The following is a 53490-nucleotide window of genomic DNA, read 5'->3' on the forward strand; positions in this document are numbered from 1 at the left end:
GTGATGCCGTACAAGACCTTCCGGCTGAATACTGTGGTTTGTCCGCCGTACAACGCCGACTTCGACGGCGACGAGATGAACATGCACGCGCTGCAGTCAGAGGAGGCGCGCGCGGAAGCGCGCGTGCTGATGCGCGTTCAGGAACAGATCCTTTCGCCCCGGTTCGGCGAGAACATCATCGGGGCGATCCAGGACCACATCTCGGGGCTGTATCTGCTGACCCACGACAACCCCCAGTTCAACGAGACCCAGGCGCTCGACCTGCTTCGCGGAACGAGCGTCGACGGGCTGCCCGAACCCGACGGTACGGACGAGGACGGGGAGTTCTGGACCGGGCGGACGATCTTCTCCCAACTGCTTCCCGACGGGCTGGATCTGGAGTTTACCTCCTCGGCGGGCGATACAGTCCTCATCGAGGACGGAACGCTGCTCGAGGGTACCATCGACGAGGACGGGGTCGGTGCCTTCGGCGGCGAGGTCGTCGACCGGCTGGTCAAGGAGTACAGCGGGACGCGCGCACGCGTCTTCGTCAACGAGGTCGCGAGCCTCGCGATGCGTGCAATCATGCACTTTGGCTTCTCGCTGGGGATCGACGACGAGTCGATCCCGGACGCCGCGGGCGAACAGATCGACGAGGCGATCCAGAACGCCTACGACCGGGTACAGGAACTCATCGAGACCTACGAGAACGGCGACCTCGAGAGCCTGCCCGGACGGACGGTCGACGAGACCCTCGAGATGAAGATCATGCAAACCCTCGGAAAGGCCAGAGACAGCGCGGGCGACATCGCGGAGGACCACTTCGCGGACGACAACCCCGCGGTGATCATGGCCGAATCGGGCGCGCGCGGTTCGCTTCTGAACCTCACGCAGATGGCCGGCTGTGTCGGCCAGCAGGCAGTGCGTGGCGAGCGGATCAACCGCGGTTACGAGGGTCGAACGCTGAGCCACTACCAAGCGGGCGACCTCTCGGCGGAGGCCCACGGGTTCGTCGAGAATTCCTATCGGGCGGGGCTCACCCCGCGTGAGTTCTTCTTCCACGCGATGGGCGGACGCGAGGGGTTGGTCGACACCGCGGTTCGGACCTCGAAGTCCGGCTACCTCCAGCGCCGGCTGATCAACGCGCTCTCGGAACTGGAGACACAGTACGACGGCACGGTACGCGATACGAACGACAAGATCGTCCAGTTCGAGTTCGGCGAGGACGGCACCTCGCCGGTGAAGGTGTCCTCCAGCGAGGACGGCGACGTCGACGTCGAAGCGATCGCGGATCGCGTCCTCACTGAGGAGTTCAGCTCCGACGAGGAGAAACAGGAGTTCCTCGGCCGTCGGGAGCCGCCAACGAACCTCTCGGAGTACGCCGACGCGCGTCGCATGGACAGCCCGATGGAGGAGGGGGTGAGCTCGGATGACTAGCTACGACGTCAGCGACGACGTCGAGGCGATCGTCGAGGACACGGACCTGCCCCGGCGGCTCAAGGAGCGGGTCTACGGAACGATCGAGGCCCGCGACGCGAGCATCGAGCAGGCCGACGAGATCGTTCGCGCGGTCGAGAGCCAGTACCTCGACACCCGGGTCGACCCGCTCGACCCCGTCGGGACCGTCTCGGCCCAGTCGATCGGCGAGCCCGGGACGCAGATGACGATGAACACGTTCCACTACGCGGGCGTCGCGGAGATCGACGTCACACAGGGGCTTCCCCGGCTGATCGAGCTGGTCGACGCCCGAAAGACTCCCGATACGCCGATGATGACGGTGTATCTCGATGGCGAGTACGCGACCGACCGCGAGAAGGCCCACGAGGTCGTCTGGAACATCGAGGCGACGCGCATCCTCGCGCTGGGCGACGTCTCGACGAACGTCGCGGACATGAACGTCCAGATCGACCTGAACGCCGACACCCTCGAGGAGCGAATGATCACCCCCGAAGAGGTCGCGGAGATCATCGAGGACTCGCTCGGCGTCTCGACGATCCAGCAGGGCACCGGCATCCAGTTCGGCCCCGAACAGCCGAGCTATCGGGACTTGCTCCAACTGGTCGAGGAACTGCGCGAGATCGTCTTCAAGGGGATCGAGGAGGTCTCCCGGGTCGTCGTCCGAAAGGAGGACACCGACGAAGGCGAGGAGGACGAGTTCGTCCTCTACACCGAGGGCTCGGAGTTCGGCGATGCGCTCTCGATCGAAGGTGTCGACGCCTCGCGGACCACCTGTAACAACATCCACGAGATCTACCGCAGCCTCGGCGTCGAGGCCGCCCGCGAGGTCATCATCAACGAGACGATGGATACCCTACGAGAGCAGGGTCTCGACGACGTAAACATCCGCCACCTGATGCTGGTCGCGGACATCATGACCACCCGAGGAACCATCGAGTCGATCGGTCGCCACGGGATCTCGGGCAACAAGGACAGCGTGCTGGCGCGTGCGGCCTACGAGGTCACCGTCAACCACCTGCTCGACGCGGCGATCCACGGCGAGGTCGACGACCTCAACGGCGTCATCGAGAACGTCATCGTCGGCAAGCCGATCAAGCTCGGGACCGGCGACGTCGACCTACGGATGGGGTCGATCTCTCCGGCAGCCGGCTCGGATTAGATGACCAGGACCCTCTCGGACGATGCGCGACGGCATCTCGCGGCCTTCGAAGACGTCACCGACGCGAACGCGGTCGACTGTGTGATCGGCGAGGACCGGCTGGTGTTCGTCGTCAGCGTCGGAGAGATGGGACAGGCGATCGGACCCGGCGGGAAGACCGTCTCCCGGCTCGAAGACCGGTTCGGTAAGGCGGTCGACCTCGTCGAGGACGCCGACACGCCCGAGGGGTTCGTCGCGAACGCACTGGCCCCCGCGGCAGTGTATCACGTCACGATCAGCGAGAACGAAACCCTGGTCGCGTACGCCGAGGTCGCAGAAGAGGACCGGGGCGTCGCGATCGGGACCGAGGGGAGAAACATCGAAACTGCACGCCTGCTCGCGAACCGCCACTTCGACATCGACGACATTCAGCTGACGTAACCCCGATGCGCGACCGCCCCACCGATCCATTCTGCTATCGACGCGCCCTCAGCGTCCCGCTCGCGGGCTGACGGGCGAAAAGGCGAGCCTTAAGTGGCTTCATCGGATAGAAACCGGTACTATGGGAAACGGCAAGTACGCGGCGCGTAAACTCAAGCGCGACCGCCAGAACCACCGGTGGTCCGACTCGGAGTACGCCCGCCGGGAGCGCGGTCTGAAGAAGAAGTCCGATCCCCTCGAGGGCGCACCCCAGGGTCGAGGCATCGTCCTCGAGAAGGTCGGTATCGAGGCGAAACAGCCCAACTCGGCGATCCGGAAGTGTGTGCGAGTTCAGCTGATCAAGAACGGCAAGCAGGTCACCGCGTTCTGTCCCGGTGACGGCGCGATCAGCTTCATCGACGAGCACGACGAGGTGACCATCGCGGGGATCGGCGGCGCGAAGGGTCGCGCGATGGGAGACCTCTCGGGCGTGAACTACAAGGTCGATAAAGTAAACGGCGTGAGCCTGATCGAACTCGTCCGCGGAAACGCGGAGAAACCGGTGCGATAATGTCCGAAAGCGAAGCCCCCGAGCCGGAGCAACCAGCCGGCGCCGAGGACGTCGACACCGACGCACTGCTGTTCGGTCGCTGGGAGACCACGGAGATCGAGTACGCAGACCCAAGCACCAAGCGCTACATCACGGTCACGCCCATCGCGCACACGATGGGGCGCCATGCCGGAAAACAGTTCCAGAAAAGCGAGATCAGCATCGTCGAGCGGCTGATCAACCGCCTGATGCAGACCGAGGAGAACACCGGCAAGAAACAGCAGGCCCTCGGCATCGTCCGTGACGCCTTCGAGACGGTCCATGAGCGCACCGAGGAGAACCCGGTGCAGGTACTCGTCCACGCCGTCGAGAACGCCGGTCCCCGAGAGGAGACCGTCCGCCTGAAATACGGCGGCATCTCGGTCCCCAAGGCCGTCGACGTCGGCCCCCAACGGCGCGTCGACCAATCGCTGAAGTTCCTCGCCGAGGGCGCGTACAACGCCTCCTTCAAGACTTCGACGGACGCCAGCGAGGCGCTCGCCCAGCAGTTGATCGGTGCGGCGGACTACGACGTCCAGACGTACGCGATCAACCAGAAAGAGGAGAAAGAACGCGTCGCCGCCGCCGCCCGCTAACGCCTCCTTTCGCTTCGCCTCTCGATTTTCTCTTCGGTTTGCCACCGGAGGCTCGTCGCGAGTCAGTCGGCCGCCGGTGTCGCCGTACCCGTCGCGTAGCTGCGGGTGACCGATACGAGCGCCTTGCGGTACTCGCTCTCGCCGGGGTCGCTCGTCAGGTCGCGAAACCGGCGTTTGAACGCCTCGAAGTCGACTCCCGGAGCGTCGCGTGCCGCCGCATAGGCCAAGTCGTAGAGGCGGTGGTCACCGTCGACGAGGTCGTGGCGCTCGACCAGCGCGAGCGCGAACCCGGCGTTGACGGCCGTGATCTCCGGGTCGGCGCTCGGTGAGATCCGCTCGGAACCCGGCCGATCGGGGGCTGGCCGGTCGGCAAGCGCCGTCGCCAGCCCGGATTCGAGAAAGGAGACGAGCTTGTCCGTTGGGCCGAGCGTCAGGGTGATGTCGTCGGCGTAGATGTCCTTCATGTGGTTCGCGATCTGATAGCAATGTACGAGCTTTCGGCGTTCGACCGTTTGCCCCGAGAGGGCGAGAAACAGCGCCTCCTCGGTCGATTGGGTATGGGATGGATGCTCCCCTTCGTTGCGGAGCATGTGGGCGAACTCGTGGAGGGCGAGTTCGCGGGCCATCGCGCTCGTGGCGGCCTGCCGGGAGATGTTGAGCACGTGGTACTCACCGGGATGGGCGGTCCAGGTGCGCTCATCGGGGTCCTCGCGGATCCGAACGCGCACGGGAAGCGAGAGGTCGTACTCGGTCTCGAAGCGGTCGCGGGCACTCAGAAACGGGGAAGGAGGGGCGGAACCTGTCACTCGAAGGTCCATGTGTATTAGACTCATGGGTTCAACGGGCATGACTGTTCCGCCGGCCACCGCGCGGGTGCGGATCGCCCCCGCGCTTTTTGCCGCGGGGCGTCATAGCGATACCCATGGTAGAGAGGATCCTCGTCCCGATCGACGATTCGGACCGTTCGACGGAAGCGCTCGAGTTCGCCGTCGAGCGGAACCCCGAGGCGACGTTCGTCGCACTGCACGTCCACGAACCCGTCTACGGTGAGGGGTTCGCGTGGCGCGAACGCGATGAGAAGGGAGACGACGACGTCGAGCGGCTGTTCGAACGCGTCGAGGGCCTCGCCGAGAAGCACGGCATCGCGCTCGAAACCGTGACCAGTGAGGGAAAGCCCTCCGACGAAATCGTCGAGTACGCCGAGGAGAACCCAGTCGACGCGATCGTCATGGGATCGCACGGCCGAGAGGGAGCTTCGCGCGTGTTGCTGGGCAGCGTCGCCGAAACGGTCACACGGCGCTCGCCCGTCCCGGTGACGGTGGTCCGCTGAGGGGCGAAACAGCCGGAGAGCGCGGGGTTCGTAGGGCAACGACAACGCTTATGCGCGCGCCACGACACCCTTTCGAGAGAGAATGGGAGCGATAGAGGACGTGTACGCGGATCTCGATACCGACGTGGAGTTCGAGGAGTTCGAGGAGGCGGTGGAGGCGAAAGTCGAACAGATGGGCGGCCTGGCCGACGAGGAGACCGCCGCGATGCTGATCGCCCACGAGCTACGCGACGAGGAGGTCACCGGGATCAGTGACATCGAACCGGGAATGGACGAGGTGAAGTTCCTCGCGAAAGTCACCGGCGTCGGCGAACTACGGACCTTCGATCGCGACGAGGAGGACGAAGAGGGCATGGTGATCAACGTCGAGGCCGCCGACGCGACCGGGTCGGCGCGACTCGCCTTCTGGGACGAGCAGGCCAGAGCAATCGAGACCGAGGGCATGGAGCCCGGGTCCGTCCTCCGGGTGAAGGGCCGCCCCAAGGAGGGCTACAACGGCCTCGAGGTCAGCGTCACCCAGGCCGAGGAGGACCCCGACGCCGAGGTCGACGTCCGGATCCAGGACACCTACCGGATCGAAGACCTCTCGATGGGGCTCTCCGACGTCGACGTTCAGGGAAAAGTGCTCGCGACCGACTCCGTTCGAACGTTCGACCGGGACGACGGCTCCGAGGGACGGGTCGCGAACCTGACGCTGGGCGACGAAACGGGGAGAATCAGGATCACCCTCTGGGACGAGCGCACCGGGGCGGTCGAGGAGTTCTCGCCCAACCAGTCCGTCGAGATCACCGACGGCTACGTCCGCGAGCGAAACGGCCAGTTGGAACTCCACGTCGGCAATCGGGGCGCCATCGAGGAAATAGACGAGACGATCGAGTACGTCCCCGAGACGACGCCCATCGACGAGCTGGAGATGGAGGACGTCGCGGACATCGGCGGCGTGGTGCGTTCCGCGGATCCGAAGCGCACCTTCGACCGCGACGACGGCTCCGAGGGACAGGTGCGAAACGTGCGGATCCAGGACGAGACCGGTGACATCCGGGTCGCGATGTGGGGCGAGAAGGCCGACATCGAGTTGGGTCCGGGCGACACCGTCCAGTTCGCCGACGTGGAGATACAGGACGGCTGGCAGGACGACATCGAGGCTTCTGCGGGCTGGCGCTCGACGGTGACGGTCACCGACTCCGGTGCCGGAGCCGGAACCGGCGGATCGACGGGCGGCGACGATTCGGACTCGGCCGACCTCTCCTCGTTCGGGGACGGAGCGCGGTCCGACGACGAGAGCGCAGCGGGATCGACGGAGGCGACGGGGACGAACGAGTCGGACGATGACGGGAGCGCCGAGATCGTCGAGTTCACCGGTACGGTAGTCCAGCCGGGCAACCCGGCGAAGCTCGACAACGGCGAGGAAACAGTTACCGTGCTCACGAGCGAGGAGCTCTCTCTCGGCGAGGAAGTCACGGTTCGGGGGTCGATTCGGGAGGGGCGGATCGACGCCGAGAACGTGGTTTAGAACGATTTTTGGGGACCGGGAACGAGTATCGGGTATGTCACAGCAGCGCACGAGGCCGGCAAGCGCGACGCTCGCACACTGGTCGAGCCCCGACGGCGACCCGCCGACGATCGTCGAGGGCGACGGCTGTTATGTGACCGACAGCGAGGGCACCGAGCACCTCGATTTCATCGCGCAGCTCTACTGTGTGAACGCCGGCCACGGCGAGGAGCGGATCAATGCGGCCATCGAGGAGCAGCTCTCGAAGGTGGCGTACGTCTCCTCGGCGAAGCACAACGACACGCGCGACCGGCTGGCCGACGAGCTCGCCGAGATCGCACCCGGGGACCTCTCGAACACGTTCTTCTCGATCTCGGGCAGCGAGGCCAACGAAGCCGCGGTCCAGATCGCCCGCGAGTACACCGGCGCGCCGAAGGTACTCACCCGGTATCAGTCCTATCACGGCGGGACCTACGGCGCGGGGAGCCTGACGGGCGACCCCTCGACGCGAGCCGCACTCGAACCCTACGGCGGGACGGCAACCGGGAAGTTCCTCCCGCCGCTGCCCGAGGCGTTCGACGTCGACGGCGAGGAACTCGCCGAAAAGGCCGCGAACCACCTGGAGTACGTGATCCGAAACGAGGGCCACGAGACCGTCGGCGCGGTGTTGATGGAGCCGGTCGGAGGCACCAGCGGCGCCTACCCCGCCCCCGAGGGCTATTTCGAGCGGGTACGGGAGATCTGCGACGAGTACGACGTGCTGTTGATCGCCGACGAGGTGATCACCGGCTTCGGGCGCTGTGGCGAGTGGTTCGGGATCGAAACCGAAGGCGTCGAGCCGGACATGCTGACGTTCGCGAAGGGCATCACGAGCGCCTACGCCCCGCTTGCGGGCGTGCTGGTCGGCCCGGAGATCGCCGACAGCGTCCGCGAGGGCGGGTACGACCTGGGCCAGACGTTCGGGGGCCATCCCCTCTCGTGTGCGGCGGGACTGGGCGCACTCGAGGTCTATCGGGACGGCCTCCTCGAGAACGCCCGGAAGAACGCGGCGTACTTCGAGGAGAAGCTCCGGGAGCTGGAGACCCATGACGCCGTCTCGGGCGTACGCGGGCGAGGCTTCCTCTGGGGTGTCACGTTCGGGGATGGCGGCGAGCCGTTCGTCGACCCGTGGGCCGACCCCGAGGCCGAGAATCCCGTCGAGGCGGTCCTCGAGGCGGCCGCCGACAGGAACGTCCTACTGGGCGGGGGGCGCCCGGCGACCCAGGTCATCTGCGCGCCGCCGCTGTGTGCGGGCCGCGAGGAGATCGACGAGGGAGTGGCGGCGCTCGAAGCGGCGATCGAGAGCGTCTTCGGGCGAAACGACGAAAACGCTTAAGCGTCCTTGTGGATGGAATTGTGTATGAGCGTCGAGTTACCGTTCGCGCCGGTGGATTCGATCATTCGGCGCAACGCCGGCGGGTTGCGCGTCAGTGCCGAGGCGGCGGAGGAGCTCGCAGAACGGATCCAGCGCCGCGGGGCCGCCCTCGCCGAGCGGGCGACCGAACGGGCCGACGCCGAGGGGAGAAAGACGTTGATGCCGATGGATTTCGGCGTCGAGGAGGTCGTCGAGCCCGAAACGCTCGAACTACCGATCGCCCCGATCGACCGGATCGCTCGCCTCGATATCAACGACCGGTATCGGGTCTCGATGGATGCGCGCATCGCGCTCGCACAGCTGCTCGAAACCGACGCCGACGAGATCGCGGAGGCCGCGACGACGCTCGCACACCACGCCGGGCGCAGAACCGTAAAGGCCGAGGACATCCGGACGTACCTCCAGTTGGTCGAATGAACAGCGGGGAAGCAGGTCAATGAAATTCGGATACAGCGACACCTGTCTCGAACACGACACCGGAGGACGCCACCCCGAGACGCCCGATCGCCTCCGGGCGATCAAGCGCGGGCTCACCCGAAAACACGGCGTCGAGTACGTCGAGGCGGCGCCGGCCAGCGCCAGCGCCATCGAGGCGGTCCACGACCCCGAGTACGTCGCCGAGGTCGAGGAGTTCTGTGCCTCGGGCGGGGGCAACTGGGACCCCGACACCGTCGCCGTCGAGGAGACGTGGGACGCCGCACTCCAGAGTGCCGGGCTCGCCCAGTGGGCTGCCGAAACCGCCCTCGCGGGCGATCAGGAGCGAGACACGCCGTTCTCGATCGGCCGACCGCCGGGCCACCACGCGCTGTCGGACGACGCCATGGGCTTTTGTTTCTTCAACAACGCCGCCGTCGCCGCCCAGGCCGCCCGAGAGGAGGTCGACCGGGTCGCGATCGTCGACTGGGACGTCCACCACGGCAATGGCACCCAGGAGATCTTCGAGGAGCGCTCGGACGTCCTGTACGCCTCGCTTCACGAGGACGGCCTCTATCCGGGCACGGGTGATGCCGACGAGATCGGCACCGGCGAGGGCGAGGGAGCGACCTGCAACGTCCCGCTCCCGGCGGGAACCGACGACGGGGGGTATCTGTACGCCGTCGAGGAGGTGCTGGCTCCGACCATCGAGCGGTTCGATCCCGGACTACTCATCGTGAGCGCCGGTTTCGACGCCCACCGCCACGATCCCATCTCGCGGATGCGTGTCTCGACGGACGGCTACGGGCACCTAACGATCGCGCTCCGGGAGATCGCTGACGCCGTCGACGCCCCGATCGCGTTCGTTCTCGAAGGGGGATACGGGCTCGATACCCTCTCTGAGGGGGTGGCTATGGTCCACGAGGTCTTCGACGGACACACTCCCGTCGAGAACGACTCGGCGCCCGACGAGGACGTCGAGGAGCTCGTCGCCGAACTCCGGGAGCGTCACGGGCTGGGATCGTAGTAGCGCGCGAGTTCGGCCCCGAATTCCGGGAGGAGATCGGAGAAATCGTCGCCGGCGAGCAGGTCGTACTCCGATTCGAGCGCGCGCTCGACGGCCGGACCAAGCGAGACCGAGAACAGCTCGTTTTCCAAACACTCGATTGCAGCGGTGTATTCGCGCTCGCGCTCGACGACGTAGCGTCCCCCGTCGACGAAGGGGCCGTAGGCGTCGCTTTCGTCGTACTTCTCGTAGAATGCGGCGGCGTGATCGCGGACGTGGACTGGCGGGCCGGCGTGGCGCTCGACGGCCGGGAGCGAACCGACCGCCGGTTCGATCAGCACGAGCGCCCGGTCGTCGGCGAACGCCGCGGAGCGAAGAACCGAGAACTCGTGGCGTTCGAGCGCGTCGACGAGGTTCGAGCGGCTCTTCTCGAGTTGGGGGTAGAGCTGGTCGTCGACGATATCGGGAGCCGCGAATCGGAGCGCTATCGGTGTCGTCCCGCGGCGGGCGAGATGGGGTTCCAGATCCGTCCGAGAAAGCGGGTCGGGCTCGCTCGGCTCGAAGCGCTCGGCGTCGGGGTCCGCAAGCAGCGTGCGGGCGTGGTGCTGGAACCGTGCGAGGTTGGTACTGGAAAGGACCGCCGCGACGTTTCGCTCGGGGTCGGTGGGGTCGATGACGACCAGCGGGTCGTCGAAGCTTCGGGTACCGTGATCCACCGGGTCGAGTTCGACCGTAGGATGCCAGTCGACGACCGCCTCGATCAGGGGGCGAACCCCGCCGAACTCGATGACGAGAAGCTCACAGAGGTATCCCGAAAACCCCTCCGTACGGAGGTCGCTGCCGTAGATCCCGCGGGCGGACAGAAACGACTTGAGGACGCGCACGTCCGCGGCGAGATCGGGCGTGATCTCGCGTTCGACGTACTCGGTGTGAAAGGGCGTGCGGTCGACCGCCGAGCGAGCCTCCGCGGCTGATTCGACCCGGAAACAAGGGACCAGATCCACATCGTATCCCTCGAATGTGCCTGTCGTGTAGGGATGTTCGGCGTATTCGGCCCGGCCCTCCGGGAGGACCGCATGGCCCACATCCAACCCGAGCGATTCGAGTTCCTCGCGGGGGAGGTCGGGCGGAAAGCGCACGAACAGGTCGATGTCCTGATCGCCAGGGAGCCACGTCCCTCTGGCAGTAGATCCGACCCGGACGAGATCCGTCTCGACGGGGCAGTCGGCGGTCGCGGCCTCGGTGCGCGCGACGAGGCGGTCGGCCGCCCGCGAGAGGCGTTCGCGTTCCTCGCGTGAAGGAGTCGTCCGCTCGCGAACCGCAGCGAGGACGGAAGCGAGAATGTCGGTCATTGCCGCCGGTTCCGCCGGAACGGGTGAAAGGGTGTCGATGGGACGGTGGCAAAGCGAAAGCCCTATTTGACGAGTGCGGTTAGGTGGGAGTGAAGCCGCCGTAGCTCAGTTGGTAGAGCACCTGGTTGTTACCCAGGTTGTCCCAGGTTCGAGTCCTGGCGGCGGCGTCAAAACGAAGTTTTAACGAGCACACGAGAACCGCTTCGCGGTTCCCGCAATGGCGTGAATTTCCACAGGAAATGCCTCCAAGGTAGAGCCGTCGTTTTCGCCAATGGCGTACCTCCGTCGTGGCCGGAACTATCCGGCAGAATTTTGGTCGGCGCTTCAGTACCCCGAGACGAGGGCCCGTATCTCAGTCAGGTTAGAGAGGTCGGCTCATAACCGACTCGTCCTTGGTTCAAATCCGAGCGGGCCCATGAGCGCCGACGAGCGGACGCGAGGAGAAGCGAATGAATCGCGATCGGAGTTGAATGACGGAACGAACGAGCGTGGCGAGCGACGTTCAGGTGGTTCACATCCGAGCGAGCCCATCTTTTCGCTGCGAGCAATCACACGAGCAGCGAGAACTGAATGAGCGAGGGTTTGAAACGGAGAGTGGAGCGACCAAACGGGAGCGAAACGACCGAGGTTCAAAACCGTCCGGGCCGACTCCGACGACTCACGGAGGGACTGCCATCACCTCGAAAACATTATATAACTTAACGGATGCATTAGGAGACAAGCACGAAAGCACTGCGAAGGAGACGGCCGTAGGTGGCCAACCCCACCTGTGGAGGAGTATCACGCCGATACTGCTCGTCGCCACACCACCTTTCGCGTAAAAACATGAGATTGAAAACACTTACACACGAGATGCACAGTCTCCGCGGTGACGACGACCGCGGCGTATCGCCCGTTATCGGTGTTGTCCTAATGGTCGCCATCACCGTGATCCTCGCGGCCGTAATCGGGGCGTTCGTCCTCGGACTGGGAGATGGACTCGGAACGAATCCCCAAGCTGGCGTAACTGTCGAGGGTGATGGGAGCGAGTCCGCCACGGTAACCCTCACGAGTCTGGATAACGCTGATGGAATCGTAATTCGAGATAGTGATGGCGGCGAGGCGGAGGACGGTGCGCTTTCGACTATTGGTGAAAGTACGACTATCACTGGTCAAAACGAATACTCAGTCGTTGCCACGGATGGGGATGGCAATGAAGCGACTGTTCGTACTTTCGAACTGACTGATGGAGCATGAACAGTAGAAGCGCGGAAGTAAGCCCTTTATAGTCCATTCTACGTACCGATTGGACCCGTTTCGTTCACGTACATCCCTGTTTTCGAGCCCCTCACTGACTGTTTGGAGGAGTTCACTCGTGGGTGAACAGGAAGAGCCGCCCGTCCTCGCCGGTGACCGTACAGAGGTTCATCACCTTCCCGAGCGAGAGGCTGGTTTCCGACTGTTTGCAGACCACGAGATAGTCGAAGGACTCCTCGCAGACCGGACACGAGATCGAGGTCGTGTTCTGGTAGCTGGCTGTCATCTCGTTTTCCTCGCGCGGCGTGAGGTAGCTTTTCATCTCGTCGATGTTCTCGATGTTGGCCATGCGGGGAGAGGTGGGCGCGAGGAAATAAAACTAGCTCCGAATCGAACGCAAAGCGGACGGCCTCTCGTCGACTCGAACCGGTTCGAGTACTCGCCGAAGTGCGAGTAGTAGGGATCTAACCGACACCGGTCGCCTATATATATCTCCTAGAAAATACTTTGCCCGTCTCGGACGAACGACCAGTACGGGCAAACGACCATGAAAGGACCAAATTCAGGCGTCCAACGGTGTCGGTTCGATATAGTCCCGTCGCGGTACGGAAGAACGAGGGCGACGAGATGACCGAAATCGAAGGAGAGACCGAGCCGGCTACATATCTCGAACGGGATCGGGCACCGTGCAAACGGTGCGGGACCGAGATCGACGCCGACGTGGCGGCCTGCCCGCACTGTGGGAACCAGCCCGCAGCCGCGATCAAGCTCGCGAGCGTCGGTGCGATGCTCGTCGGAGCGATCCTCGCCGTCACGACGAGCAACGTCCCGCTGGCGTTCTGGTTGGCCCCACTCATTGGGGTCGGTTCGTTCGTCGGTGGAGCCGGCGTCTACTGGATCGTCACGGATCGGTACAGCCCGACGAAGTACGACTCGGGGGCGCGGATCGGACACCGCGACTCGGAATCGGCGGGCCACTGATCGCGAGAATGGATTCGACGAGCGCGAGGAGGGGGTTGGTTCAGGGGGTACCGACGTGCTGGCGCCGTCGGTACAGGTAGTACGCCGCGATGGCGACGCCGACGAACGGGGCTGCGAGGAAGTTGAGGACACCGACCAGCCCGTAGAGAACCGGATCGGGGTCCCATGCCAGCGTCGAGTCGGCGATCGACTTCGCGTCGAGATACAGCGCGACCGGGAGCCCAATGGTGAGGACGAGCCCTGCCAGTGCGTAGACCGCTGCGCCGCCGACGAGGAGGACCAGGGCGATTCCGACCAGCGGGGTGAACGTACCGGGTTCGGCGGTTGCAGTGTCCTCGACGGCGATCACGGGGACGAACACGGTGGTAGCGAGGGCGGCCGCCGCGATCAGGAGCGGGATCGAAAGCAGCGTGTAGATCGGGTAGGCCGCGATCCAGTACCACCATCGCGATTCCTCGGGCACGCCCATGGAAGTCTCGTGTCCCCGTAGCTCGTTCGTCGAGTCGTTCACGTCACTATATAGTCGTCTGAAAGCATAAAACAACCGAGTAGCAGCCTGAATCCACCATCGTCAGGATGGCGCGACGGATGTGAACAACGACGGCGAATGAAGCGAGCCGTCGTCTGCTTCAAATACGGTGGTGTCGTTGCTGGCGCTCGCGACGTCGCTTGCAGCAGAGACGAACGCGACGGGACTGCCGCGGGCCATGTAGGACCGAAGTCTGCGGGGATCTCCGATTTCCGCGAGCCCGAAAACGCGAAGCGTTTTCGAGAAGTCCCACTGGAAACCGGCGGCTTCGCCGCTGGTGCCGAAGCGAGTGCCAGTCAGAAGCGCACGAGAGTGAAACGAGCGGGCGCGACGGGATTTGAACCCGCGGCATCTTGGTCCGGAACCAAGGACTCTGTCCACTGAGCTACGCGCCCCCGGAATCCCACTACCGGAGGTGCGAATTTAACGGTTGTGAAGCGCGCTCAGACCCCACGGCCCGGTGTCGGTCGTTCCTCCTCGACGATCGACTCCTTCCAGGTGCCACGCAGGAACCACCCGACCGAGAGCACCGCACCGACGACGTGGCCGAGGGTCATCCCGACCCAGATCCCCGTCGGTCCCCAGCCGGCGGTAAAGGCGAGCAGATACACGGCAGGCACGCGCACGCCCCAGAGGTTGAGCCACGACAGCGCCATCGCGGTCTTCGTGTTGCCCGCACCACGGAAAGCCCCGAGAACGACCTGCATCACGCCGATGAAGGCGAACTCGGCGGAGCGGATCCGCAGGTAGTCGGTCGCGAGCGCGATGGTTTCTGCCGCACCGGGCACGTCCGAACCGAGGAAGACGGCGTTGATCGGGCGGGCGAAGACCACCGCGACCGCGGCGACACCGATCATCACCCCGCCACCCGCGCCGGCCGCGAGCCGCACGGCCCGTTCGGCACGTTCGGGTTTCTCGGCCCCCAGGTTCTGCCCGACGATCGTCTCGGTGGCCTTCGACAGGCCCAACGCGGGCAGGAAGACCAGCGAGATCAGACGGTTGCCGAGCCCGTAGGCCGCGACTACAGGCGGCGCGAAGGAGGCGACCATCGCGGTCAGGGCCACGAGCGCAAGCGCGTTCGCGGACTGCTCGAGGGAGGTCGGAACGCCGAGGCGAACGATCTCGCGGATGTTCTCGGGGTCGAGGCGCAGGTGCGAAAGCGAGAGGTCGGGACCGGAGGAGGTCCGAAAGAGGACGTAGAAGGCGAGCACGCTGGCGACACCCCGCGAGAAGACGGTCGCGATCGCCGCCCCCTCGATGCCGTAGCCCGAAAATCCCGTCAGGGAAAACAGCAGGAATTCGAGCGAGGACAGCGAGAGCCACTCGAAGAGCGGGTTGCCGTCGAACCCGAAGATCAGGAAGGGGTCGATGGCGACGTTGAGCACGACGCTAATGAACATGAGTCGCATCGGCAGGCGGGTGTTGCCCGACCCGCGCATCAGCGCCTCGAAGACGTAAAACCCGAAGAGGAAGGGCAGACCGAGGAAGAACACCCGCATGTAATCGGCCGCGAGCGGGATCACCCGCGCAGTCGTCTCCGGGTCGCTCGGGAGCAAGGAGAGGGCGGGTGCGGTGTAGAAGTATCCGATCAGCCCCAAGAGGGTCGCGAGCAGGCCGACGAACGCCAGCGTCTGTCCCGCGAACAGTCCCGCCGACTCGTCGCTCTCGGCGCCGGTGTACTGGGCGACGAGGATGCTGCCGGCGGTCGTGAAGCCGGCGGCGATCGCGATCAAGAGAAAGACGAGCGGGAAGGCGAGGCTGATCGCGCCGACGGCGTCCGCGGAAAGCTGGCCGAGCCAGAGCGTGTCGGCGAGGTTGTAGGCGACCTGCAGGACCTGAAAGACGACGATGGGCCAGGCCAGTCGGGCCATCGGGCGGATCAGCCCGCCGCTGGTGAGGGTGCTCTCGGAATCGACCACTACGTTTCGAAACGGAGGGGAGCGCGAAGAAGGTACTGAAACCGGTCAGGGCGTCTCGTTGGTCTCGATGGAAAACTCCCCGCGCGGGTAGGCCACGCAGGTCAGGGTGTAACCCTCGCCGATCTCGTTCTCGTCGAGCATCTGCTGGTTGTCGTGTTCGACGTAGTCCTCGGAGGGGCCATCCGCGATGCGGCCACCACAGGAGACACACTGGCCCTGCCGGCAGGCGTACGGCAGGTCCCAGCCCTGCTCCTCGCCCTGATCGAGGATCGGTTCGTTGTTCGCGAGTTCGATCGTCTCGCCCTGCTTGACGAACTCAACCTCGTAGTACTCGATCTCGTCCTCGGGGATGTCGCCCGGTCCCGCGGCGTCCTCCTCGCCACCCTCCTCGAGTTCGCCCTCGCTTTCGCCACCGCCGACGGCCGCGGCGGCCCCGCCACCGCCGCCGATCGCGCGGTTCATCGGTTCGGGGAAGTCGGTCTCGGGGACGGTCGCCGCGCGCCGTTCGAGGACCTCATCTGTGATGTCGTCGGGGGCCACCCGCTCGGTGCCCCTCGCGTAGTGGAGCGCGACCGCGGTGAGGGCCAGAAGGGTCCCGATCGAGAGCGAGAATACGTCTACCATATGCGCGGGAGTACGGAAGGGTGGGTTAAGGATATTGTGATCCACCCGGTTGCGGGGCTATTCGACGGTGCGAACGAGGATCGCGCTCGCGAGGAAACAACAGATCAGCCCGGCGTAGGCCGTCCCGTAGCTCGCGTACTGGGCGACGAGACCCGTATAGACCGGGCCCAGGCTGCCCGCACCGAAGAAGACGCCCCGACTCAACCCGTAATCCCCGCCCAGCGAGTCGGGGGCGAGCCGGGCCATCAGATACGCGTTCATCACCGGCCAGAAGCTCATCAGCCCGACGGCGAAGAGGACGATCCCCAGCCCCACAAGAGGCCCGCTCGCGACGACGAGCACCGAGAGACCGAGCGCGCCGACGAGTGGGGCGCTCCCGCCGACACGGCGATGGCCGAAACGGTCGCCGAGGTCGCCGATCGTGGGGCTGATCACGAGCCCGATCAGGAACACCGCGACGAACGCGCCGTTTGCCAGCGCCGGCGAGAGACCCTTTTCGAGTCGGAGAAAGGTCGGCAGGAAGCCGATGGCCGCCTGCCAGACGAACATGTAGAGACAGAACAGCCCGAGCAGCCGGCGGATCGACGGCGAGTCGAACAGCCGACCGACCGTCGGACGGGGATCGAGTGAGGCTCGCGAGAGGACGTACGGCTCGCGGCTCCAGCGGTGGACACCCGCGCCGACGCAGGCGAGGCCCACGAGAACCGGAAGGAAGGCAAGGCGCCAGCTCGCGAGGGCGACCGCGAGCGTCGCGAACCCGCCGGCCAGAGCACTGCCGAAGCTGTAGGAGGCGGCGATGACGCCGAGCGCGCGCCCGCGCCGATCGCCGAAGGACTCGAAGACCAGCGCCATGTTCGCCGGCTCGTAGAGCCCGACACCGATCCCGGCGACCGCGAGGCCCCCGAGAAAGGCGAGAAACGTCGGGGCGCTGGCCGCGACGAGAAAGCCGACGACGAGCACCGCGACGCTCGCGACCAGCACCGTCTTTCGCGAGAGGAGATCGGAGGACCGGCCGCCGGGGAACATCGCGAGGGCGCCGCAGGCCCACATGACCGTCAGTCCGACGCCGGCCTGCGAGGGCGCGATTTCGAACTCGGCGATGATCGCCGGCAACGCGGGCGCGATCACCAGCTGGCCCGCGAGCAGAGCCGCGACGCCGACCGACAGGACCGCGAGCATCCGGCCACGCCCGCCGTCGAAGGCGACCGAGCCGAACGCGGGGGTGGAGGGCGAATCATTCACAGACGATAGATGTGATATGAAGGTGTTTCGGCGTTTCGTTTCGGGGAACCGCTATGGGGGCCCTCCGCGAACCCGACGCATGGAGATAGAGATCCTGCTGTACGAGGGGTTCGACGAACTCGACGCGATCGGGCCCTACGAGGTCTTTCGAACCGCGGCCGAGGCCGGCGGTGCTCTCGGCGTCTCGCTGGTGGCCCACGACCCCGCCGAGCGGATCACGGCGAGCCACGGCCTGCGTGTGGAGCCGGACGGTGAACTGGGCGAGCCCGATCTGCTCGTGGTGCCCGGCGGCGGGTGGAGTTCGAGGGACGACCGGGGGACGTGGGGCGAGTACGAGCGAAACGACCTTCCCCCGCTGATCGCCGAGCGGCACGACCAGGGGGCGACCGTCGCGTCGGTCTGTACGGGGGCGATGCTGCTCGAACGGGCGGGACTGCTCGACGGCCGGCCCGCCGTGACCCACGCGGGCGCTCTCGATGACCTGCGGGGGACGGCGGCCGAGGTGGTCGGAACCCACGCCGTGGACAGCGAGGACCGTGGTTCCTCCGGCCGTACGAACGAGGCGGTGCCTCGCGTCGTGGACGACGGCGACGTCCTGACGGCGGGCGGCGTCACCTCGGGGATCGACCTCGCGCTGTGGCTCGTCGAACGGGAGAGCGGCGAGGGGCTCGCCGGGAGCGTGGCGACGACCCTCGAATACGAACGGAGCGCGGTCTATCGGTCCTGATCCCGCCGAGCGGCCTCTATTCTCGGCTCCGATGTCGCCGCTCGCCCTGTCGTCGCTCTCGATCGTTCGCGTGCTCACTCCCTGCGAGCGACCTCGTGTCGGCCGAAGCCGTAGCGGAGCCGGTTCGCGAGTCGCCGGGAGAACCGCCCCTCCTCGGGGGCACGCGAGCCGAAGCGCTCCGAGAGCGCCTGGTAGATGATCGGCAGCGCGATCTCCTGTTCGAGGGCCTCCTGGACCGTCCACGTTCCGGTCGAACCGCCGGCGACGTAGTCGTCGACGTCGCCCAGATCCGTCCCTTCCTCGCGGAACGCCTCCTCGCAGAGTTCGAGCAGCCAGGATCGAATCACCGCACCGTGGTTCCACGTCCGGGCGACGCTCTCCAGATCGAGGTCGTACCGGCCCTCACTGAGTAGCTCGAACCCTTCCCCATACGCTTGCATCAGCGCGTATTCGACGCCGTTGTGGACCATTTTCACGTAGTGGCCCGCGCCCGAGGGGCCCATCCGGTCGTGGCCCGCAGGGCCGGTGGCGACGGCGTCGAACGCCGGGGCGAACTCGTCGTAGGCCCATTGGGGCCCGCCGACCATCAGCGAGAAGCCCGCCTCGGCGCTGGCGGGCCCGCCCGAGGTCCCGCAGTCGAGGTAGGCCGCGTCGGTCGCCTCGCTTCGCTCGACAGAGCGTTCGAAATGCGAGTTGCCCCCGTCGACGACGATATCGTTCTCTCCGAGGTGAGGATCCAAGTCCGAGAGCGTGGCGTCGACGGCCTTGCCGGCGGGGACCATCAGCCAGATCCGTTTCTCCTCGCCAAGTGTTTCCGCGAGATCCTCGACGGAATCGGCGGGGGTAGCTCCCGCCTCCGCGGCGCGCCCGACCGCCTCGCTGTCCAGATCGTAGGCCACCACGTCGTGGCCCGCGTCCATGAGTCGGTCCGCGACGATCAGCCCCATCCGTCCGAGTCCGATGACGCCAAGTTGCATGGGAGGTGGTCGAAAGGGCGCGGGCATACCGGTTGCGGTTCGCCGGGAGCCGGGACGCGAACCTTTATCAAAAGCCGGTCGCTCCCACTACGTATGAGCGTGGTTCCGCGGGCGGTACGCGTAGTACGTCGGTAGTTCTCGTTTCGACAACGTAATTCACTTACGCTCACTGGAGAGACTCACCACATGGACGATAGTTACGACCCCGGCGCCGTCGAGCCCCGGTGGCGCGAGCGCTGGGCCGAGGAGGAGGTGTATCGATACGAAGGCGACGAACAGCGTCCGGAGTACGTCATCGACACGCCGCCGCCGTACCCCACGGGCAACCTCCACATCGGCAACGCGCTCGGCTGGTGTTACATGGACTTCGCCGCCCGCTTCCAGCGCCTGCAGGGCAAGGACGTGCTCTACCCGCAGGGCTGGGACTGCCACGGCCTGCCAACGGAGGTGAAGGTCGAGGAGAACCACGGCATCCACCGCACGGACGTCTCGCGCGAGGAGTTCCGCGAGCTGTGTGTCGAACACACAGAATCCCAGATCGACGCGATGAAGGAGACGATGGGACTGTTGGGCTTCTCGCAGGACTGGGACCACGAGTTCCGCACGATGGACTCCTCCTACTGGGGCAAAACCCAGAAGTCGTTCGTCGAGATGGCCGAGGACGACTACGTCTACCGGGACGAACACCCGGTCAACTGGTGTCCGCGCTGCGAGACGGCGATCGCGGACGCCGAGGTCGAAAACGAGGATCGCGGGGGCACCCTCTTTACGATCCGGTTCGATGGAGCCGACAACGACGCGATCGAGATCGCCACCACGCGGCCCGAACTGCTCGCGGCCTGCGTCGCGGTCGCGGTCGACCCCGACGACGAGCGCTACGAGGGACGGGTCGGCGAGAGCTTCGAGGTACCGATCTTCGGCCAGGAGGTCGAACTCATCTCGGACGCGGACGTCGACTCGGAGTTCGGCACCGGCGCGGTGATGATCTGTACGTTCGGGGACAAACAGGACGTCGACTGGTGGGCCGAGTACGACCTCCCCCTCAGAACCGTGCTGACCGAGGACGGCCGGCTGAACGAGCGCGCCGGCGAGTTCGAGGGGCTGACCGTCGACGAGGCCAAAGACGAGATCGCCTCGGCGCTCCAGAAGGGCGGCTACCTCCAGGACGAGGAGCCCGTCGAGCAGTCGGTCGGCACCTGCTGGCGATGTGATACCCCCATCGAGATCCTCTCGAAGGAGCAGTGGTTCATCCGCGTCGACGGGGAGGAGATCCTCGAGAAAGCTCGAGAGATCGAGTGGATCCCCGAGCACATGTACGCCCGACTGGAGGAGTGGACCGAGGGCATGGAGTGGGACTGGGTGATCAGCCGCCAGCGCGTCTTCGCCACCCCGATCCCGGCGTGGTTCTGCGAGGAGTGCGGGCACGTCCACGTCGCCGAGAGCGAGGACCTACCGGTCAAACCCACCAGCGAGGATCCCGAGATCACGTGTCCCGAGTGCGGTGCCGAGGACTGGACCGGCGAGACCGACGTGATGGACACGTGGATGGACTCGTCGATCTCGGCGCTGCACGTCGCGGGCTGGCCCGACGAGGAGTTCTCGCCCGTGCAACTGCGCGAGCAGGGCCACGACATCATCCGGACGTGGGCGTTCTACACGATCCTGCGGACCGCCGCCCTCGAGGACGAGATCCCCTGGGAGCAGGCGCTGATCAACGGAATGGTCTTCGGCGAGGACGGCAACAAGATGTCCAAATCGCGGGGCAACTTCGTCCAGCCCGAGGAGGTGGTGGAGGAACACGGGGCCGACGCGTTCCGGCAGGCGATCGCGCTCGGCGGCCAGCCCGGCTCGGACATCCAGTTCCAGTCGAAGGAGGTCACGAGTGCCTCTCGATTCCTCACCAAACTCTGGAACATCAGCCGGTTCGCCGACGGACATCTCGACGAGGACACCCCCACCGTCGACGCACCAGCCTACCGCGACGCCGACCGGTGGATCCTCACCGAGCTCGACTCGGTGGCCCGTGATGTCGAAGCAGACATGGAGGCCTATCGGTTCGACGCCGCACTCAGGAAGATCCGCGAGTTCGTCTGGCACGACCTGGCCGACGACTACCTCGAACTGATCAAGGGCCGGCTCTACGAGGGCCGCCCCGGCGAGCGCGACGCCGCCCGTCATGCCCTTTATACGACGCTCTCGGGCTCGCTCCGAATGCTCGCGCCCTTCTCGCCCTTCTTCACCGAGGAGCTCTATCGGGAGCTTCCGGGCACCGAGGGCAGCGTCCACGTCGCGGGGTGGCCGGCGGTCGAGGCCGACTGGAACCGCGAGGAAGCCATCACGGACGGCGAACTGATCGCCGACGCCGCGAGCACGATCCGTGGGTGGAAATCCGACTCGGGGATGGCGCTCAACGCCGACCTCGACCGGATCGAGCTCTACGCCGACGGCGAGGTCGAAGGACTCGACACCTACGACCTGAGCGAGGCTGTCAACGGCCCCGTCTACATCGAGGCGGGCCGCCCCGACGTCGAACTCGTGCCCGTCGAGGTCGAACCGGATCAGAGCGTCATCGGCCCCGAGTTCCGCGACCGGGCGGGTGCGGTGCTCGGTGCGCTCTCGGAGGCCGACCCCGCCGAGATCAGAGCTCAACGGGAAACGGGCGAGATCGAACTCGATGTCGATGGTGAAACCGTCACGCTCTCGCCGGAAGCCGTCGAGATCCGCGAGGAACGCCGCGCGGAAAGCGGCGAGGAGGTCGCGGTGCTCGAAGCCGAGCACGCGACCGTGCTCGTGTTCCCGTGATCGGTGACCGACCACGGGAGCAGGGAGTGAAGCGCAGCGAAACGGCCGCGTTCCCGTGAGCCGTAGTGCCCCGATTCACGGGGGCGGGAACGAAGCCGGTCGGTGGAGTGGCTGTGGTCCCGTACCCAGCGACACCGGCCTATCGACCGGCGCGTTTTTGGCCCCGCTGTGCGCGTTTCTCGCATGGACGAACGAGTTCACGAGCACGCCGAGGTGCTGGTCGACTGGAGCGCGCGCGTCGAGGCCGGCGACGACGTCGTGCTCTCGGTCGCGGAGGGGACACACGATCTGGCAGTAGCGGTTGCCGAGGAACTCGGCGACCGCGGTGCGAACCTCCTCACGACCTACGACTCCGACGAGGTGGCCCGCGCGTATCTCCGGGCACACGACGGGGGGTTCAGTACGGGGGAACACGAACTCACGATGGTCGAGAACGCGGACGTCTACCTACGGCTGGGCGGCGGACGAAACACCAGCGCGCTTGCGGACGTGCCCAGCACGGCCCGCCAGAAGTACGCCACGGCGACGGCGGAGCTTCGCGAGGCACGCATGGCGACCGACTGGGTTTCGACCGTGCATCCCACTCGCTCGCTCGCCCAGCAGGCCGGCATGGCCTACGAGGAGTACCGGAACTTCGCCTACAGCGCGATCCTGCGCGACTGGGAGGCGCTCGCCGGGGAGATGGCCGGGATGAAGGAGCTGCTCGATTCGGGGAGCGAGGTCCGCATCGAAAAGGAGAGGACGGACCTCACGATGTCGGTCGAAGGGCGTACGGCGGTGAACAGCGCCGCCTCGGTGTCCTACGACTCGCACAACCTGCCCTCGGGGGAGGTCTTCACCGCACCCCACGCGACCGAGGGCGAGGTGTTCTTCGACGTACCGATGACGATCAACGGCAAGCGACTGCGGGACGTTTCGCTCACCTTCGAGGGCGGCGAAGTCGTCGACTTCTCTGCCGGAGCCAACGAGGGCGAACTCGAAACGATCCTCGATACCGACGACGGCGCGCGCCGATCGGGAGAACTCGGCATCGGTATGAACCGCGGAATCGACCGCTTTACCGACAACATCCTCTTCGACGAGAAGATGGGCGATACGATCCATCTGGCGCTCGGACGGGCCTACGATGCCTGTCTGCCCGACGGCGAGGCAGGCAACGCCTCGGCGGTTCACGTCGACCTGATCACCGACATGAGCGAGGGCGTGATGGAAATCGACGGCGAAGTGGTTCAGCGAAACGGCGTCTTCCGATGGGAAGAGGGATTTGAGAGGTGAGGTGATGAACGGGCGGTTACCGGCTCCCGAACGGTTTTGTGTCGGGACAGTACTCCCATAGCGAACGGCGTTCGACCGCTGCCGACAGCGCGGGGGGTGTGCCGAATCGAGTGCTCGCCACGAGGGATCACCGACGAGGACCGTGAGAGCCCGTACGAACCACGGCGATTACTGAACCGCCTCCGCGACCGGGGCGACCCGGACGTGGCGGGCGACGTCCTCGGGCAGCGAGACGCGGCCGTCCGCGGTGCTGACGGTCACCATCCCGAACGGGGCGACCTCCTCGACGGACAGGGAGACGCCGGGGTTGACCCCGCGTTCCGAGAGGTATTCGAGGACGGTGGGGTCCCGATCGCTCACTTCGCGGACCTCGACGGTTTCGCCCTCGCCGCACTCGGCGAGCGCCTCGCCGGTCGGCTCGGCGGGCGGCTCTAAGTCCGCGTTCGGGATCGGCGCGCCGTGGGGATCGACCGTCGGATCCTCGAGAGTCGCCGCCACACGCTCCTCGAAGACCTCGCTGATGTGGTGTTCGAGCCGATCGGCCTCGTCGTGGACCTCGCTCCACGTGAAATCGAGGTGCTCGGTGAGGTACGCTTCGAGCAGCCGGTGGTGGCGGACCACTTCGAGGGCGACGCGCTCGCCGTCGGTCGTGAGGGTCACGCCCTTGTACTTCTCGCGGTCGGCCAGTCCCCGCTCCGCGAGTTTCGAGAGCATACTCGTCACCGTCGGCGGCGTCACGTCGAGGTGTTCGGCGATCGCCGACGTTCGCACGCGCTCGCCGTCCCCACCGTCTTGGAGCTGGTAGATGGCCTTGAGGTAGTCCTCCATGACGGCACTGAGCATCATCGCTCGTATTAGACGCGCCGAAATCCTAAGTCTATCGACGTCGAATCGAGGTCCGCAGTCTCGCTGGCGACCGTAAACAGCGCCACACCACGACGCTCGTCGGTTTCACTGACTACGATCGGTTTCGACTCGGGAAGGTACGGCTGAGGGGAGTAAGCCCCCTTCTGTTCGGCCCGGCATTCGGCTGAGCGCGCGCGCCCGTGTCCGGGCTACCATACGACGCTCTCGCATCGGGGCGCGGGCTTGCACCGTCGAGGATGGCCGTTCCATCCGTTCTCCGCCGTCGGCATTCGGTCGGTGACTCCCCTCCCTCACGGGTCGGGTTCGCGGACCTCATCACTCGGGCGAAGCGGTATCGTTTCTGTTCCAGTGCCAGCGCTCTCGCGCTCCGGGTTTGCACCCGGTCGACTGCCCGGACGGTGGGGGGACTTTCCTCGTTTGCGTGCCCGTAGGACACGAGACGGAGGAGGGATAGCCCTCCCGCGTGCAGTCGCGTCCGGCGGGTCATGCCACGGTGGCCGGGCTCCCTCTGCCGGGTTATTCTACTCGGCTGGCGCGAATAAGTCGTTCGCTCGGGGGTCGTCAGACGCATCGGCCGGAACAGAAGGTTTCAAGTCCGATACTCCCGACATACGGGATATGTCCGAGGCCCAGGCCGTACGCCTGAACTACGAGGACGGTCTTCGAGCCGTCGAGTTGGCGCGCGAAGCGATCGAGTCATACGTCTGTCATGGCCAGCGCGAACAGCCCGGTAGCATGCGCGAGGCGTTCTACCAGCGGACGGGCGCGCTCGTGCGCATCGAATCCACCCGCGGGCGGGGAAGCCTGCGGGGCTGTGCCGGTTCGTACCAGACCGACGAGCAGTTGGGCCACGCGATCGTCGACGCCGCGATCACCGCCGCCAGCGACGACTCCTGTGGATCCGAGCTCAACGCGTCGGAACTCAACAGCGTGGTCGTCTCGACCTGTATCGTCCGGGACGTGCTGTTGACCGACGACCCGCTTGCCGACCTCGAACTCGGCACCCACGGCGTCGCGATCGACGCCGGCGATCGCGGCGGGTGGCTCTACCCGACGATCCCCGTCGAGAACGACTGGAGCGCCCGCGAGTACCTCGAGCGGGCCTGCCGGAAGGCCCGCCTCCCGCCGACCGCCTGGCAGGACGAGGACGTGATGGTCGTCCTGTTCAGCGGCGAGGTCTTCCGCGAGCGCGAGCCCAACGGTTCGATCGAGCACCTCTCCCTATAGAACGCGCTCCGCGTCCGCCCGTATCCGTTCTTCCGCCGCCTCGATACCGAACTCCCGAGCGACTTCGCCGCCCTCGACCAGTGGCTCCAACAGCGCCTCGCCCTCGGGTCCCTCGCGGTCCGCTAGGGCGACGTGGTGGCCTCCGTCGTCGGTTCTGTAGACCTCCTTCACTCCGGGGAGTTTCCCCCGCTTGGAGATCGACTCGCTCTCGATCTCGACGATGTCGAGCGCGAAGTCGACCGGGTCGGCACTCGTGATCGCCCCGCCGACGCCGAACCCCTCGGCGACCCCCCGAAGTTCGCGCAGGTCCCCCGGACCGAGCCCGCCCGAAGCGAAGATCCCGACGTCCTCGTAGCCCCGCGAGTCGAGATGCCAGCGCAGCTCCCTGAGGATGTGTTCGAAATCGCCGCGCCGAGACCCGGTAGTGTCGATCCGGACGCTGTCCAGGTCGTCGCCCAGCGCCTCGATCGCCCCGAGCACCTCCTCGATCTCGTCCGAGAAGGTATCACAGAGCGCGATTCGTGGGACCTCCTCGGGGACGGCCTCGTCGAAGGCCCGGAAGGCTTCCTCTTGGTTGCCCCGACCGAAACAGAGCAACAGGGCGTGGGGCATCGTGCCGCCGGCCTCCCGTCCCAGGACTTCGCCGGCGGCCACGTGCGAGAACCCGTCGAGTCCGGCGACCAGCGCCGCACGCTCGACGGTCGGCGCGAGCATCGGGTGGAGGTGGCGCGCGCCGAACGAGAGCACCTGCGAGTCGGGGGCCGCCCGCCGCACATCGAGGGCGGCCGTGAGGAACGCGCTCGCCTGCGAGAGGAAGCCGAGAATCGAGGTCTCGTAGCGCGCGAACTCGAGATACGGCCCCTCGATACGCATCACCGGGCCGCCGTCGAACAGCCGGCCCTCGCGGATCGCGTACGCGTCGATGTCGAGCCCCGAAAGGAGGTGTGCGACGTCCTTCACGCCGCCAACGGCCTCGAACTCGCCGGTGGGGAACTGGTCGGCGGTCACCTCGGCGACGACGTGAGGGTTTTTGTTAGCGTGTTCGAGCGTCGTCTCCGTGCGAAGGAAGTAGGCGTCGGTCGCGGTTCCCTCGCGGATCGCCTCCGGGGAGAGCGTCTCGAAGGGGTTGTCCATACGGCGAGTTCGGTGGGCGACCTCGAAAAAACCACGTGGTTAGCGCCGTCGGACGAGGAGGTAGGCCGCGATTGCCAGTGTAGCGAGCGCGACCGGGATCCCGAACCCGGGCAACGCGTCGCCCGTGTCTTCCGCGTCGTCCCCATCGCCGTCCTCGCGTGTGGGTTCGTCGGCGGTCTCGCCCGGACTCCCCCCGGTTCCGGGCCGGGCGTCCCCGGAAACCGCCGCGAGCGCGTCGACCGTGGGCGCGTGGGTGATCGTCACCGTCTCCTCGTCGACGGTCACGTGGTAGGCTCCCTCGTAGCCGCCGTCGTCGATACGGTAGGTGTCGGGTTCGACCCGCTCGCCGCCCCAGTAGGCGAGCAGGTCGTCGAACCCGGCGGCGAAGGTGTCGGCATCGTCGGGTGAGTCCCACGCCAGCCTCCAGACGTAGCCGATCTCCTCACTGTTCTCGTAGACGTGCAGTCGGTCGCCGTCCCAGCCGGTGGCGTACTCGTGGCCGTACTCGAAGGCGCCGTAGGCCGGCGGTTCGGACCCCTCGTAGGTGAACCACTCGTCCGCGGGGATCACCCAGTCCTGTCCGCCGCTGTCGTAGAGGGGGTTGATGAACATCGTCGTGACGGCGGCCATTCCGAGCCGGTCGTAGTCGGGGCCGGTGTCGGGTTCGAGACGCTCCCAGTCGCCCGAGTTGGTGTCCTCGATCGCCACGTCGCGGGGCTGGTCGGCCGGGTAGGCCGCGGGGTCGATCACCTGCTCGGTAGTCACGGGTGGTTCGTCGTAGAGATCGTTGACGGCCGCCCAACCACCGGCCTCGTGAACCGACTCGATGAACGTCGGGCCCGAGTCGTAGGGGTAGAAATCGAGCAGGAGCAACCCGAGGTTCGCGGGCTGGTCGGGCTGTTCGCCCTCGCCGGGTTCGGCGTCGGCCGGAATCAGACACTCCCACTCCTCGCCACAGCGCTGTTCGTAGAGCGTCTCGAGGTAGACCGCGTCGCCCTCGATCAGCCCGAGTTCGGCGCTCGACCCGTCCTGTGTGCGGCTGTCGTAGCCCGCGAGGCCCCACTCCTGATCCTGGTAGGCGTGAACGAGCTCGTGGGCGAGCGTGAGTTCGTTTACCCGTGGTTCCTCCGCGTTCGAGACGAGGACGATCTCGGCGGTTTCCGAGGAGTAGAAGCCGGCGACCGCGGTGTCCATGTTCTCGTTTTGGACCGCGGTGGCGTTCTCGTCGCCCCCGACGAGAAACAGCGCTCGAAGCTTCGCGTTCTCGAAGGCGGCGCGGTCTTCGGGGGGGTTCGCGCCCAGTCCCGCGTACTCGCTCCGGAACTCCTCGCGGGTGACGACCGTCACGGACGGGCGCTCCTCGAACTCGACGCCCCGGATCGACTCGATGCGAACCATCGAACGCTCGACGACGGCTTCGAGTTCGGCGTCGGAGAGGCCCTCGTCCGCACTGAGCCCGAGTTCGTCGTCGGCGTCGGCCCCGGCCCCGCGCCAGTCGGCGTCAGTTTGGGCCGCGGCGGGTTCGCTCGGCGCGAGCGGCGCGCCGGTGGCGACGACCACCACACAGAGGGTGAGGACGACGAGGGCGATGGGGCGGCGCATACTCGATGCAGGGAGGCCCACGTGAAAAACGTATCCGCCAGCCCGTACAGTTAGGGCGATCGACACCCAACACGGGATATGGAGTTCGATCCCGAATCGACGGTGCTGATCGTCGTCGACATGCAGAACGGCTTCTGTCACGAGGAGGGGAGCCTGTACGCGCCCGCGAGCGGGGCGGCGATCGACCCGGTAGGGGAGGTCATCGAGACCGTCCGCGAAGCGGGCGCACAGGTGCTCTACACGCGGGACGTCCACCCGCCCGGCCAGTTCGACGGGAACCACTACTACGACGAGTTCGACCGCTGGGGCGAGCACGTCCTCGAAGGGTCGTGGGAGGCGGAAATCGTCGCGGAGCTCGCTCCTGACGAGGAGGATCATGTCGTCGAGAAACACACCTACGACGCCTTCCACGACACCGAACTGGAGGGATGGCTCCGTGCCCGAGGTATCGACGACCTGCTGATCTGTGGCACGCTGGCGAACGTCTGCGTCCTTCATACGGCCGGCAGCGCCGGGTTGCGGGACTTCAGGCCGGTCGTGATCGAGGATTCGTTGGGGTACATCGAGGAGGACCACCGGGAGTACGCCGTCGAGCACTCCGAATGGCTGTTCGGCGAGGCGATGAGAAGGGCCGACATCGAGTTCGAGTGAGGGGAAGGGAAACGGACATCCACGCCGGCTGGCGGCGGTTCGTGCCGACGGTCAGTCGGCACGGAACAGCCGGTAGGCGCCCTGACCGGTCGCGATGGGGGCGCGCCCCTCCGGCGTCTCGCTCTCGACGGTGATCTCGCTCACCCCGACGCTCCCCCCGGCGCGGATCACCTCCGCCGTGGCCGTGAGGTCGCTGGTCGCGCGTTCGAGGTAGTTGACGTTCAGGTTGATCGTCGCCACGCCGCCCTCGAAGGGGTCGTCGAGGGTCGTCCGCAGCGCTAGCCCGCCGGCGGTATCGACCAGCGTGGCGGCGACCCCGCCGTTGATCTCCGGGCGGACGTCGCGGCCCTCCGGGTGGGCGTTGGTGAGCTTGTCGTCATACGGGATCGACATGACCATCCGGCCCTCCTCGAGGGAATCGACGCGCGCGCCGAGCCACGAGAGGAACTCGTGGTGGTCGTCGATGTACGCTTGGAGGAACCCGCTGTCGACGGCGAGGTCGGTCATACGTCACGTCCAGAGCCCGAGGACTTGTACTCACCGGCATCGGATCTCGACTTCGACCCGGTCGCCGATCGAGAGGTCGTGACCCGGACGGACGAGTTTCGCGCCCAGCGTCTCCCGGCCGGCAGAGAGAGAAATCCCGGTGATCTCCTCGCCGTTGGCTCGCACCTCGATGGGGTTCCACTTGATGTGCCGCCCCGTCGCGGTGCCGATCCGCTCGCCGAGCAGCGAGACGGGCCCCGACGCGCCCGCGAACGCCCCGCCGCCCTCGTAGTGGGGGAGCCCACCATCGAGCGCCGTCTCTCCCGAGTCGTCGGCGATCCCCGCGAAGCGCTCGCCGGGGGAAGGGTGGGCGGGCGAATCGAGCACGGCGAAGGTCTCGCCGACGGCGTTGACGCGCCCGGTGCCGTCCCACGCCACCGGTTCGACCGCACAGTCGAGGTCGATGGGGAGCGATCCGGAGGCTCGATACGGGTTCGCGTCGGGCGCGCGAAAGCCCAGATGGACGTGGTCGTCGACCCACGGAGCGAAAAAGCCCGCGCGAACGGTGGTTCCCAGCGGATCGCCGATTTCGACGTGCTCGCCCGCCGAAACGACGGGATCGACGTGGAGGATCCGGGCGACGTGCTCCCCGCAGTCGATCAGGATCAGGTGGTCGTGATCGGGCGCGTAGGGTTTCGGCGGCGCGCGGACGGTCCGGACGTCGATCACCTCGCCGGAAACGGGACTCGGCGCGCCCTCCGCGGGATAGAGGTCGATCGCACGGCCCCGGTCGTGGGCGGCGTACGGGGAGTTGTAGAGGCTGAGCCGGGGATACCGCGCGAGGAGTTCGTGCGAGAGGGTGACGGACATGCTCGGGGGTTCGGGCGCGAGGGTTTAGCCCCGTCGCCTTCTATCCTACCTATGCGCGTGCTTCGGGGGCGGGCGGAGTCGATCGAGGCGGACCGTCGGGTGACGGCGGGGATGCTCGAACGGGCCGGCGAAACCCGCAAGCCAGCGGTCCGGGTCTGGACGCCCCATCGCCAGCTCGCCTTCGGTCGCCGGGACGCGAACGAACCGGACTACGGCGAAGCCTACGAAATCGCCGAGAAACGAGGGTTTCCGCCGGTGGAGCGAAGCGTCGGCGGCCGGGCGGTCGCCTACACCGGGACGACGCTCGCGTTCGCCCATGTGATCCCCATCGACGACCCCCGTGAGGGATTGAACGCCCGGTACGACGGGGCGAGCGAGCGGGTGCGGGAGGCGCTCGCCAGCCTCGGCGTCACCGTCGAGCGCGGCGAACCCCCCGAGAGCTTCTGTCCGGGCGCCCACTCGCTGAGTACGGACGGAAAGATCGTCGGGATCGCCCAGCGCGTTACCAGTAGAACCGCGCTCGTCTCGGGGATCGTCGTCGTCGCCGACCGCGGGGAGATCGCGGGCGTGCTTTCTCCCGTGTACAATGCCCTCTCGATCTCCTTCGATCCCGACTCGGTGGGTAGCGTCGCACGGGCGGGCGGGCCGGATGACCCCGAGCGGGTCGCCCGGGCGATCGAGGACCGCTTGGTCGACGGCACTCCACAGAAGATCGAGCGGATCGACCGAAAGCCGTAGGCCGCGGGGCACAAGAGGGGAGGTATGCTCATCGCGAACGCCACGCTGGCCGACGGGCGGACGGTCGACGTCCGGGTCGAGGGCGAGCGGATCGACGCCGTAGAGCCCTCGCTTCCGGGCGAGGCCGACGTCGACGCCGACGGGAAGCTCCTCCTGCCGGGCGCGATCGACGCCCACGTCCACTTCCGCGAACCGGGATTTCCCCACAAGGAGACGTGGAAAACGGGCTCGAGGAGCGCCGCCGCGGGCGGGGTCACGACCGTGGTGGATCAGCCCAACACCGACCCGCCGACTACTGATGGGGCAGGCTTCGACGCGAAGGCCGAACTAGCTCGAAAATCGCTGGTCGACTACGGGATCAACGGCGGCGTGATCGAGGACTGGAATCCCGACGAACTGTTCTCCCGCCCGGTCCTCGCGCTCGGGGAGGTCTTCCTCGCCGATTCGACCGGCGGGATGGGGATCGGGCGCGAGTCCTTCGAGGAGGCGGTCTCGCGGGCCGCTCGGGAGGGCGTGACCGTGACCGTCCACGCCGAGGACGCCACGCTGTTCGACGAGGAGACGCTCGAACGCGCAGGCGAGAAGGTCGGCCGGGAGGCCGACGCCGACGCCTGGAGCGGGTTTCGCACTGCTGAGGCCGAGGCCGCGGCGGTCGAACTCGCCTGCGAGGTCGGCGGCCGGAGCGACGCCGAGATCCACGTCGCCCACACATCGACGCCCGAAGGAATCGACATCGCCACGGAGGCCGGCGCGACCTGCGAGGTCTGCCCGCACCACCTCTTCCTCTCGCGGGCGGACCTCGACGAGTTGGGTACGTTCGGAAGAATGAACCCGCCGCTCAGGAGCGAGGAGCGCAGGGAAGCGGTCGCAGAGCGGGTGCAGGACGGTACCGTCGACGTCGTCGCGACAGATCACGCCCCCCACACCCGCGAGGAGAAGGAGGCCGGGGTGCGCGAGGCCCCGAGCGGCGTCCCCGGCGTCGAGACGATGGTCCCCCTCCTGCTGGCGGCGGCCGAACGCGGCGAACTGACCCGCGAGCGGGTGCGCGACCTGGTCGCCGCGAACCCCGCTCGGGTGTTCGATCTACCGCGGAAAGGGGAAGTCAGGGAAGGGATGGACGCGGATCTGGCGCTCTACGACCCCGAGCAGGTCGAGACGATCCGCGGGGAGACGCTGCACTCGAAGGCGGGATGGACGCCCTTCGAGGGTCACGAGGGCGTCTTCCCCGAGGTGACGCTGGTTCGGGGATCGATCGTCTACGAGCGCGGTTCGGGCGGGGAGCGGTTCGGCGAGGCGGTCGGGCGGAACGTACGGGAGTGATCGCGGACTACTCCAGTTCCTCGCCACAGTGCGGGCAGGTTTCGTGGTCGTGGCCGGTCTCCTCGGCGCGAAAGCGCTCGCTCGAACGCCGAACGTCGCGCATCACCTCCGAAATGCGGTCCTCGACGTCGAGTTCGTCGTTCGCGGCCAGATCCGCGCCCTCGACTTCGAGCAGGAACTTCGCGACCTCCGTGACCTCGTACATCAGGTCGTCGAGCTCCTCGGCGGTGAAAAAGCCGCTCATCGCGCCGTAGAGGAAGGTCGCGCCGGATTTGGTGACCTTCTCCTCGAAGGAGGCCCGGGCCTGATTGACGGCTTGGGGCGAGTAGGTATCGGTCATGAAGGGCACCAGTTCGGGCAGGTTCTCCCCGATCTTGGTCATCTCGACGCCGGTCTCAGTACGGAAGTCCGCACACAGCCGGGCGATGGCCCACTCGCGGGCGGTAACGTAGGTGCGGTCCCGGAGGAAGCCGTTGACCCGGTCGTAGGCCGCCCCGTCCATCTTGGTGAAGCGAGCGTAGCGGCGCACGTCGTCCGGGGTATCCGAGTCGTCCGTCGAGGGTGCCGATCCGGCCGTCTCGTCCGTGCCGGTCGGTTCGTCGTCGGTCTCGGGATCGGAGGACGAAGGGTTGGGCATGGGGTGGGTTTCGGAGCCGGGGGAAAAAACGTATCGCCCGGTAGGCTTTTGCGAGGAGGCCTCGAACGCCGGATCATGAAACTGCTGTTGGGTATCGGTGGTAGCGACGACTCCTGGCGGGCGCTCTCGCGGACCGCCGAACGCGCCGCGGAGGCGGACGACTCGCTCACCGTCGCTATCCTCGAAAACCCCGACTCGGAGATGTCCCCCGAAGAGATCGAGGGAAAGGTCGAAAAGACCCTCTCGGAGCACGACGTCGAGGCCGAGATCCGTCACGTCGAGGGCGATCCCGGCGCGATGCTCGTCGAGATCGGCGACGGTGAGGGCTACGACCAGATCGTCCTCGGGGGCGGTCAGCGAAGCCCGATGGGGAAGATCAGTGTCGGACAGGTCGCGGAGTTCGTCGTGTTGAACGCCGAAACCAGCGTCACGTTGGTCAGATAGATGACCGACTACGACTACCCCGAGGAGGTCACCGGCCCGTTCGACGCGCCCCCCATCGCGTTCGAGGACCGCGAGGACCGGCCCATCGAGATCAGGGTATACGACGAGGCACAGTTCGACGCTCTCTGTGAGATGTACGACACCTTCGACCCCGCGGACCGCGCCCAGGGGATCCCGCCGGCCCGCGAGGAGCGGGTGCGAAGTTGGCTCGACGTGATCCTCAACGAGGGCCAGGACGTCATCGCGGTCGATATCTCCGGAAGCGACGGACCCGGAGACCAACCGGAGGCGGATACGCCCGGTGAGACGGACGGGGAACGGGTCGTCGGTCACGCCACCCTCGTCCCCGACGGGGACGACGCGACCGAACTCGCCATCTTCGTCCACCAGGACTACCAGGGCGCGGGGATCGGCTCGCGACTCATCCGCGCGCTGTTGGGCTACGGCGCCGAGCAAGGGATCGAGAAGGTCTGGCTGACCGTCGAGCGCTGGAACCACCCGGCGGTGAACCTCTACGAGTCGGTCGGGTTCGAGTCCAGTAGCGTCGAAAGTTTCGAACTCGAGATGGCGCTGCGGTTGAACTAGGTCGAGAGGACGGGCTGGCTCGCATACAGCAGGACGTACTCCGCGGCGCGTTCGAGGACGTCGCCAGGGCCGTCGGTCGAGGGTTCGCGCGGGATGACGAGGAAGTCGGCGTCGACCTCCTCGGCACAATCGAGGACGGCGCTGCCGGGGTGGCGGGTCTTCTGGGTGGTCGAAAACCCGTAGGCGGAGGAGGAGGTGACCTCGACGTCGGTTCCCGCCGCGGTCTCGGCGGCGGTCCGGGCGAAGGCCTCGGTGTCGCTCGCGACGGCCTCGCGATCGATCGTGTCGGTCTCGATCCCGCGGACGAGTTCCTCGCCGAGGACGTGGACGACGTGGACCGAGGCCTCGTACTTCTCGGCGATCGCAACGGCGTACTCGATCGCGGTGACCGACTCGTCGCTCCCGTCGACCGGGACGAGGACGGTCTCGACGGACAGTGGCTCGCTCATAGCTACCCCTGTGTCACCCCGCATCAAAAACCCACCTCCCAACGGGTGGTTTTATTCTCGCGGGCGCAGTACCCCCGCCATGTTCGACACCGTCGTCATCGCCACCGACGGCTCCGAGAGCGTCGATCGGGCCGTCAGCGTCGCGCTCGATTTCGCCGCGCGCTTCGATGCGACCGTCCACGCGCTCTACGTCGTCGACTCCACGGAGGTCGATTCCTCTCCCGGGGAGCTTCAGGAAGACCTCCACGACGCCCTCGAGCGACAGGGCGAGCGCGCGCTCGAACGCATCGACGCCGCGGCCGACGACGTCGTCACCAGCGTCCGGGAGGGGCGACCCGTCGCCGAGGTCTGTGCGTACGCCCTCGAACACGACGCCGACGTGGTCGCGACCGGAACCCGCGGGCGCCACGGCGAGAATCGCCTCCTGTTGGGAAGCGTCGCGGAGGGAGTCGTGCGCACCTGCTCGGTGCCCGTCCTCACCGTCCGCCAGCTCGACGACGGAGGCGAGACGGCCCCGGCCTGAGGGCCGGAAAACCGGGGCTCCTTTCCCCCCGCACGCTCTGGATCGTGCATGGACGAATCCCTCATCGAGGACGATCTGGCTCTCCCGCGCAAGTCGATCCTGCCGGGCGCGGGCTTTTTCTACCCCGACGAGTTCGAGGAGGCCGCCGAGGACGCCGCCGCCGAGGAGGTGCTCGACGGCGTCGAGACCGCAGTCATCGCCGACCCCGACGCCGACGGGCTGGCCTGCGTCGCGATCCTTCGAGAAGTGTACGGCGCGGCCGCACTGCTCCCGACGAGCCCACACGAGATCGAGGATTCACTGGAGCGGGTCGCCGAGTACGCCGACGAGGGGGTCAGGCTGTTCGTCTGTGACCTCTGTCCGGACAAGTACGAGTACGTCGACGAGGAGCTCGACGCCGCGATCGACACCGCAAGCGACGTGCGCTGGTTCGACCACCACCAGTGGGGCGACGAGGTCGCAGAACAGGTCCGTGCGGCCGGTGCGGACCTCGTCGTCGGCGATAGCGACGAGGAGTGTACCGCCGACGTGGCGGTGCGCGCCCTCGATTCCGAGATCCCCCGCCACCTCGTCGAACTGGCGGCCGTCACGCGCGATCACGACCTCTGGCTTCGCGAGGACCCCCGCAGCGACGATCTGGCCGATTTCTCCTACTGGTCGGACCCCGAGGACTACGTGGAGATCGTCGCCGAACACGGGCCGGATCTGCCCGAAGACGTGCTCGACTTTCTCGCCGAGAAACGCGTCGAGAAGGAGGCGTTGATCGAACTGGCGGTCAAACGAAGCGAGCTGAAGGAGGTCGGCCCGTGGACCGTCGGCGTCACCTACGGGCGCTGCTCGCAGAACGAGGTCGCGGAAGCCATGCGCGAGCAGGGTGCCGACGCCTCGGTGATCGTCAAACCCGCGGGGTCGGCCTCCATTCGCGGCACGGAAGCGTTCCAGCGATGTCACGAGGTCGCGGGGCAGGTCAACGGCGGTGGTCACCCGAAGGCGGCGGGCTGCAAGCCCGACATCTACGAGGACATGCTGGATTACGCCCACCACTGGACGACCCGCGGCGCGACCACCAAACGGGTGATCCTCGACGCGTTTCTGAACCTCGAAGGCGACCACGGGACGGAAGCCGACGGGGAGTCACTCGAGGCGTGATCGGCCGGCCGCGAGCGCGCGCTCGATAGTGGATCCGGCGAGTGCCGGATACGGCGTCGGCGGATCGGGATCGGCCGGACGCTCGCAAAGGCGCTTTTCGTACCACCGGACGTCGTGCCAGGAACCGTTCTTGTAGCCGACGCCACGGTAGGTCCCGACGGGTTCGAACCCCGCCGACTCGTGAAAGCCCGTGCTCGCGGGATTCGGAAGTGCGATCCCCGCGTAGGCGGTGACGAACCCCTGTTCGCGAAGGAGCGCGAACAGCGCGCCATACAGCCCACGGGCGATCCCCCGGCGATGATGGGCCGGATCGACGTAGACCGAGACGTCGGCCGACCAGCGGTACGCCTCGCGATCACGATGGGCGCCGGCGGAGGCGTACCCGACGATCCCGTCGGCCTCGCAGACGAGCCACGGGTGGTGTTCGGTGGTGGTGGCGATCCGCGTGCCGATCTCCGCCTCGGCCGGCGGGTGGGTTTCGAAGGAGACGGCCGAGTCCTCGACGAACGGGGCGTAAATCCGGGCGATTTCGGGGGCGTCCTCGGCGGTCGCGGGCCGCAACGTCGTCGTCATACCGGTTCATCGAAACGGGGGAGCAAAAACGTCGTGCTTACTCCCGGCGGGCGAGCAGTCGGAGGACGATCTGGAGGACGTGGACGAACACACCCATCACGGCGATGTAGACCCCGATCCCGGCGAGCGCAGCCGGGAGGTCACGACGGGCGCGAACGCGCCAGATCTCCCAGCCGAGCCGAAAGAAAAAGCCCACGAAGACGAGGACGAACCCCACAAGCAGGAGGGTGGGGGCGACGAACGTACCGATGGCGATGGCTACGGTCCCGAGCAGGAAGGCGACCGTCGAGTACGTCGACCACCGGTCGAAGGACTTCGAGCGGGCGTAGACGTAGAGGGCGACGAGTAGGGTCAGCCCGCCGGTGACGGCACCGGTGATCGCGAGCGCGGGGACCCGCAGGTCGGGCGGCGCAAACGAGAGGACGCCCGCGCCGAAGGTGCCGAACGCACCCTGTAGGATCACCACCCCGACGAACGCCAGCGGGCCGTTCCCGGTCGTGACGCCGCGTTCCGCGACCCACTGGCCGACGAACAGCGCCACGCCGTAGACGAGCACGCCGAGGATCGGCGCCGAAAAGAGCGTCGCGTTTATCGCCGCGATCGACGTCGTCGCGAGGAGGGCCATCAGCGCGACGTTGATCACCACTAAGGCGGTTGCGATGAGGACGGCTTTCCACTCGCGCGTCGAGAGCAGCAGGCCGCGGCGGGTCTCAGCGCGCGTCTCGTGGGACATAGCAGTACTACCGGTCGGAGTCGAATAGGCCTCTCGGCCGAGCGCTCGTCGACGTCGACGGGCTACGCGAACGCGAGGCTTAACCGCCGACCCCCGTATCGCCGTGTATGCACCTCGACGCGATCGGTTCCGATAAGCCGATCATCGGTATGGTTCACCTCCCGGCACTACCCGGCGCGCCGGCGTACGACGGCGACTTCGAGGCGGTCCGCGAGGCCGCCGTGCGCGACGCGCGCCGGCTCGAATCGGGCGGCGTCGACGCCCTGATGGTCGAGAACTTCGGGGACGCACCCTTCTACCCCGAGGACGTCCCGAAACACGTGGTCGCGTCGATGACCCGGGTGGCAGGCGATCTCCGGGAGGCGGTCGACCTCCCGCTGGGGATCAACGTCCTGCGAAACGACGCCGCGGCCGCCCTCTCGGTCGCGAACGCGGCCGGCGCCGGGTTCGTCCGGGTGAACGTCCACGTCGGCGCGCGGGTGACCGATCAAGGGATCGTCGAGGGGCGGGCACACGAGACCATGCGCCTGCGCGAGCGTCTCGAAAGCGACGTCGCCGTCCTCGCCGATATCGACGTGAAACACTCCGCGCCGCTTGCCGAGCGCGCACCCGACGAGCCGGAAGGGGAGGAGGTGGCCGAAGCGATCGAGCGCGGGCTCGCCGAGGGGCTCGTCGTCAGCGGCGCCGGCACGGGCCACGCCGTCGCCGGCGATCACCTCTCGGCGACGGTCGCGGCCCGCGACGAGCGGGGGCTGGACGCGCCGGTGTTCGTCGGGAGCGGCGTCACCGCCGAAACGGTCGCCGAGGTGCTCGACGCCGCGGACGGGGCCATCGTCGGCACCGCGCTCAAGGAGGGCGGCGAGACGACCGCTCCCGTGGACGAGGAGCGAGTCAGGGAACTCGTGGCCGTCGCCGACGAGGCCCGCTGAGGTCTAACGGGAGTCCAGAAAGCTCCGGACGTCGGAGGCGCTCGCCAGGCCGCCGCGTGCCCCCTCCGCGGTACAGTTGCACGCCGCGGTCGCCGCGGCGAACCGCCCCGCCTCGGCCGCGGGTTGTCCCTCAAGCAGCCACGCGTGGATCAGCCCTGCGGTGAAGGCGTCGCCCGCACCGGTCGTGTCGACGACGTCGACCTCGAAGGCGTCGATCTCCGTTACCGCCGCCCCGTCGAACAGCAGGGCACCGTCCGCGCCGCGGGTGATCGCGGCCCGCCGGACGCCGCGTTCACGGAGCTCGCGGATCGACCCGCGCGGGCCGGCATCCAGATACGACCGGGCCGAGACCTCGTTCATCACGAGGAGGTCACAGTGCGCAGCGAGGTCGTCGATAGTCGCCGGCCGGGTCGCGCGGCCGTCGAGCTCCGACAGCGGCCCCGGGAGATCGCACACCAGCGGCGGTAACGTATGAGCGGCCGCGAGCTCGCGGGTCACCCGATCGGGGGCATACGCGCTGGTGAAGATCACGTCGGCCCGCCGGAGGTACTCGTAGTCGCCCTCGCGGAGCCGGAGGTTGGGGACGCTTTCGCCCCCTGCGACGATCATCCGCTCGCCGTCGGGATCGCGCAGGATCATCGAATAGGAGGTCGGTTCGTCGCCGCGGCGGACCCGGCTGGCGTCGACTCCACGCTCGCGGAGGTCCGCGAGCACCCGGTCGCCGTCGGCGTCGTCGCCGACGCGCGAGACCACGCCCGCGTCGCGACCCAGCCGCGCGAGCGCGCTCGCCACGTTCGCGGCGACGCCACCGAACGCGGTGGTCTCCCCGCGGACGAACGCGCCGCCGTCGGGCTCGGGGAGGTTCGACAGCGCGTAGAGCCGGTCCACGAGCGCGCTCCCGACCGCCACCACTTCGAGGTCGCTCATCGGGCTGATGGAGGGGGCCCGCCGATAAACGGGTTGCGAGGACGGATCAGGAACGGGCGCGGGACCGCCAGTAGCCGGGATTCGACGGGCTCAGCGCTCGCCGGCGACCCAGCGGTCGGAAAAAGCGGTGCCACAGCCACACTGGGCGTAGGCGTGGATCACGTCGCCCTCGGCGTAGATGCCGCCGACCTCCTCGTTTTCCGCCTCGGCGAAGGCGAACGTGAATCGGACGTCATCCGAACCGCAGGCCGGACACGCTCCCCTGGCGAGGTCGGCGTCGATCGCGCCCTCGGCGTCCATCGCCTCCTTCGCGAACGCCATCGCGTCCGTGCCGGCGACTTTTGAGAAGGCGTTACGCCCGCTCTCGCCGGGGACGACCAACACGATCCCGTCCCCCGCGTCCTCGCCGTACTCGGCGAGCTTGCCGAGATCGTCGACGACGTCCTCGGCGAGATGGATCGCGACGTCCTCGGGGCGCTCGCCCGCGAGGAACTCCTCGAGGCGGCTCATGAGTCCTCCAGATCGCGGGCGATGTTCGCGAGGCTCTCCTTGGGTTTCTCGACGGCCTCGTAGACGACCTCCTCGCCGGGTTTTCGCAGACCGTAGGCGAACTCGGGCTCGATGGTGTCGAGCAACACCGAGCCGCCGACCGGGCGGCCCGCTTCTTCGAGCCACTCCCCGAGGCGGTTCGTTCCCGAGCCCTCGCGGGCCATGTCGGGGCCGTCGTACGCGCCGCTTACGTGGGGACCGTCAGCGAACCCGCCCTCGACCTTCGCATGATAGGTCGTTCCGTCGATGACGAGGCGGACGACCTCACCCGCTGGCAGCGAGCCCTCGGGCAGGTCGATCCGTTTTCGGCGCGCGCCGTGACGGGCGACCGTGGCGCGCAGCGTCTCGACTGCCGGGTTCTCGCTCGAAATTCGGTCCATGGGAAGGGGGAGTTACTCGTCGTCGTCGTCGTCGTCTTCGTCGTCGCCGTCCTCGCTGAACAGGTCCTCGACGCTCTCGTCGCCGTAGGCGCTGATCTTGGCGTTGATCTGAACGACTTCCTCGCTGATCTCGCGCCCGCGGACGGTGACGCGCTTTCGCTCGCCGTCGCGCTGGGGCTTGTAGCCGGTGCCACCGGTGAGAAGCACCTGCTTGAGAGCGGGGCCCGAGACGTCCGAGCGAAGGGGACGGCCGGCGGTGTCCGAGCCGCCGGTGAGTTCGAGCGAGTAGTCGGAGAGGCCGACAGCGCCTCCGTCGACCTCGTCGCCGAGGTCCCGACCGAGGAACCGGTTCGCGTCTTGACCATCTACGTCGCGCTGGTAGGTCGCACCCGTTTCGGGGTCCGAGACGACGACCTTGAAGTCTGCCATGGCCGAAATCAGACGGGCGCGGGTAAAAAGGGTGTTGAACCGGCCGCGCACCCCGAGAACGGCTCGCGTATCGACGGGCACAAACCGCCCCAATTCCGAGGGAGGGTAATGGATATCGAGTTCCTCGGCGGAGCCGGGGAGATCGGCCGCAGCGCGGTCCTCGTCACCGGAGACGACGGGACGCTGCTGCTCGATTTCGGGATGAGCACCGACAACCCGCCGCGCCTACCCCTCGACTGTGACCCCGACGCCGTCGTCGTCTCACATGGCCACCTCGACCACGCCGGGGCGGTGCCCGCGCTGCTCTCGGGCGAAGCGCGCCCGCCGGTTCACTGGACGCCCCCCACACGGGAGCTCGCGACGACGCTCGCACGCGATACGCTGAAACTCCACGGAGGGAGCTACCGGTGTCCGTTCACCGAAACCGACGTCGCGCGGCTCACGCAGGTCTCACGGACCCACGGCTACCGCGAGCCATTCGAGGCCGCCGGCTTCGAGGTGACGCTGTACAACGCCGGTCACATCCCCGGCAGTGCCCATGTGATAGTGGACGAAGCGGGCCGGAGTCCCGCCAGCAGCCGGACGCAGTCCGGCGACAACGGGGGGACACGCCTGCTGTACACCGGCGATTTCCACGTCGACGAGCGGGAACCGTCGGCCGGGACGAGTGACCACGATGGCCCCTACGGACAGCGCCTCGTCGCGGGCTCGACCGCCCGGCCCGAGGCGGACCTCGTGATCTGTGAGAGCACCTACTCGGACGTGAGCCACGATCCGCGCGCCGAGGTCGAACGCCGGTTCGCAGAGAGCGTCAGAACCACGCTCTGGGAGGGCGGCGCCGTCGTCGTGCCCGCGTTCGCCATCGGGCGAACCCAGGAGCTGCTGCTGGTCTGTGCGGAGTACGACATTCCCTGTTACGTCGACGGGATGGGCAAAGGGGTGACGCGAATGCTTCGGCGCCATCCCGAGTTCGTCCGCGACCCCGAGGCGCTCAAACGCGCGACCTCCCACGCGCGGTTCGTCACCGGCCGGGACGGCCAGCGAAAGCGGATCGCCGAGCAGAACGCGGCGATCGTCACCACCAGCGGGATGCTTTCGGGGGGGCCGGCGATGACGTACATTCCAGAGATCCGGCGGAATCCGACCAACAAGATCGCGATGACGGGCTATCAGGTCGAGGGCACGCCCGGACGCGAACTGCTCGATACCGGGAGCGCCGAGATAGATAGACGGGTACTGCCCGTCGCGGCACGGGTCGAATCGTACGACTTCTCGGCGCATACGGATCGCGGGGGTCTGTTCGAGTTCCTCGCGAACTACGAGGACACCCCGATACTGGTGAACCACGGCGACCGCTGTGAGGCGTTCGCGGCGGAGCTTCGCGAGGAGGACTACGAGGCGAGCGCGCCCGAACTCGGCGAGACGATCAGAGCACCGTCGTCCACGCGAGCACGACGATGAAGACGCCGATCACGACCGCCGAGAGGACGTCCAGCGCGAACCCGCTCTCCCCGCGGATGTCGCGGGTCGTAAAGGCGAGCGCGAGCAGTCCCCCCACCGTCACGAGCAACACGAGCGCGACGTACACGAGATCGAGCAGTCCTGCCATGTTCGCGCTATCGACGGGCCGTCACTAAGCGTTTCGGGAGCACAACGGTAATGGCACCCCACGGAGTAGCCCGACCATGCGAATGGAACTGCGGGTGTGCAAACACTGCTTCAACGGCGAGCACGGCAACCCGTCGAAGACGGCCGTCACCCAGGACATGGTCGAGTGCGCCAAGCAGGTCCGCGAGTACAAGGACCTCATCGGCCTCGAGAGCCTGTACATCACGATGGTCGAGGAGGGAGATACGGGCGGCGCGGAGGCGCTTCCGGCCATCGTCGCGAGCATCGAGGGCAACCGGGTGAACCTCTCGGACACCCAACTCGTAATGGAGGACGCAGAGGGCAACATGCTCGTCTACCCCGAGCCCGAGGACATCCTCGAGGTCCTGACGCGTAACCTGGATCAGATCGACGGGCAGACCCGAAACGACGTGATGGTCGACCTCTCGGAGGACTCGACCGAACTGGTCGGTTAGGGACGATCACGGCGATCGGATTCTCCCATCCCAACCCCAGGGGCGGCGTTCGACGCGGAGGCCGGCGATCGGCCTTGCGAGCGCGGGGCGAGGGCCTTTACCTGCACCGCATATAGAACGGGTATGGAAACCAACGCTGGTGACGACGGCGGCGACCGGATCGACGAGGGAGTCGACTGGAACGACGACGAGCAGTTCGAGTGGAGCGTCGAGGACCTCCCGTTATCGGGCGACATAGATGCGACCCTCGAACGCATCGAGTGGGTAGGTGACCTGCTCGACGAGGCGATCCCGGTGCCGGGGACGGACTACCGCATCGGCCTCGATCCCCTCCTCGGGATCGTTCCCGTGGGCGGTGACGCCATCGCGACGGTGATCTCACTGTACATCATCGGGGAAGCCGCCCGCGTCGGCGTCTCGAAATCGACGCTCGGCCTCATGATCGGGCTGGTCGCCGTCGACGCCATCGTCGGTTCGATCCCGGTCATCGGGACGGTGTTCGACGCCGTCTGGAAGTCGAACAAGTGGAACGTCGAACTGCTCAAGCGGGAACTCGACGCCTAACGACGGACGGTACTCCCGTCTCACCGTCCGGTTTTTCGACGTCTCCTCGGTACGTCGAGAACACTCCTATAGAGTCGTGACGACGGTTGAAAGGGAAACGGGATTCAACGCGAGCGCGGTCAGTCGTCCGTCCTACCGCCGTCCGTCGCGGCCGTGCGAGCCTCCTGGCGGCGCTGGCGCATGTAGCGCGCCCGGAGGACGTTACCGTACATCGAGAGGAAGAGGCCGATGAAGAGGACGAGGACCCCGATGTTGATGCCGACGGTACGGAGGAGACTCCCCTCGCCGAAGACGATCGTCTGACTGATGGGGTAGCCGCCGTAGCTCATGCTCGCCAGCAGGATGCTCACGACCCCGATGATCGTGAGCACGCCCATGACGTTGGTCACCCAGCCCCAACTGGGTTTCAGCCGGAGGCGCTCGATGCCGGTCACCGACTCGGACTCGGCGTCGCCGTGATACTCGGGCGTGTCGGATTTCGGGAGAAAGGCCTTCATCTCGACGGGGTAGAACGCCGGATGGAAGCCGTGTTCGAAGGTGTGAAACATCACTCCCATCATCATGATCACGCCCAGCGCGCCGTGGAACGCGACGAACGCGATGACGACCGACTGTGAGTTGTAGAAGTCGATCAGCATCGTCTTCTGCCAGATGAGGAGCCCCGAAACCATCAACAACAGCAGTTCGACGGCGAAGATGGCGATCACACCCTTGCCCACGTAGGAGAGCAGCGGGATCTCGTCGGCCGAATAGCCCGCGAACTGTCGGGCGTTGGGGTGGCGTTCGTCGGCCATGCCGGCCGCGAACTTCATGTCCTGGACGAACGCGGCGACGTCGCCGGGGGTCGGCAACACTGCGGTGAGGCTGACCGAACCGCCCGCGCGCAGGAGCATGTAGAAGACCCAGAAGGCCGTCAGGAAGATCAGCGCGAAGCCCGCGACCCGGTGGACCGCGAGCACGCCCGTGTTGCCGCCCATGAGTTCGACGAGCCACCACAGTTCGTCGTTGAACGCGACGGCGTAACCCGTGAAGAAGAGCAGGAACACCGTCAGCGCGAGCAGCGAGTGAAACATCGTCGTCACGCGGGAGAACTTCCCGTGGTCGAGGGAGGTCATTCGGCGTCACCCCCACAGGTGGTGTCGCTCGCGGAGTCGGATCGCTCGCCCCCGTCCGTCGCGACCGCGTCGCTGTTTCGGCGCGGGGCTCCGTGCGGGCGCATGCGCGCGGCGAGCCGGCGGAAGGCGATCCAGTGCATGAAGATCATCACGAGGATGAACACGCCCATCAGCACGTCCGCGAAGTGGATCAGCGTGATCAGCCAGTCCAGGGCCGGCTTCGTGTTGCCCTGGATCCACCCCGCGCCGACGCCGCCGCCCTCGACGGTCGGGCGCACGCGCTGGAGCGCCTCGAACTGGATCGCCCGGACGCCGATCAGCCAGACCGATCCGACCGCGAGCGCCAGCGAGAGGACGGCGCTGATCCAGAAGGCCGCCCGATCCGAGAGCCCGCGGTTCCCGCCGTCGGACTCCGTACGCTCGTCGGCAACGTGATCGGAGTCGCCGCCGGTCTCGGGGTCCGTGTCGCTCATCTGTCGAACATCCCCGTGTCGTCGCCGAAGATGATCTCCATGGCGGTGTCGTTGAAGAACGCACCGCTGTCGCGTTTCTCCAACTCGTCCGCGATCTCGCCGGAGGAACCCACGAGGATGGCGTCGGTCGCACACTCCTCGGCGCAGGCGGGTCCCTTCCCGACGTCCTGGCGCTCCTCACAGCCCGTACACTTGTCCATCGTCCCCCCCGATCCGACGACCGCGGTCAGCCCCTCGTTCGATTCGGGGAACTGGGGCGCGCCGAACGGACAGGCCGAGAGACAGTACTGACAGCCGATACAGAGGTCGTCGACGACCTCGACGAAGCCGTTGTCCTTCTTCTGGAGGGCGTTGGTCGGACAGACCGACACGCAGGGGGCGTTCTCGCAGTGATAACACTGCATCGGGAGGCTCGTCTCGCCGGGGCTCATCCCCTCCTCGATCGCGCTGACCTGCTGACCGTTGAACCCGCTCTCGCCCTCGACGCCCTCGAGCATCGTCGTGATGTCGATACGCTGGTCGTCGACCGGGACGTCCCAGGTACGCTTGCAGGCGACCACGCAGCCGCCACAGTCGATACACGCCTCGACGTCGGGGAAGATCCGCATCCCCTCGCCGGTACTCATGACGCCCTGACCGAGTCGCTCTTGGGTCGATTCGTTCGCTGACATTCTAGTCGTCCCCCGTCTGTGGTTGCATGCTCTGGTTTCTGACGTCCCACTCGTAGGAGTCGCCGAGTCCGGCCTCCTCCTGTGGGTAGTCGATGACCTCCATGTTCAGTTCCTCGATGCGCTGTTCGGTCGCCTTCTCGACCCGGACGAGTCCCGCCTTGGTCTCCTGCATCTGCGTCTCGGCGTCGAACCCACTGGAGGTGACGAAGTTCGCGCTGTCGCCGATCGCGAGCGGCTTCGATCCCTCGGGGTACTTGTCGCTCATGTTCTGCCCGTGGGCGATCCCGCCCCAGTGATACGGCAGGAAGACCTCGTTACCGCCCTGTGGGCGGTAGGTGACCTTCGCTTTCACGAGAATCGAGCCCTTGTCGGCGTCGGCGGAGGTGATGATGACGTGGTCCTCGCCGCCGACCAGATCGAGGTCCTCGGCCATGTCGGGGTGGATCTCCGCGTACATGTGGGGCTGGAGGTCGGCCGTATAGGGGTTGTTCCGCGTCTCGGCGCCCCCGCCCTGATGTTCGACCTGTCGCCCCGATGTGAGGATCGTGTCGATCCCCTGGTCGTAGGCGCGCTGGGTCGCCTCCTGCTGGGTCGCGGCGTTGTTCTGATCGAGCCGGAAGAAGTTGGTCTGCTGGCCGTTTGCGGGCCACTGCTCGGCCAGATCGGGCCGCGGGCTCTGGATCGGTTCGCGGTGTTTCGGGACCGTATCGATGAAGTTCCAGACGACCGCCCGTGCCCGGCCGCGTCCGGTCGGCGGGTCAGGTTGGGCGTTGTCGTACTGCTCGTAGAACGCCAAGTTGTGGTCGTGGTCCCGCTGTTCGTTCAGCGCGGCCGCACAGTCGTAGATCGAGACGTCCTCGCGCAGCGCGTATTCCATCGGAATCGTCAACGAGGAGGCATCGGCCGGGTCCTCCGGCAGCGTCGTCGTGAAGCCCGGATACTGCGGGACACCGATGACCTCGCCGTCGAACCAATCGGGCTGATAGGACTCGCGAAGCATGTCCAGGCCCGCCTCGCCCTCCTGCTCGTAGGTCTCGGCGAGCGGGTACTCCTTGTCGACGCCCGTCGCCTCCCACTCCTCGGGCGTCGGGGCGTCGATACCCCAGTTCGCGCGGAAGTCGTGACCACCCTCGGCCGGATGGACGTCGTCGCGCCAGATGATCGGCGTCCCGGGATGCTCGTCGCCCCAACAGGGCCACGGCAGCCCCCAGAACTCGCCGCTGACCGGCAGTCCCTCGCTGTCGGCCCGCAGCGTCTCGGTGCTGAAGGCGTCGTCGTGTTCCTTCTGGCGCTGGAGGCGTTCGGGACTCTGCTGGTAGCCGACCGTGCGCACCCCGAGGTTGATCTCCCGCAGCACGTCCTCGTAGGTGCTCTTACCGTTGTAGAGTTCGGGACCGCTCCCCCAGTCGAAGTGCTCGCCGAAGCCGAAGCGTCCGGCCAGTTCCTGCATGATCTGCAGGTCGGGCTTGGAGGCGTGGGCCGGCGAGGCGACGGGTTCGCTCCACTGGACGGAGCGATGGGAGTTGGTCACCGAGCGGTGGTGCTCGTACTGGCTCGATACCGGCAGCAACAGGACGTTGTCGGCGTCGGCGTCCTCAAGCGTGCCGGCGACGGCGGGGAAGAGGTCGACGACCACCAGCAGGTCGAGCGCCTCCATCGCCTTCTTCATCTTGTCCATCTCGGTGATGGAGTTGGCCGAGTGGCCCCAGAAGAAGGCCATCTTCAACGGGTCGGGCTGGTAGAGGGTCGACTCGTGGAGCCGGTCCTCCTGCTGGAGGGCGGCCTCGTACCAGCGGGCGACCGACAGCCCGTCCTGGAGCATCATCGTCCGCGGGTCGATCTGGCGTTGAGAGCCGCCGTCCTCGGAGCTGCCCTGATCGGCGCCGCCGTCCCCACCCGACCCCCCTTGGGCAGCGGGATCGCCCGTCTGCGAGTCGGCCTCGGTTGGGGACTGGGAGTTCGGACCCGCGCCGGTGTCCTCGGCCTGCGAGACGTCCTCGACGGCGTCGCTCTGTTCGGTCTCCGCCGATTGGAGTTCGCTTGCGGCGGGCGGGCCGCCACCGCCCGCGGAGAGCTGCTGCCAGATGTCGTCAGGCATCGTCGCGAAACGGTCGTGAAGGTCCCAGAAATCCGTCGAGCCGCTCGTCCACGGGCTCCGGTTCCAGACGTTCGTCCAGTGGACCCACGAGCCGGCCGCCGACACGGAGTAGTAGCCCGGTAGGATGGTGCTGTCGACGCCCAGATCGGTCGCACCCTGGACGTTGGCGTGTCCACGCATCACCTGCAGGCCGCCGCCGCTGCGGGCGGCGCTGCCCGAGGCAAGCGAGTGCAGCGCGTACGAGCGGATGTTCTGGGTACCGTTGTTGTGCTGGGTGCCGCCCATCGCCCACTCGATCTGGATGTTGGGCTTGTTCTCGATGATCAGGTCGCCGAGCTCTTGGAGCTGCTCGACGTCGATCCAGGTGATGTCGGCGACCGTCTCGAGGTCGTACTGTTCGAGTTCGGCCTCGGCGTCGGGCCAGCCGTTGACCCGTTCGGAGAGCATCTCGTCGTCGAGTTCGCCCTGCTGCTCGAGGTAGTTCATCAGCCCCATCAGCAGCGCCACGTCGGTACCCGGACGCATCCGGTAGTAGTTGTCGGCGTGCGAGGAGGTCTTCGTGTATCGGGGGTCGATCGAGACGACGGTCCCGTCCCTCGCTTGCCCCTCGAGGATGTGCTGCATCGCGATCGGGTGGGACTCGGCGGGGTTCTGCCCGCAGATGATGAGCAGATCGAAATTCCGGTAGTCGTTGATCGTGTTGGTCATCGCCCCGTAGCCCCACGTGTTCGAAAGGCCCGTGACGGTCGGGGAGTGACAGATCCGCGCCTGGTGATCGCAGTTGTTCGTCCCCATGAAGGCCGAGAGCTTCCGGAAGGCGTAGGCCTCCTCGTTTGCGTGGTGGGCGCTTCCCATCATCATGACGCTCTCGGGGGTGTACTCCTCGATGATCTCGGCGTACTTCTCTTCGATGATGTCGTAGGCCTCGCTCCACGAGATCGTCTCCCACCCGCCGTCGACCCGGTGCATCGGCCGTTTCAACCGACGATCCGAGTGCTCGGTCTCGAGGATCCCCGCGCCCTTCGAACAGAGCGAACCGTTGTTGATCGGGTTCTCGTGCCACGGCTCCATACCGACGAAGGAATCACCCTCGGTGACGCCGCGAAAGCCACAGCCGACCGCACAGTAGTTACAGATCGTCTTGGTCATCTCGCCGTCCGGGGTGGTACCTTCGTCCTCGTCGTCGTTCTGGGCGAGGGTCTGCCCCGCCGCGCCGCCGCCGAGCGCGACCGCGCCCGCGAGCGCGCTCGCCTTCAGGAACGACCGCCGGTCGAGATCCAGAGAGACGGGCTCCGCACTCATCCGCTCGCCTCACCCCGTGGCGAACGGCTCACGGCCCGCTCGGTCTGATAGATCGTGATAGTTCTACGCATGCTACAGTCCTACTGAACAGACGACAATTAACGTTGTGCTTTCTGTGAAAAAACAGGCCAGGGCGTCGTGTTTCGTGCGGGCGCAAGACCTTTCCGCACCCCTCACTACCCACCGCCAATGAAGACCGGTGCGTTCGTCTGCTCGTGTGCTGGTACCTGCGAGGTCGATCTCGAGGACGCCCGCGAGGGGATCGAGGGGGTCGACGTCGCCGCCAGCTCCGAGCTGCTCTGTGGGGAGAAAAAGGGGCTGCCGGCGATGGAGCAGGTCATCGAGGAATACGAACTCGACCAGCTTCTCGTGACCTGTCCCGAACCGGGAGTCCAGGATAAACTCGGCGGCGTCGCGGAGGACCACGGCCTCCATCCCGAGGCGGTCTCTTTCGTCGACCAGCGCGAGGCTGCGGGCTGGGTCCATCCCGAGGAAGAGGCGACCGACAAGACCTCGAGAATGGTCAACGCCCGTCGGGCGGGCCTCGAGGAGGAGGCGATCGCGCGCTCGATCTCGCGCGAAGCCGGCGAGCGCGTCGCGGTCGTCGGCGACGCGGAGGCCGCCGCCACTCTCTCGGAAGACGCCGAGGTGACGCTGATCGCCGACGGAAAGGAGTTCGCCGGCGTCGACGGGTTGGAGGACGTGACCATCGAGCGCGGGCGGGTCACGGGCGTCGCCGGCGAGTTCGGCGACTTCTCGGTCGGGCTCGAAGCCCGCGTGAGCGACGAGTGCATCTCGTGTATGAAGTGCGTCCACGAGGGTCCCGATGGACTGGTTACACGCCGGCCGGTCGACATCGCGCCCGATGCACCCGAGGGCGAATGGACCGACGTCTGCCCGACCGACGCCATTGAGATGGACGGCGTCAAAAGGGATTTGGAGGTCGACCAGGTGGTCCACCCGGGCGGTGATTCGAAGGCACGCGGCGGGCGTATCGGCTACTACACCGACGCGGGGCCGGCGACGATGGCCGCCGCAGAGAGCCTTCTCGGAGGGATCGAAAAGCCCGACTTCCTCGACTTCGAGATGGACGTCTGCGCCTCCGGCGAGTCGAACCAGGAGGGCTGTCGGGCCTGCTACGACGCCTGCCCGCACGATGCGGTCGCGAAACCCCGCCCCGACGAGGTCGACATCGACCCGATCGCCTGTCAGAACTGCGGGGCCTGCACCAGCGCCTGCCCGACCGGCGCGGTGAGCCTGCGCGAACCGTCGAACGAGCGCATCGCCCGCGAGGTCGAGGCGCTGCTCGGAACCGGCGCCGACCAGGGCGGCTGGTTGTCGAGAGCGTCCGGCATCGAGAAACCCATAATCGCCTTCACCTGCGGCGAGCGCGCCGACGACGCCCTGAGCGAGTTCGGTAAACGCGCCGCTTCCGGGGAGGAAATCGAGTACCCGCCGATCCTGCCCGTCTCGGTGAACTGTGCCGACACCGTCGGCGAATCCCACGTCGCCCACGCGCTGGCCTGCGGCGCGGCCGGCGTCGCGATACTGGGCTGTGGCTGTGACTGTCGTCACTCGGGGGCCGACCCGAAAGAGGAACTCGTCGAGCGGCTCAACCAAGCCACGCGGGACATGGGGCTCGGCGAACGGGTGGGCTTCTTCGCGCCCGAAGCCGGCGAGCCCGGAGGATTCGTCGAGTCGCTGTCGGCGTTCGAGGAATCGTTAGAGCCCTCGCCGGTCCCGGAGGGCGACCACCGCGCCGACGGAACGTTGCTCCACAGCGACCACGAAAATCAGGAGTTCTATAACCACGGCTGGACCCTCGAGAGCGTCCGGGCGATCCTCGAACACGTCGAACCCGATCGGGAGGTGATCCGCGGCCTTTCGGACTTCGGCCGGATGGAGGTCTCGGATGCCTGTACGCTGACCCCCACCTGCTCGAACCTCTGTCCGACCGACGCGATCAGGAGGACCGAGTGGGGTCTGGAGTTCAACCACGAGAAATGCGTCAACTGCGGGCTCTGTGAGGAGGGGTGTCCCGAGAGCGCGATCACGATGAGGGATGGGTTAGACCTCTCGCTGCTGCCGGAGAACCGCGCCGAGGAAACCGAGGAAGGCGAGGATCCCGCCTGGACGCAGACGTTCGAGGGCGAGATGCTCGAGTGTGCCCGGTGTGGCGACCCGTTCACGAGCGAGCGCTCGGCCGCGAAGATCGAGGAGGAGGTCGGCGATCTGGTTGCCGGACTGGCCCCGAGCGCCGAGGAGAGCGTCTTCAACTACTGCCCGGACTGCCGGGCGTACCTGCTCTACGACCGGGGGAACTGAGATGAGCGACGAGGAGATCTACGCCGCCCGACTCGAACTGGTCGACTTCCTGATCGAGGCGCTGTGGGACGCGCCGAGCGAGGAGTTCGTCGGAACCCTGCTGTCGGGCGAGATCCGAACCCCCGAGAGCGTCGACGAGGACCTCGATACGGGCTTCGAGGAGCTGCGGACCTTCGTCGAGGAAAACGAGGGGCGCGACGTAGCGGCGGTCCAGCGGGAGTTGAACCGCGAGTACACCCGCGTGTTCGTTGGCCCCCGACCCCCGGTGATGGCCCACGAGAGCTACTACCGCGAGGACATGGACTTCTTGGGGACTGGCAAGGCCGAGGTCGAGGCGAGTTACGGCGCCGCGGGCTGGACCCCATCCGAGGACTACCCCGAGGAGGGCGACTTCGTCGCCGTCGAACTCGCCTTTCTCAGACATTTAATCGAGCGCCAGCGCAGGGGCGCCGAGGAGGCGTTCGGCTACGAGCGGGTCTTCGTCGAGGAACACATGACCCACTGGATCGACGACTGCGCGGACGACATCATCGAGTACGCCGACGGCGCGTTCTACGAGGCGGTCGGTCACCTCCTCGCGGGCGTCGTCGAGTTCGAGGCCGAACTCGCCGGCCAGATGGCCTGAAGGCACAACGTTTTTGCGCGAGACACGCCCTGAACGAAATATGGCGCTCAAGACCGCGCTCGAGCACAACCCCGTGCTCACGGTCGCGTTCCTGCTCTTCGGCGGGTGGCTCGCGATCACGACGCTGAACGTCGCCTCGAGCATGGGACCCGTGATGGGTGCCGACTGGATCGGTCACTCGGGGCCCGGTGGAGTCGTGGGACTGGCCGTGATGATCGCCCTCGGGGTCCTGCTGGTCTACGTCTACGCCGAACTCGCCGAATCGGACCCCGCACCCGATAGCTTCCCGCCCGAACGCTGATGGCCGGAACCAGCGAGCCGATCGAGATCGAACCGAGCGAGCGCTTTCTCGCGGCCGCCGGCGAGTGGGGAGAGCGCCGAATGCTCGACGACGAGGAGGCGATCCGCGCGAAGGCAGAACAGGCGCTCTTGGAGATCGAACACCTCGTGTCGGGTGCCACCGAAGTCGAATTCGACGTCGAGGACGGAGTCGTGCGGTACGAACCGAGCGAGGAACTGGCGACGTTCCTCGACGAACAGGCGGCTCTCGCCGGAATCGAACGCGGACTGGTCCTCGAACTGTACGTGAACCTCTTCTCGCGGGTCTTCCTCGAGGAGTAGGGCCAGGGACAGGGTATAAGCCGATCGAGCGGCACTGTCGAGATATGACACACGAGATCGAGAAGACCGACCTGCGGACCCGCCCGACGATCGAGGAGATCGACGGCCACGAGACGTGGTCGCACACCGGCCCACACGTGATCAACACCGGCGTCGTCGACGGCGACGTCTCCTTCGACCTCGATCCCGAGGACCGCGAGGACGGAAACGAGGACTAATCGAGCTCCCACCCGGCCTTTTCGGCGGCCGTTTCGATGGGAACGAACTCCCAACCCGCCTCCTCTGCGATCCACTCCTCTCCTTTGCAGCCCAGCAGGGCCATTCGCTCGGCGAAGAACATCGACATCTCGGTGATCTCCGCGAGTCGTTCACTTGGCCCAGTACCGGTGCCGTTGAAGAAGTCCGCGTCGATCCCCTTGGAGCGCTGGAAGGTGGTAATGACGTGGGCGTCGACCTCGCCGACGATGCCGATCCAGTCGGCAAAGGTCGCGCCCGCGAGGACGGACGCCGGGTCCGCGAGGCGTTTCGCCGCCTCGTAGGTGACCGCCATCGTCATCTCGTCGGCCCCGCCACCGTGGGGGCCCGAGGCGTCCTCGGGGACCCCGCCCTCGCGGTCGCGCTCGGCGGCCGCCTCGCGCGCGGAGGTACCACCCGCCCCGCCCTGCTCCTCGGGGAGGCCGACCGGTTTGTCCCGGTTCTCGTGGGGAACGTGGGGCGTCGACGCGTCGGCGGGGTCCGGCTCCGAAACGGCCTCGCGCGCCGATCCGGTTGGAGGGCCGGAATCGCTTCCCGATTCGGAGACGGACCCCGACGCGGCGGAATCGCTCTCGGTCGCCACACCTTCCTCGTCGGGGTCGCCCTCACCGCGCCAGAACCAGTCGCCGCGGTTGGGCTGGGGTTCCTCGTCGGG

59 protein-coding genes, 3 tRNA genes, 1 other RNA gene and 1 pseudogene are annotated in these 53490 nt (G+C 66.9%); 34 read left to right on the top strand and 30 right to left on the bottom strand.

The window, feature by feature from the left end:
- The 5 genes and pseudogenes from EAO80_RS02225 to EAO80_RS02245 form a co-directional block, all read left to right on the top strand.
- Positions 1–1416, top strand: a pseudogene (locus EAO80_RS02225) (DNA-directed RNA polymerase subunit A'); the annotation flags it as partial.
- A complete protein-coding gene (gene rpoA2, locus EAO80_RS02230) occupies positions 1409–2596 on the top strand; it encodes a DNA-directed RNA polymerase subunit A'' (RefSeq protein WP_122088315.1) in 1188 nt (395 codons plus the stop codon). The pseudogene EAO80_RS02225 and the gene rpoA2, both read left to right, overlap by 8 nt.
- Complete coding sequence (locus EAO80_RS02235; protein WP_122088316.1) at positions 2597–3016, top strand: NusA-like transcription termination signal-binding factor; 420 nt, start codon at positions 2597–2599, stop codon at positions 3014–3016.
- A gap of 121 nt (positions 3017–3137) precedes the next feature.
- A complete protein-coding gene (locus EAO80_RS02240) occupies positions 3138–3566 on the top strand; it encodes a 30S ribosomal protein S12 (RefSeq protein ID WP_008416337.1) in 429 nt (142 codons plus the stop codon).
- A complete protein-coding gene (locus tag EAO80_RS02245; RefSeq protein WP_122088317.1) occupies positions 3566–4180 on the top strand; it encodes a 30S ribosomal protein S7 in 615 nt (204 codons plus the stop codon). Before EAO80_RS02240 ends, EAO80_RS02245 begins: the two co-directional genes overlap by 1 nt.
- Positions 4181–4242: 62 nt before the next feature.
- Here EAO80_RS02245 and EAO80_RS02250 read toward each other — a convergent pair whose 3' ends face one another.
- Positions 4243–4998, bottom strand: a complete 756-nt coding sequence (locus EAO80_RS02250; RefSeq protein ID WP_122088318.1) for a DUF5781 family protein — start codon at positions 4996–4998, stop codon at positions 4243–4245.
- Between the two features lie 104 nt (positions 4999–5102).
- Here EAO80_RS02250 and EAO80_RS02255 point away from each other — a divergent pair, with 104 nt between their 5' ends.
- The 5 genes from EAO80_RS02255 (at position 5103) to EAO80_RS02275 (ending at position 9857) form a co-directional block, all read left to right on the top strand.
- Positions 5103–5510: a universal stress protein gene (locus tag EAO80_RS02255; RefSeq protein WP_122088319.1), complete on the top strand. Its 408-nt coding sequence runs from the start codon at positions 5103–5105 to the stop codon at positions 5508–5510.
- An 82-nt stretch (positions 5511–5592) separates the two neighbouring features.
- Positions 5593–7023, top strand: coding sequence for a single-stranded DNA binding protein (locus tag EAO80_RS02260; protein WP_122088320.1), 1431 nt, complete (start codon positions 5593–5595; stop codon positions 7021–7023).
- 34 nt (positions 7024–7057) lie between these two features.
- Positions 7058–8377: an aminotransferase family protein gene (locus EAO80_RS02265; RefSeq protein ID WP_122088321.1), complete on the top strand. Its 1320-nt coding sequence runs from the start codon at positions 7058–7060 to the stop codon at positions 8375–8377.
- 24 nt (positions 8378–8401) lie between these two features.
- On the top strand, positions 8402–8833 hold the full coding sequence (locus EAO80_RS20560; protein WP_122088322.1) for a histone family protein: 432 nt from the start codon (positions 8402–8404) through the stop codon (positions 8831–8833).
- 19 nt (positions 8834–8852) lie between these two features.
- Positions 8853–9857, top strand: coding sequence for a histone deacetylase family protein (locus tag EAO80_RS02275; protein ID WP_122088323.1), 1005 nt, complete (start codon positions 8853–8855; stop codon positions 9855–9857).
- On the opposite strand, the gene cca is transcribed toward EAO80_RS02275, so the two are convergent.
- A complete protein-coding gene (gene cca / locus EAO80_RS02280; RefSeq protein ID WP_122088324.1) occupies positions 9839–11188 on the bottom strand; it encodes a CCA tRNA nucleotidyltransferase in 1350 nt (449 codons plus the stop codon). The two genes, EAO80_RS02275 and cca, sit on opposite strands and share 19 nt — an antisense overlap.
- A 94-nt stretch (positions 11189–11282) precedes the next feature.
- Between cca and EAO80_RS02285 the strand changes: the two genes are divergently transcribed.
- The 3 genes from EAO80_RS02285 to EAO80_RS02295 all read left to right on the top strand — a co-directional run bounded on the left by EAO80_RS02285 (position 11283) and on the right by EAO80_RS02295 (position 12424).
- Positions 11283–11355 (top strand) — tRNA-Asn (locus tag EAO80_RS02285).
- Between the two features lie 174 nt (positions 11356–11529).
- Positions 11530–11604, top strand: a tRNA-Ile gene (locus EAO80_RS02290).
- Between the two features lie 409 nt (positions 11605–12013).
- Positions 12014–12424: a type IV pilin gene (locus tag EAO80_RS02295; RefSeq protein WP_122088325.1), complete on the top strand. Its 411-nt coding sequence runs from the start codon at positions 12014–12016 to the stop codon at positions 12422–12424.
- Between the two features lie 112 nt (positions 12425–12536).
- Here EAO80_RS02295 and EAO80_RS02300 read toward each other — a convergent pair whose 3' ends face one another.
- Complete coding sequence (locus EAO80_RS02300; protein ID WP_122088326.1) at positions 12537–12773, bottom strand: DUF7385 family protein; 237 nt, start codon at positions 12771–12773, stop codon at positions 12537–12539.
- A gap of 278 nt (positions 12774–13051) precedes the next feature.
- On the opposite strand from EAO80_RS02300, the gene EAO80_RS02305 reads away from it, so the two are divergent.
- Positions 13052–13405: a zinc ribbon domain-containing protein gene (locus tag EAO80_RS02305; RefSeq protein ID WP_162993837.1), complete on the top strand. Its 354-nt coding sequence runs from the start codon at positions 13052–13054 to the stop codon at positions 13403–13405.
- Positions 13406–13445: 40 nt separating this feature from the next.
- Here the strand turns inward: EAO80_RS02305 and EAO80_RS02310 are convergent, their stop codons facing one another.
- From EAO80_RS02310 to EAO80_RS02330, 6 genes are all read right to left on the bottom strand, one after another.
- The gene (locus EAO80_RS02310; RefSeq protein ID WP_162993838.1) at positions 13446–13916 is read right to left on the bottom strand and encodes a hypothetical protein; all 471 of its coding nucleotides are present in this window, start codon (positions 13914–13916) and stop codon (positions 13446–13448) included.
- A gap of 60 nt (positions 13917–13976) precedes the next feature.
- Positions 13977–14114: a hypothetical protein gene (locus tag EAO80_RS19365; protein WP_162993839.1), complete on the bottom strand. Its 138-nt coding sequence runs from the start codon at positions 14112–14114 to the stop codon at positions 13977–13979.
- Between the two features lie 142 nt (positions 14115–14256).
- A tRNA-Arg gene (locus EAO80_RS02315) sits at positions 14257–14329 on the bottom strand.
- A gap of 48 nt (positions 14330–14377) precedes the next feature.
- Positions 14378–15805: an MATE family efflux transporter gene (locus tag EAO80_RS02320; protein WP_368280509.1), complete on the bottom strand. Its 1428-nt coding sequence runs from the start codon at positions 15803–15805 to the stop codon at positions 14378–14380.
- Positions 15806–15898: 93 nt separating this feature from the next.
- Positions 15899–16477: a 2Fe-2S iron-sulfur cluster-binding protein gene (locus tag EAO80_RS02325; RefSeq protein WP_122088330.1), complete on the bottom strand. Its 579-nt coding sequence runs from the start codon at positions 16475–16477 to the stop codon at positions 15899–15901.
- A 57-nt stretch (positions 16478–16534) separates the two neighbouring features.
- A complete protein-coding gene (locus tag EAO80_RS02330; protein WP_122088331.1) occupies positions 16535–17719 on the bottom strand; it encodes an MFS transporter in 1185 nt (394 codons plus the stop codon).
- A 79-nt stretch (positions 17720–17798) separates the two neighbouring features.
- Between EAO80_RS02330 and EAO80_RS02335 the strand changes: the two genes are divergently transcribed.
- Complete coding sequence (locus EAO80_RS02335) at positions 17799–18446, top strand: DJ-1/PfpI family protein (RefSeq protein ID WP_122088332.1); 648 nt, start codon at positions 17799–17801, stop codon at positions 18444–18446.
- A gap of 74 nt (positions 18447–18520) precedes the next feature.
- Here the strand turns inward: EAO80_RS02335 and gnd are convergent, their stop codons facing one another.
- The gene (gene gnd, locus EAO80_RS02340) at positions 18521–19423 is read right to left on the bottom strand and encodes a phosphogluconate dehydrogenase (NAD(+)-dependent, decarboxylating) (RefSeq protein ID WP_122088333.1); all 903 of its coding nucleotides are present in this window, start codon (positions 19421–19423) and stop codon (positions 18521–18523) included.
- A 186-nt stretch (positions 19424–19609) separates the two neighbouring features.
- Between gnd and EAO80_RS02345 the strand changes: the two genes are divergently transcribed.
- Together EAO80_RS02345 and EAO80_RS02350 are read left to right on the top strand one after the other, a co-directional pair.
- Positions 19610–22225, top strand: a complete 2616-nt coding sequence (locus tag EAO80_RS02345; RefSeq protein WP_122088334.1) for a valine--tRNA ligase — start codon at positions 19610–19612, stop codon at positions 22223–22225.
- 183 nt (positions 22226–22408) lie between these two features.
- On the top strand, positions 22409–23500 hold the full coding sequence (locus EAO80_RS02350) for an aminopeptidase (protein WP_122088335.1): 1092 nt from the start codon (positions 22409–22411) through the stop codon (positions 23498–23500).
- 168 nt (positions 23501–23668) lie between these two features.
- Here the strand turns inward: EAO80_RS02350 and EAO80_RS02355 are convergent, their stop codons facing one another.
- On the bottom strand, positions 23669–24346 hold the full coding sequence (locus EAO80_RS02355; RefSeq protein ID WP_122088336.1) for a metal-dependent transcriptional regulator: 678 nt from the start codon (positions 24344–24346) through the stop codon (positions 23669–23671).
- Positions 24347–24487: 141 nt separating this feature from the next.
- An RNA gene (rnpB, locus tag EAO80_RS02360) (RNase P RNA component) lies at positions 24488–24880 on the bottom strand.
- 105 nt (positions 24881–24985) lie between these two features.
- Here rnpB and EAO80_RS02365 point away from each other — a divergent pair.
- Positions 24986–25594, top strand: a complete 609-nt coding sequence (locus tag EAO80_RS02365) for a TIGR00296 family protein (protein ID WP_122088337.1) — start codon at positions 24986–24988, stop codon at positions 25592–25594.
- Here the strand turns inward: EAO80_RS02365 and EAO80_RS02370 are convergent.
- Both EAO80_RS02370 and EAO80_RS02375 read right to left on the bottom strand, forming a co-directional pair.
- The gene (locus EAO80_RS02370; RefSeq protein ID WP_122088338.1) at positions 25589–26728 is read right to left on the bottom strand and encodes a nicotinate phosphoribosyltransferase; all 1140 of its coding nucleotides are present in this window, start codon (positions 26726–26728) and stop codon (positions 25589–25591) included. The two genes, EAO80_RS02365 and EAO80_RS02370, sit on opposite strands and share 6 nt — an antisense overlap.
- A gap of 39 nt (positions 26729–26767) precedes the next feature.
- A complete protein-coding gene (locus tag EAO80_RS02375) occupies positions 26768–28330 on the bottom strand; it encodes an Hvo_1808 family surface protein (RefSeq protein ID WP_122088339.1) in 1563 nt (520 codons plus the stop codon).
- Between the two features lie 78 nt (positions 28331–28408).
- Here EAO80_RS02375 and EAO80_RS02380 point away from each other — a divergent pair, with 78 nt between their 5' ends.
- The gene (locus tag EAO80_RS02380) at positions 28409–28981 is read left to right on the top strand and encodes a cysteine hydrolase family protein (RefSeq protein ID WP_122088340.1); all 573 of its coding nucleotides are present in this window, start codon (positions 28409–28411) and stop codon (positions 28979–28981) included.
- Between the two features lie 51 nt (positions 28982–29032).
- Here the strand turns inward: EAO80_RS02380 and EAO80_RS02385 are convergent, their stop codons facing one another.
- Together EAO80_RS02385 and EAO80_RS02390 are read right to left on the bottom strand one after the other, a co-directional pair.
- A complete protein-coding gene (locus tag EAO80_RS02385; RefSeq protein ID WP_122088341.1) occupies positions 29033–29488 on the bottom strand; it encodes a PaaI family thioesterase in 456 nt (151 codons plus the stop codon).
- Positions 29489–29518: 30 nt separating this feature from the next.
- The gene (locus EAO80_RS02390; RefSeq protein ID WP_122088342.1) at positions 29519–30337 is read right to left on the bottom strand and encodes a hypothetical protein; all 819 of its coding nucleotides are present in this window, start codon (positions 30335–30337) and stop codon (positions 29519–29521) included.
- A 51-nt stretch (positions 30338–30388) separates the two neighbouring features.
- Here EAO80_RS02390 and EAO80_RS02395 point away from each other — a divergent pair, with 51 nt between their 5' ends.
- Complete coding sequence (locus tag EAO80_RS02395; protein ID WP_122088343.1) at positions 30389–31075, top strand: lipoate--protein ligase family protein; 687 nt, start codon at positions 30389–30391, stop codon at positions 31073–31075.
- Between the two features lie 24 nt (positions 31076–31099).
- Positions 31100–32395, top strand: coding sequence for a dihydroorotase (locus tag EAO80_RS02400; protein ID WP_122088344.1), 1296 nt, complete (start codon positions 31100–31102; stop codon positions 32393–32395).
- Between the two features lie 7 nt (positions 32396–32402).
- Here EAO80_RS02400 and EAO80_RS02405 read toward each other — a convergent pair whose 3' ends face one another.
- The gene (locus tag EAO80_RS02405; RefSeq protein WP_122088345.1) at positions 32403–33032 is read right to left on the bottom strand and encodes a DUF5806 family protein; all 630 of its coding nucleotides are present in this window, start codon (positions 33030–33032) and stop codon (positions 32403–32405) included.
- A 75-nt stretch (positions 33033–33107) separates the two neighbouring features.
- Here EAO80_RS02405 and EAO80_RS02410 point away from each other — a divergent pair, with 75 nt between their 5' ends.
- Both EAO80_RS02410 and EAO80_RS02415 read left to right on the top strand, forming a co-directional pair.
- Positions 33108–33476, top strand: a complete 369-nt coding sequence (locus tag EAO80_RS02410) for a universal stress protein (RefSeq protein ID WP_122088346.1) — start codon at positions 33108–33110, stop codon at positions 33474–33476.
- Complete coding sequence (locus EAO80_RS02415) at positions 33477–34061, top strand: GNAT family N-acetyltransferase (protein WP_122088347.1); 585 nt, start codon at positions 33477–33479, stop codon at positions 34059–34061. It abuts the gene before it with no gap.
- On the opposite strand, the gene EAO80_RS02420 is transcribed toward EAO80_RS02415, so the two are convergent.
- Entirely contained in the window at positions 34058–34510 is a 453-nt protein-coding gene (locus EAO80_RS02420) for a universal stress protein (protein ID WP_122088348.1), read from the bottom strand. The two genes, EAO80_RS02415 and EAO80_RS02420, sit on opposite strands and share 4 nt — an antisense overlap.
- A gap of 79 nt (positions 34511–34589) precedes the next feature.
- On the opposite strand from EAO80_RS02420, the gene EAO80_RS02425 reads away from it, so the two are divergent.
- Both EAO80_RS02425 and EAO80_RS02430 read left to right on the top strand, forming a co-directional pair.
- The gene (locus EAO80_RS02425; protein ID WP_122088349.1) at positions 34590–35033 is read left to right on the top strand and encodes a universal stress protein; all 444 of its coding nucleotides are present in this window, start codon (positions 34590–34592) and stop codon (positions 35031–35033) included.
- Positions 35034–35081: 48 nt separating this feature from the next.
- Positions 35082–36182, top strand: coding sequence for a DHH family phosphoesterase (locus tag EAO80_RS02430; protein WP_122088350.1), 1101 nt, complete (start codon positions 35082–35084; stop codon positions 36180–36182).
- Here the strand turns inward: EAO80_RS02430 and EAO80_RS02435 are convergent.
- Positions 36168–36755, bottom strand: coding sequence for a GNAT family N-acetyltransferase (locus tag EAO80_RS02435; RefSeq protein WP_122088351.1), 588 nt, complete (start codon positions 36753–36755; stop codon positions 36168–36170). The two genes, EAO80_RS02430 and EAO80_RS02435, sit on opposite strands and share 15 nt — an antisense overlap.
- Positions 36756–36792: 37 nt before the next feature.
- Positions 36793–37488 (bottom strand): hypothetical protein, encoded by a 696-nt coding sequence (locus EAO80_RS02440; RefSeq protein ID WP_122088352.1) that lies wholly within the window; start codon positions 37486–37488, stop codon positions 36793–36795.
- Between the two features lie 107 nt (positions 37489–37595).
- Between EAO80_RS02440 and EAO80_RS02445 the strand changes: the two genes are divergently transcribed.
- On the top strand, positions 37596–38417 hold the full coding sequence (locus EAO80_RS02445; protein WP_122088353.1) for a BtpA/SgcQ family protein: 822 nt from the start codon (positions 37596–37598) through the stop codon (positions 38415–38417).
- 3 nt (positions 38418–38420) lie between these two features.
- Here the strand turns inward: EAO80_RS02445 and EAO80_RS02450 are convergent, their stop codons facing one another.
- From EAO80_RS02450 to EAO80_RS02465, 4 genes are all read right to left on the bottom strand, one after another.
- Positions 38421–39344 (bottom strand): carbohydrate kinase family protein, encoded by a 924-nt coding sequence (locus EAO80_RS02450; protein WP_122088354.1) that lies wholly within the window; start codon positions 39342–39344, stop codon positions 38421–38423.
- A gap of 90 nt (positions 39345–39434) precedes the next feature.
- A complete protein-coding gene (locus EAO80_RS02455) occupies positions 39435–39854 on the bottom strand; it encodes a DUF5807 family protein (protein WP_122088355.1) in 420 nt (139 codons plus the stop codon).
- Complete coding sequence (locus EAO80_RS02460) at positions 39851–40273, bottom strand: DUF7112 family protein (RefSeq protein WP_122088356.1); 423 nt, start codon at positions 40271–40273, stop codon at positions 39851–39853. The genes EAO80_RS02455 and EAO80_RS02460 overlap by 4 nt, the downstream gene beginning before the upstream one ends.
- A gap of 12 nt (positions 40274–40285) precedes the next feature.
- The gene (locus tag EAO80_RS02465; protein WP_122088370.1) at positions 40286–40702 is read right to left on the bottom strand and encodes a 30S ribosomal protein S6e; all 417 of its coding nucleotides are present in this window, start codon (positions 40700–40702) and stop codon (positions 40286–40288) included.
- Between the two features lie 108 nt (positions 40703–40810).
- Between EAO80_RS02465 and EAO80_RS02470 the strand changes: the two genes are divergently transcribed.
- Entirely contained in the window at positions 40811–42163 is a 1353-nt protein-coding gene (locus tag EAO80_RS02470) for an MBL fold metallo-hydrolase (protein WP_122088357.1), read from the top strand.
- Here EAO80_RS02470 and EAO80_RS02475 read toward each other — a convergent pair.
- A complete protein-coding gene (locus EAO80_RS02475) occupies positions 42129–42311 on the bottom strand; it encodes a hypothetical protein (RefSeq protein ID WP_122088358.1) in 183 nt (60 codons plus the stop codon). The two genes, EAO80_RS02470 and EAO80_RS02475, sit on opposite strands and share 35 nt — an antisense overlap.
- A gap of 76 nt (positions 42312–42387) precedes the next feature.
- Between EAO80_RS02475 and EAO80_RS02480 the strand changes: the two genes are divergently transcribed.
- The gene (locus EAO80_RS02480; protein WP_122088359.1) at positions 42388–42786 is read left to right on the top strand and encodes a hypothetical protein; all 399 of its coding nucleotides are present in this window, start codon (positions 42388–42390) and stop codon (positions 42784–42786) included.
- A gap of 123 nt (positions 42787–42909) precedes the next feature.
- Positions 42910–43350: a DUF4112 domain-containing protein gene (locus EAO80_RS02485; protein WP_122088360.1), complete on the top strand. Its 441-nt coding sequence runs from the start codon at positions 42910–42912 to the stop codon at positions 43348–43350.
- Between the two features lie 119 nt (positions 43351–43469).
- On the opposite strand, the gene EAO80_RS02490 is transcribed toward EAO80_RS02485, so the two are convergent.
- The 4 genes from EAO80_RS02490 to EAO80_RS02505 are packed head-to-tail and all read right to left on the bottom strand — an operon-like array spanning position 43470 to position 49009.
- Positions 43470–44465: a cytochrome b/b6 domain-containing protein gene (locus EAO80_RS02490; protein ID WP_122088361.1), complete on the bottom strand. Its 996-nt coding sequence runs from the start codon at positions 44463–44465 to the stop codon at positions 43470–43472.
- Complete coding sequence (locus tag EAO80_RS02495) at positions 44462–44938, bottom strand: hypothetical protein (RefSeq protein ID WP_122088362.1); 477 nt, start codon at positions 44936–44938, stop codon at positions 44462–44464. The genes EAO80_RS02490 and EAO80_RS02495 overlap by 4 nt, the downstream gene beginning before the upstream one ends.
- Positions 44935–45609, bottom strand: coding sequence for a 4Fe-4S dicluster domain-containing protein (locus EAO80_RS02500; RefSeq protein WP_122088363.1), 675 nt, complete (start codon positions 45607–45609; stop codon positions 44935–44937). The genes EAO80_RS02495 and EAO80_RS02500 overlap by 4 nt, the downstream gene beginning before the upstream one ends.
- 1 nt (position 45610) lies before the next feature.
- On the bottom strand, positions 45611–49009 hold the full coding sequence (locus EAO80_RS02505) for a formate dehydrogenase subunit alpha (RefSeq protein WP_122088364.1): 3399 nt from the start codon (positions 49007–49009) through the stop codon (positions 45611–45613).
- A 189-nt stretch (positions 49010–49198) separates the two neighbouring features.
- Between EAO80_RS02505 and EAO80_RS02510 the strand changes: the two genes are divergently transcribed.
- From EAO80_RS02510 to EAO80_RS19370, 5 genes are read left to right on the top strand one after another with little or no spacing between them, the layout of a single operon-like run.
- On the top strand, positions 49199–51334 hold the full coding sequence (locus EAO80_RS02510) for a 4Fe-4S binding protein (RefSeq protein ID WP_122088365.1): 2136 nt from the start codon (positions 49199–49201) through the stop codon (positions 51332–51334).
- A gap of 1 nt (position 51335) precedes the next feature.
- Positions 51336–51959 carry a TorD/DmsD family molecular chaperone gene (locus EAO80_RS02515; RefSeq protein ID WP_122088366.1) on the top strand — a complete coding sequence of 208 codons (624 nt, stop codon included), beginning with the start codon at positions 51336–51338 and terminating at the stop codon, positions 51957–51959.
- Positions 51960–51999: 40 nt separating this feature from the next.
- The gene (locus tag EAO80_RS02520; RefSeq protein WP_122088367.1) at positions 52000–52260 is read left to right on the top strand and encodes a hypothetical protein; all 261 of its coding nucleotides are present in this window, start codon (positions 52000–52002) and stop codon (positions 52258–52260) included.
- A complete protein-coding gene (locus EAO80_RS02525; protein WP_122088368.1) occupies positions 52260–52580 on the top strand; it encodes a hypothetical protein in 321 nt (106 codons plus the stop codon). Before EAO80_RS02520 ends, EAO80_RS02525 begins: the two co-directional genes overlap by 1 nt.
- A 44-nt stretch (positions 52581–52624) precedes the next feature.
- Positions 52625–52798: a hypothetical protein gene (locus tag EAO80_RS19370; RefSeq protein ID WP_162993840.1), complete on the top strand. Its 174-nt coding sequence runs from the start codon at positions 52625–52627 to the stop codon at positions 52796–52798.
- Here the strand turns inward: EAO80_RS19370 and EAO80_RS02530 are convergent.
- On the bottom strand, positions 52795–53490 hold a 696-nt coding region (locus EAO80_RS02530), incomplete at its 5' end, for a DUF7124 domain-containing protein (protein WP_122088369.1). The two genes, EAO80_RS19370 and EAO80_RS02530, sit on opposite strands and share 4 nt — an antisense overlap.

It is taken from the genome of Halalkalicoccus subterraneus (assembly GCF_003697815.1).
Taxonomy (GTDB): domain Archaea; phylum Halobacteriota; class Halobacteria; order Halobacteriales; family Halalkalicoccaceae; genus Halalkalicoccus; species Halalkalicoccus subterraneus.

Excerpts from the sequence above, each read along its gene's own strand:
- EAO80_RS02250 (WP_122088318.1), bottom strand. The coding sequence starts at position 4,998 with ATGGACCTTCGAGTGACAGGTTCCGCCCCTCCTTCCCCGTTTCTGAGT.
- EAO80_RS02470 (WP_122088357.1), top strand. The coding sequence starts at position 40,811 with ATGGATATCGAGTTCCTCGGCGGAGCCGGGGAGATCGGCCGCAGCGCG.
- EAO80_RS02425 (WP_122088349.1), top strand. The coding sequence starts at position 34,590 with ATGTTCGACACCGTCGTCATCGCCACCGACGGCTCCGAGAGCGTCGAT.
- EAO80_RS02525 (WP_122088368.1), top strand. The coding sequence starts at position 52,260 with ATGGCCGGAACCAGCGAGCCGATCGAGATCGAACCGAGCGAGCGCTTT.
- EAO80_RS02350 (WP_122088335.1), top strand. The coding sequence starts at position 22,409 with ATGGACGAACGAGTTCACGAGCACGCCGAGGTGCTGGTCGACTGGAGC.
- gnd (WP_122088333.1), bottom strand. The coding sequence starts at position 19,423 with ATGCAACTTGGCGTCATCGGACTCGGACGGATGGGGCTGATCGTCGCG.
- EAO80_RS02235 (WP_122088316.1), top strand. The coding sequence starts at position 2,597 with ATGACCAGGACCCTCTCGGACGATGCGCGACGGCATCTCGCGGCCTTC.
- EAO80_RS02430 (WP_122088350.1), top strand. The coding sequence starts at position 35,082 with ATGGACGAATCCCTCATCGAGGACGATCTGGCTCTCCCGCGCAAGTCG.
- EAO80_RS02445 (WP_122088353.1), top strand. The coding sequence starts at position 37,596 with ATGCACCTCGACGCGATCGGTTCCGATAAGCCGATCATCGGTATGGTT.
- EAO80_RS02440 (WP_122088352.1), bottom strand. The coding sequence starts at position 37,488 with ATGTCCCACGAGACGCGCGCTGAGACCCGCCGCGGCCTGCTGCTCTCG.
- EAO80_RS02355 (WP_122088336.1), bottom strand. The coding sequence starts at position 24,346 with ATGATGCTCAGTGCCGTCATGGAGGACTACCTCAAGGCCATCTACCAG.
- EAO80_RS02395 (WP_122088343.1), top strand. The coding sequence starts at position 30,389 with ATGCGCGTGCTTCGGGGGCGGGCGGAGTCGATCGAGGCGGACCGTCGG.
- EAO80_RS02500 (WP_122088363.1), bottom strand. The coding sequence starts at position 45,609 with ATGTCAGCGAACGAATCGACCCAAGAGCGACTCGGTCAGGGCGTCATG.
- EAO80_RS02375 (WP_122088339.1), bottom strand. The coding sequence starts at position 28,330 with ATGCGCCGCCCCATCGCCCTCGTCGTCCTCACCCTCTGTGTGGTGGTC.
- EAO80_RS02495 (WP_122088362.1), bottom strand. The coding sequence starts at position 44,938 with ATGAGCGACACGGACCCCGAGACCGGCGGCGACTCCGATCACGTTGCC.
- EAO80_RS02505 (WP_122088364.1), bottom strand. The coding sequence starts at position 49,009 with ATGAGTGCGGAGCCCGTCTCTCTGGATCTCGACCGGCGGTCGTTCCTG.
- EAO80_RS02380 (WP_122088340.1), top strand. The coding sequence starts at position 28,409 with ATGGAGTTCGATCCCGAATCGACGGTGCTGATCGTCGTCGACATGCAG.
- rpoA2 (WP_122088315.1), top strand. The coding sequence starts at position 1,409 with ATGACTAGCTACGACGTCAGCGACGACGTCGAGGCGATCGTCGAGGAC.
- EAO80_RS02450 (WP_122088354.1), bottom strand. The coding sequence starts at position 39,344 with ATGAGCGACCTCGAAGTGGTGGCGGTCGGGAGCGCGCTCGTGGACCGG.
- EAO80_RS02300 (WP_122088326.1), bottom strand. The coding sequence starts at position 12,773 with ATGGCCAACATCGAGAACATCGACGAGATGAAAAGCTACCTCACGCCG.
- EAO80_RS02465 (WP_122088370.1), bottom strand. The coding sequence starts at position 40,702 with ATGGCAGACTTCAAGGTCGTCGTCTCGGACCCCGAAACGGGTGCGACC.
- EAO80_RS02265 (WP_122088321.1), top strand. The coding sequence starts at position 7,058 with ATGTCACAGCAGCGCACGAGGCCGGCAAGCGCGACGCTCGCACACTGG.
- EAO80_RS02370 (WP_122088338.1), bottom strand. The coding sequence starts at position 26,728 with ATGGACAACCCCTTCGAGACGCTCTCCCCGGAGGCGATCCGCGAGGGA.
- EAO80_RS02325 (WP_122088330.1), bottom strand. The coding sequence starts at position 16,477 with ATGGTAGACGTATTCTCGCTCTCGATCGGGACCCTTCTGGCCCTCACC.
- EAO80_RS02435 (WP_122088351.1), bottom strand. The coding sequence starts at position 36,755 with ATGACGACGACGTTGCGGCCCGCGACCGCCGAGGACGCCCCCGAAATC.
- EAO80_RS02415 (WP_122088347.1), top strand. The coding sequence starts at position 33,477 with ATGACCGACTACGACTACCCCGAGGAGGTCACCGGCCCGTTCGACGCG.
- EAO80_RS19370 (WP_162993840.1), top strand. The coding sequence starts at position 52,625 with ATGACACACGAGATCGAGAAGACCGACCTGCGGACCCGCCCGACGATC.
- EAO80_RS02365 (WP_122088337.1), top strand. The coding sequence starts at position 24,986 with ATGTCCGAGGCCCAGGCCGTACGCCTGAACTACGAGGACGGTCTTCGA.
- EAO80_RS02335 (WP_122088332.1), top strand. The coding sequence starts at position 17,799 with ATGGAGATAGAGATCCTGCTGTACGAGGGGTTCGACGAACTCGACGCG.
- EAO80_RS02240 (WP_008416337.1), top strand. The coding sequence starts at position 3,138 with ATGGGAAACGGCAAGTACGCGGCGCGTAAACTCAAGCGCGACCGCCAG.
- EAO80_RS02520 (WP_122088367.1), top strand. The coding sequence starts at position 52,000 with ATGGCGCTCAAGACCGCGCTCGAGCACAACCCCGTGCTCACGGTCGCG.
- EAO80_RS02510 (WP_122088365.1), top strand. The coding sequence starts at position 49,199 with ATGAAGACCGGTGCGTTCGTCTGCTCGTGTGCTGGTACCTGCGAGGTC.
- EAO80_RS02390 (WP_122088342.1), bottom strand. The coding sequence starts at position 30,337 with ATGTCCGTCACCCTCTCGCACGAACTCCTCGCGCGGTATCCCCGGCTC.
- EAO80_RS02460 (WP_122088356.1), bottom strand. The coding sequence starts at position 40,273 with ATGGACCGAATTTCGAGCGAGAACCCGGCAGTCGAGACGCTGCGCGCC.
- EAO80_RS02305 (WP_162993837.1), top strand. The coding sequence starts at position 13,052 with ATGACCGAAATCGAAGGAGAGACCGAGCCGGCTACATATCTCGAACGG.
- EAO80_RS19365 (WP_162993839.1), bottom strand. The coding sequence starts at position 14,114 with ATGGCCCGCGGCAGTCCCGTCGCGTTCGTCTCTGCTGCAAGCGACGTC.
- EAO80_RS02385 (WP_122088341.1), bottom strand. The coding sequence starts at position 29,488 with ATGACCGACCTCGCCGTCGACAGCGGGTTCCTCCAAGCGTACATCGAC.
- EAO80_RS20560 (WP_122088322.1), top strand. The coding sequence starts at position 8,402 with ATGAGCGTCGAGTTACCGTTCGCGCCGGTGGATTCGATCATTCGGCGC.
- EAO80_RS02490 (WP_122088361.1), bottom strand. The coding sequence starts at position 44,465 with ATGACCTCCCTCGACCACGGGAAGTTCTCCCGCGTGACGACGATGTTT.
- EAO80_RS02410 (WP_122088346.1), top strand. The coding sequence starts at position 33,108 with ATGAAACTGCTGTTGGGTATCGGTGGTAGCGACGACTCCTGGCGGGCG.
- EAO80_RS02485 (WP_122088360.1), top strand. The coding sequence starts at position 42,910 with ATGGAAACCAACGCTGGTGACGACGGCGGCGACCGGATCGACGAGGGA.
- EAO80_RS02295 (WP_122088325.1), top strand. The coding sequence starts at position 12,014 with ATGAGATTGAAAACACTTACACACGAGATGCACAGTCTCCGCGGTGAC.
- EAO80_RS02475 (WP_122088358.1), bottom strand. The coding sequence starts at position 42,311 with ATGGCAGGACTGCTCGATCTCGTGTACGTCGCGCTCGTGTTGCTCGTG.
- EAO80_RS02455 (WP_122088355.1), bottom strand. The coding sequence starts at position 39,854 with ATGAGCCGCCTCGAGGAGTTCCTCGCGGGCGAGCGCCCCGAGGACGTC.
- EAO80_RS02405 (WP_122088345.1), bottom strand. The coding sequence starts at position 33,032 with ATGCCCAACCCTTCGTCCTCCGATCCCGAGACCGACGACGAACCGACC.
- EAO80_RS02420 (WP_122088348.1), bottom strand. The coding sequence starts at position 34,510 with ATGAGCGAGCCACTGTCCGTCGAGACCGTCCTCGTCCCGGTCGACGGG.
- EAO80_RS02400 (WP_122088344.1), top strand. The coding sequence starts at position 31,100 with ATGCTCATCGCGAACGCCACGCTGGCCGACGGGCGGACGGTCGACGTC.
- EAO80_RS02515 (WP_122088366.1), top strand. The coding sequence starts at position 51,336 with ATGAGCGACGAGGAGATCTACGCCGCCCGACTCGAACTGGTCGACTTC.
- EAO80_RS02245 (WP_122088317.1), top strand. The coding sequence starts at position 3,566 with ATGTCCGAAAGCGAAGCCCCCGAGCCGGAGCAACCAGCCGGCGCCGAG.
- EAO80_RS02260 (WP_122088320.1), top strand. The coding sequence starts at position 5,593 with ATGGGAGCGATAGAGGACGTGTACGCGGATCTCGATACCGACGTGGAG.
- EAO80_RS02480 (WP_122088359.1), top strand. The coding sequence starts at position 42,388 with ATGCGAATGGAACTGCGGGTGTGCAAACACTGCTTCAACGGCGAGCAC.
- EAO80_RS02275 (WP_122088323.1), top strand. The coding sequence starts at position 8,853 with ATGAAATTCGGATACAGCGACACCTGTCTCGAACACGACACCGGAGGA.
- EAO80_RS02255 (WP_122088319.1), top strand. The coding sequence starts at position 5,103 with ATGGTAGAGAGGATCCTCGTCCCGATCGACGATTCGGACCGTTCGACG.
- EAO80_RS02320 (WP_368280509.1), bottom strand. The coding sequence starts at position 15,805 with ATGGCCCGACTGGCCTGGCCCATCGTCGTCTTTCAGGTCCTGCAGGTC.
- cca (WP_122088324.1), bottom strand. The coding sequence starts at position 11,188 with ATGACCGACATTCTCGCTTCCGTCCTCGCTGCGGTTCGCGAGCGGACG.
- EAO80_RS02345 (WP_122088334.1), top strand. The coding sequence starts at position 19,610 with ATGGACGATAGTTACGACCCCGGCGCCGTCGAGCCCCGGTGGCGCGAG.